The 57,671-nt window shown below is 35.2% G+C and carries 54 protein-coding genes and 3 tRNA genes (1 of these 57 running past the window's edge); 31 read left to right on the forward strand and 26 right to left on the reverse strand.

Annotated features, from left to right (window positions below; genetic code table 11):
* Positions 1 to 228: 228 nt before the first annotated feature.
* The 4 genes from A8143_RS15750 to A8143_RS15765 all read right to left on the reverse strand — a co-directional run bounded on the left by A8143_RS15750 (position 229) and on the right by A8143_RS15765 (position 4,989).
* Positions 229 to 304 (reverse strand) — tRNA-His (locus A8143_RS15750).
* A gap of 213 nt (positions 305 to 517) precedes the next feature.
* Complete coding sequence (locus tag A8143_RS15755) at positions 518 to 3,619, reverse strand: ATP-binding cassette domain-containing protein (RefSeq protein ID WP_066759872.1); 3,102 nt, start codon at positions 3,617 to 3,619, stop codon at positions 518 to 520.
* A gap of 19 nt (positions 3,620 to 3,638) precedes the next feature.
* On the reverse strand, positions 3,639 to 4,070 hold the full coding sequence (locus tag A8143_RS15760; RefSeq protein ID WP_139134400.1) for a hypothetical protein: 432 nt from the start codon (positions 4,068 to 4,070) through the stop codon (positions 3,639 to 3,641).
* A 4-nt stretch (positions 4,071 to 4,074) separates the two neighbouring features.
* A complete protein-coding gene (locus tag A8143_RS15765; protein ID WP_066759878.1) occupies positions 4,075 to 4,989 on the reverse strand; it encodes a hypothetical protein in 915 nt (304 codons plus the stop codon).
* Positions 4,990 to 5,158: 169 nt separating this feature from the next.
* On the opposite strand from A8143_RS15765, the gene hemB reads away from it, so the two are divergent.
* On the forward strand, positions 5,159 to 6,130 hold the full coding sequence (hemB, locus tag A8143_RS15770; RefSeq protein WP_066759879.1) for a porphobilinogen synthase: 972 nt from the start codon (positions 5,159 to 5,161) through the stop codon (positions 6,128 to 6,130).
* Here hemB and A8143_RS15775 read toward each other — a convergent pair whose 3' ends face one another.
* From A8143_RS15775 to A8143_RS15790, 4 genes are read right to left on the reverse strand one after another with little or no spacing between them, the layout of a single operon-like run.
* A complete protein-coding gene (locus A8143_RS15775) occupies positions 6,131 to 6,577 on the reverse strand; it encodes a hypothetical protein (RefSeq protein ID WP_066759880.1) in 447 nt (148 codons plus the stop codon). It lies immediately after the preceding gene.
* A 5-nt stretch (positions 6,578 to 6,582) separates the two neighbouring features.
* Positions 6,583 to 7,626 carry a hypothetical protein gene (locus A8143_RS15780; protein WP_066759881.1) on the reverse strand — a complete coding sequence of 348 codons (1,044 nt, stop codon included), beginning with the start codon at positions 7,624 to 7,626 and terminating at the stop codon, positions 6,583 to 6,585.
* Positions 7,613 to 8,287, reverse strand: coding sequence for a DUF4159 domain-containing protein (locus tag A8143_RS15785; protein WP_066759882.1), 675 nt, complete (start codon positions 8,285 to 8,287; stop codon positions 7,613 to 7,615). The genes A8143_RS15780 and A8143_RS15785 overlap by 14 nt, the downstream gene beginning before the upstream one ends.
* Entirely contained in the window at positions 8,260 to 8,967 is a 708-nt protein-coding gene (locus A8143_RS15790) for an RsmE family RNA methyltransferase (RefSeq protein ID WP_066759884.1), read from the reverse strand. The genes A8143_RS15785 and A8143_RS15790 overlap by 28 nt, the downstream gene beginning before the upstream one ends.
* 41 nt (positions 8,968 to 9,008) lie before the next feature.
* On the opposite strand from A8143_RS15790, the gene A8143_RS15795 reads away from it, so the two are divergent.
* From A8143_RS15795 to A8143_RS15825, 7 genes are all read left to right on the forward strand, one after another.
* A complete protein-coding gene (locus A8143_RS15795; RefSeq protein WP_066759886.1) occupies positions 9,009 to 10,052 on the forward strand; it encodes a glycosyltransferase family 4 protein in 1,044 nt (347 codons plus the stop codon).
* Between the two features lie 6 nt (positions 10,053 to 10,058).
* Entirely contained in the window at positions 10,059 to 10,460 is a 402-nt protein-coding gene (locus tag A8143_RS15800; RefSeq protein ID WP_066759888.1) for an acyl-CoA thioesterase, read from the forward strand.
* Between the two features lies 1 nt (position 10,461).
* The gene (locus tag A8143_RS15805) at positions 10,462 to 11,451 is read left to right on the forward strand and encodes a glycosyltransferase family 9 protein (protein WP_066759889.1); all 990 of its coding nucleotides are present in this window, start codon (positions 10,462 to 10,464) and stop codon (positions 11,449 to 11,451) included.
* A 200-nt stretch (positions 11,452 to 11,651) separates the two neighbouring features.
* Positions 11,652 to 13,685 (forward strand): TolC family protein, encoded by a 2,034-nt coding sequence (locus A8143_RS15810; protein ID WP_139134401.1) that lies wholly within the window; start codon positions 11,652 to 11,654, stop codon positions 13,683 to 13,685.
* The gene (locus A8143_RS15815; protein ID WP_066759893.1) at positions 13,686 to 14,729 is read left to right on the forward strand and encodes an HlyD family secretion protein; all 1,044 of its coding nucleotides are present in this window, start codon (positions 13,686 to 13,688) and stop codon (positions 14,727 to 14,729) included. It begins immediately after the preceding gene.
* Positions 14,729 to 16,150, forward strand: coding sequence for a TackOD1 domain-containing metal-binding protein (locus tag A8143_RS15820; protein ID WP_066759895.1), 1,422 nt, complete (start codon positions 14,729 to 14,731; stop codon positions 16,148 to 16,150). The genes A8143_RS15815 and A8143_RS15820 overlap by 1 nt, the downstream gene beginning before the upstream one ends.
* Positions 16,151 to 16,153: 3 nt before the next feature.
* The gene (locus A8143_RS15825) at positions 16,154 to 17,464 is read left to right on the forward strand and encodes a glycosyltransferase family 2 protein (protein ID WP_066759897.1); all 1,311 of its coding nucleotides are present in this window, start codon (positions 16,154 to 16,156) and stop codon (positions 17,462 to 17,464) included.
* Here the strand turns inward: A8143_RS15825 and aroA are convergent.
* Both aroA and A8143_RS15835 read right to left on the reverse strand, forming a co-directional pair.
* Positions 17,461 to 18,702 carry a 3-phosphoshikimate 1-carboxyvinyltransferase gene (aroA, locus tag A8143_RS15830; RefSeq protein ID WP_066759899.1) on the reverse strand — a complete coding sequence of 414 codons (1,242 nt, stop codon included), beginning with the start codon at positions 18,700 to 18,702 and terminating at the stop codon, positions 17,461 to 17,463. The two genes, A8143_RS15825 and aroA, sit on opposite strands and share 4 nt — an antisense overlap.
* Positions 18,702 to 19,760: a chorismate mutase gene (locus tag A8143_RS15835; protein ID WP_066759901.1), complete on the reverse strand. Its 1,059-nt coding sequence runs from the start codon at positions 19,758 to 19,760 to the stop codon at positions 18,702 to 18,704. The genes aroA and A8143_RS15835 overlap by 1 nt, the downstream gene beginning before the upstream one ends.
* 358 nt (positions 19,761 to 20,118) lie before the next feature.
* Between A8143_RS15835 and rfbA the strand changes: the two genes are divergently transcribed.
* Both rfbA and A8143_RS15845 read left to right on the forward strand, forming a co-directional pair.
* A complete protein-coding gene (gene rfbA / locus A8143_RS15840; RefSeq protein ID WP_066759903.1) occupies positions 20,119 to 21,000 on the forward strand; it encodes a glucose-1-phosphate thymidylyltransferase RfbA in 882 nt (293 codons plus the stop codon).
* A 40-nt stretch (positions 21,001 to 21,040) separates the two neighbouring features.
* Positions 21,041 to 22,372 carry an O-antigen ligase family protein gene (locus A8143_RS15845; protein ID WP_066759905.1) on the forward strand — a complete coding sequence of 444 codons (1,332 nt, stop codon included), beginning with the start codon at positions 21,041 to 21,043 and terminating at the stop codon, positions 22,370 to 22,372.
* Positions 22,373 to 22,530: 158 nt separating this feature from the next.
* On the opposite strand, the gene A8143_RS15850 is transcribed toward A8143_RS15845, so the two are convergent.
* The 9 genes from A8143_RS15850 to proS all read right to left on the reverse strand — a co-directional run bounded on the left by A8143_RS15850 (position 22,531) and on the right by proS (position 29,698).
* Positions 22,531 to 23,853: an MFS transporter gene (locus A8143_RS15850; RefSeq protein ID WP_066759907.1), complete on the reverse strand. Its 1,323-nt coding sequence runs from the start codon at positions 23,851 to 23,853 to the stop codon at positions 22,531 to 22,533.
* A 110-nt stretch (positions 23,854 to 23,963) separates the two neighbouring features.
* Positions 23,964 to 25,103 carry an OmpA family protein gene (locus tag A8143_RS15855; RefSeq protein ID WP_083261425.1) on the reverse strand — a complete coding sequence of 380 codons (1,140 nt, stop codon included), beginning with the start codon at positions 25,101 to 25,103 and terminating at the stop codon, positions 23,964 to 23,966.
* A 12-nt stretch (positions 25,104 to 25,115) separates the two neighbouring features.
* Positions 25,116 to 26,153: a uroporphyrinogen decarboxylase gene (hemE, locus tag A8143_RS15860; protein WP_066759912.1), complete on the reverse strand. Its 1,038-nt coding sequence runs from the start codon at positions 26,151 to 26,153 to the stop codon at positions 25,116 to 25,118.
* A 4-nt stretch (positions 26,154 to 26,157) separates the two neighbouring features.
* Complete coding sequence (locus tag A8143_RS15865; RefSeq protein WP_066759914.1) at positions 26,158 to 26,823, reverse strand: uracil-DNA glycosylase; 666 nt, start codon at positions 26,821 to 26,823, stop codon at positions 26,158 to 26,160.
* Positions 26,824 to 26,893: 70 nt separating this feature from the next.
* The gene (rpsT, locus tag A8143_RS15870) at positions 26,894 to 27,145 is read right to left on the reverse strand and encodes a 30S ribosomal protein S20 (protein ID WP_066759916.1); all 252 of its coding nucleotides are present in this window, start codon (positions 27,143 to 27,145) and stop codon (positions 26,894 to 26,896) included.
* 80 nt (positions 27,146 to 27,225) lie between these two features.
* Positions 27,226 to 27,297: transfer RNA gene (locus A8143_RS15875), tRNA-Glu, on the reverse strand.
* Between the two features lie 55 nt (positions 27,298 to 27,352).
* Positions 27,353 to 27,424, reverse strand: a tRNA-Glu gene (locus A8143_RS15880).
* Between the two features lie 89 nt (positions 27,425 to 27,513).
* Positions 27,514 to 28,218, reverse strand: coding sequence for a hypothetical protein (locus A8143_RS15885; RefSeq protein WP_066759917.1), 705 nt, complete (start codon positions 28,216 to 28,218; stop codon positions 27,514 to 27,516).
* Position 28,219: 1 nt separating this feature from the next.
* Positions 28,220 to 29,698 (reverse strand): proline--tRNA ligase, encoded by a 1,479-nt coding sequence (proS, locus tag A8143_RS15890; protein ID WP_066759918.1) that lies wholly within the window; start codon positions 29,696 to 29,698, stop codon positions 28,220 to 28,222.
* Between the two features lie 78 nt (positions 29,699 to 29,776).
* On the opposite strand from proS, the gene A8143_RS15895 reads away from it, so the two are divergent.
* Both A8143_RS15895 and A8143_RS15900 read left to right on the forward strand, forming a co-directional pair.
* Positions 29,777 to 31,285 (forward strand): hypothetical protein, encoded by a 1,509-nt coding sequence (locus A8143_RS15895; protein ID WP_066759920.1) that lies wholly within the window; start codon positions 29,777 to 29,779, stop codon positions 31,283 to 31,285.
* A gap of 67 nt (positions 31,286 to 31,352) precedes the next feature.
* The gene (locus tag A8143_RS15900; RefSeq protein WP_066759921.1) at positions 31,353 to 32,822 is read left to right on the forward strand and encodes an OmpP1/FadL family transporter; all 1,470 of its coding nucleotides are present in this window, start codon (positions 31,353 to 31,355) and stop codon (positions 32,820 to 32,822) included.
* Positions 32,823 to 32,863: 41 nt separating this feature from the next.
* Here A8143_RS15900 and A8143_RS15905 read toward each other — a convergent pair whose 3' ends face one another.
* The 5 genes from A8143_RS15905 to A8143_RS15925 all read right to left on the reverse strand — a co-directional run bounded on the left by A8143_RS15905 (position 32,864) and on the right by A8143_RS15925 (position 39,762).
* Entirely contained in the window at positions 32,864 to 34,030 is a 1,167-nt protein-coding gene (locus tag A8143_RS15905; protein ID WP_083261426.1) for a T9SS type A sorting domain-containing protein, read from the reverse strand.
* A gap of 192 nt (positions 34,031 to 34,222) precedes the next feature.
* A complete protein-coding gene (locus A8143_RS15910) occupies positions 34,223 to 35,389 on the reverse strand; it encodes a T9SS type A sorting domain-containing protein (RefSeq protein ID WP_066759923.1) in 1,167 nt (388 codons plus the stop codon).
* Positions 35,390 to 35,585: 196 nt separating this feature from the next.
* Positions 35,586 to 37,988: a WG repeat-containing protein gene (locus A8143_RS15915; protein ID WP_066759924.1), complete on the reverse strand. Its 2,403-nt coding sequence runs from the start codon at positions 37,986 to 37,988 to the stop codon at positions 35,586 to 35,588.
* The gene (locus A8143_RS15920) at positions 37,989 to 39,383 is read right to left on the reverse strand and encodes a hypothetical protein (RefSeq protein WP_070138576.1); all 1,395 of its coding nucleotides are present in this window, start codon (positions 39,381 to 39,383) and stop codon (positions 37,989 to 37,991) included. It abuts the gene before it with no gap.
* A 148-nt stretch (positions 39,384 to 39,531) separates the two neighbouring features.
* On the reverse strand, positions 39,532 to 39,762 hold the full coding sequence (locus A8143_RS15925; protein ID WP_066759927.1) for a hypothetical protein: 231 nt from the start codon (positions 39,760 to 39,762) through the stop codon (positions 39,532 to 39,534).
* Between the two features lie 179 nt (positions 39,763 to 39,941).
* Between A8143_RS15925 and A8143_RS15930 the strand changes: the two genes are divergently transcribed.
* The 19 genes from A8143_RS15930 to A8143_RS16020 all read left to right on the forward strand — a co-directional run bounded on the left by A8143_RS15930 (position 39,942) and on the right by A8143_RS16020 (position 56,940).
* Entirely contained in the window at positions 39,942 to 40,352 is a 411-nt protein-coding gene (locus A8143_RS15930) for a hypothetical protein (protein ID WP_066759928.1), read from the forward strand.
* 34 nt (positions 40,353 to 40,386) lie between these two features.
* Positions 40,387 to 40,866, forward strand: a complete 480-nt coding sequence (locus A8143_RS15935; protein ID WP_066759929.1) for a DUF4199 domain-containing protein — start codon at positions 40,387 to 40,389, stop codon at positions 40,864 to 40,866.
* Positions 40,867 to 40,908: 42 nt separating this feature from the next.
* Positions 40,909 to 41,859 (forward strand): hypothetical protein, encoded by a 951-nt coding sequence (locus A8143_RS15940; RefSeq protein ID WP_066759930.1) that lies wholly within the window; start codon positions 40,909 to 40,911, stop codon positions 41,857 to 41,859.
* 57 nt (positions 41,860 to 41,916) lie between these two features.
* The gene (locus A8143_RS15945; protein ID WP_070138577.1) at positions 41,917 to 42,375 is read left to right on the forward strand and encodes a hypothetical protein; all 459 of its coding nucleotides are present in this window, start codon (positions 41,917 to 41,919) and stop codon (positions 42,373 to 42,375) included.
* 57 nt (positions 42,376 to 42,432) lie between these two features.
* Entirely contained in the window at positions 42,433 to 44,655 is a 2,223-nt protein-coding gene (locus tag A8143_RS15950) for a TonB-dependent receptor (protein WP_066759934.1), read from the forward strand.
* Between the two features lie 17 nt (positions 44,656 to 44,672).
* Positions 44,673 to 45,038, forward strand: a complete 366-nt coding sequence (locus A8143_RS15955) for a heavy-metal-associated domain-containing protein (RefSeq protein ID WP_066759936.1) — start codon at positions 44,673 to 44,675, stop codon at positions 45,036 to 45,038.
* Between the two features lie 97 nt (positions 45,039 to 45,135).
* On the forward strand, positions 45,136 to 45,777 hold the full coding sequence (locus A8143_RS15960; protein WP_066759938.1) for an O-methyltransferase: 642 nt from the start codon (positions 45,136 to 45,138) through the stop codon (positions 45,775 to 45,777).
* Between the two features lie 2 nt (positions 45,778 to 45,779).
* Entirely contained in the window at positions 45,780 to 46,796 is a 1,017-nt protein-coding gene (locus tag A8143_RS15965; protein WP_066759940.1) for a threonine aldolase family protein, read from the forward strand.
* Positions 46,797 to 46,804: 8 nt separating this feature from the next.
* The gene (locus A8143_RS15970) at positions 46,805 to 47,050 is read left to right on the forward strand and encodes a hypothetical protein (protein ID WP_066759943.1); all 246 of its coding nucleotides are present in this window, start codon (positions 46,805 to 46,807) and stop codon (positions 47,048 to 47,050) included.
* Entirely contained in the window at positions 47,047 to 47,676 is a 630-nt protein-coding gene (locus A8143_RS15975) for a hypothetical protein (RefSeq protein ID WP_139134402.1), read from the forward strand. The genes A8143_RS15970 and A8143_RS15975 overlap by 4 nt, the downstream gene beginning before the upstream one ends.
* A gap of 175 nt (positions 47,677 to 47,851) precedes the next feature.
* Positions 47,852 to 50,014 (forward strand): hypothetical protein, encoded by a 2,163-nt coding sequence (locus A8143_RS15980; protein WP_139134403.1) that lies wholly within the window; start codon positions 47,852 to 47,854, stop codon positions 50,012 to 50,014.
* A 6-nt stretch (positions 50,015 to 50,020) separates the two neighbouring features.
* Positions 50,021 to 51,559 (forward strand): TIGR00341 family protein, encoded by a 1,539-nt coding sequence (locus tag A8143_RS15985; RefSeq protein ID WP_066759949.1) that lies wholly within the window; start codon positions 50,021 to 50,023, stop codon positions 51,557 to 51,559.
* Positions 51,560 to 51,561: 2 nt separating this feature from the next.
* The gene (locus A8143_RS15990) at positions 51,562 to 52,071 is read left to right on the forward strand and encodes a hypothetical protein (RefSeq protein WP_066759951.1); all 510 of its coding nucleotides are present in this window, start codon (positions 51,562 to 51,564) and stop codon (positions 52,069 to 52,071) included.
* Positions 52,025 to 52,840, forward strand: a complete 816-nt coding sequence (locus tag A8143_RS15995) for a glycerophosphodiester phosphodiesterase (RefSeq protein ID WP_066759953.1) — start codon at positions 52,025 to 52,027, stop codon at positions 52,838 to 52,840. Before A8143_RS15990 ends, A8143_RS15995 begins: the two co-directional genes overlap by 47 nt.
* A gap of 1 nt (position 52,841) precedes the next feature.
* Positions 52,842 to 53,186, forward strand: a complete 345-nt coding sequence (locus A8143_RS16000; RefSeq protein WP_217494827.1) for a translation initiation factor — start codon at positions 52,842 to 52,844, stop codon at positions 53,184 to 53,186.
* A 314-nt stretch (positions 53,187 to 53,500) separates the two neighbouring features.
* On the forward strand, positions 53,501 to 54,043 hold the full coding sequence (gene pyrR / locus A8143_RS16005; protein ID WP_066759956.1) for a bifunctional pyr operon transcriptional regulator/uracil phosphoribosyltransferase PyrR: 543 nt from the start codon (positions 53,501 to 53,503) through the stop codon (positions 54,041 to 54,043).
* On the forward strand, positions 54,044 to 54,976 hold the full coding sequence (locus A8143_RS16010; RefSeq protein ID WP_066759958.1) for an aspartate carbamoyltransferase catalytic subunit: 933 nt from the start codon (positions 54,044 to 54,046) through the stop codon (positions 54,974 to 54,976).
* Positions 54,977 to 55,171: 195 nt separating this feature from the next.
* A complete protein-coding gene (locus tag A8143_RS16015; protein ID WP_066759960.1) occupies positions 55,172 to 55,513 on the forward strand; it encodes an STAS domain-containing protein in 342 nt (113 codons plus the stop codon).
* Positions 55,514 to 55,533: 20 nt separating this feature from the next.
* Entirely contained in the window at positions 55,534 to 56,940 is a 1,407-nt protein-coding gene (locus A8143_RS16020) for an FAD-binding oxidoreductase (RefSeq protein WP_066759961.1), read from the forward strand.
* A 30-nt stretch (positions 56,941 to 56,970) separates the two neighbouring features.
* Here A8143_RS16020 and A8143_RS16025 read toward each other — a convergent pair whose 3' ends face one another.
* Positions 56,971 to 57,615, reverse strand: coding sequence for a LolA family protein (locus tag A8143_RS16025; RefSeq protein WP_175437560.1), 645 nt, complete (start codon positions 57,613 to 57,615; stop codon positions 56,971 to 56,973).
* A 42-nt stretch (positions 57,616 to 57,657) separates the two neighbouring features.
* Positions 57,658 to 57,671: the final stretch of an FtsK/SpoIIIE family DNA translocase gene (locus A8143_RS16030; protein ID WP_066759963.1), read on the reverse strand. The gene runs 2,569 nt beyond the window's last position; only the last 14 of its 2,583 coding nucleotides appear in the window; the start codon falls outside the window, past its right edge — the gene reads right to left on this strand; its stop codon occupies positions 57,658 to 57,660.

Below are 57,671 nucleotides of genomic sequence, written 5' to 3' on the forward strand. Positions count from 1 at the left end.
TTTCGTAAAACAAAAAAAACTCCCAGAAAATCTGAGAGGTTTTACTTTGGGTGGAAGATGGGTCTAGCAATGCAGGACCCATTATCTTCTGTTTGACCATCAAAGTAAAACCTTTACTCGTTCCTCGTAAAGTACTGTTTTTTTGATTTCCGCATCGCTTTTGAAAAGGGTTTTCAACGCTTCCGTAAAACAAAAAAACCTCCCAGAAAATCTGAGAGGTTTTACTTTGGGTGGAAGATGGGTCTCGAACCCACGACCTCCTGAACCACAACCAGGCGCTCTAACCAACTGAGCTACAACCACCATTTGTGTCTTTTATTTTGTTTGCCCTTTAAGTCGAATTACGTTAAGCACGAAATCAGACATATTCAGTAAACAACATTTTCAATTTTTACTAAAGCAAATCTTTTTTTGCTTCTCTTAAAAGGTCTCCCTTTTTCATTTGGGTTGGCAAATATAAATCATTTTTTAGAAATAAATTCCATTCAGATTAAAAAAAAATCAGAAAAAAATCTTATCACTTGAAACTCAATCGAGCAAAGAGCTTTTCAAGTCCATCCAACAGCTTTTTAAAGAGGTCAAAATAGAGCGTAATGATGAAAAATAGAGTCATTGACCATATCACCATAAGGTTTCCAGAAAATGTGCTTACATAAGTACCCATCATTCGTTTTCTCGGAGCATAAAAGTGAGCATTGAAGAAACTCACATCATAGGGGTCTAAATATATAGGGTCTGACTTTTGTACGAGCTGGTTTCCAGCAACAACGAGTTTATTTAAATCTGTCTTATTGGTTACAAATCGAGTTAAGGCATCGTTCGTGTAGGTATCTACCAATAATAAATACGCATCTTTACCATGCTCGTCAATATAATTCTTTGTAAGGTCATCAATGCGTTCTCTGTTACGATCAACAATCGAACGGTAATGTGATTTTAACGTTGCAAAAAAAGATTTTAGTTGATCATAAGTACCGTCACTATACGATGTGAAATTCAGTTGATCAACGCAATCATTACATTTAAGGTTTTGAATAAAGTTTTGTTCTCGTTCTATTTCGTGTTTTAAAACAGCGAATGAATGTTGTACATCATCTTTTCTTTCAACCTCGTTAATATTGGTTTTAATAAAATCTAATTGTGCCGCCATTTCTTGGAGCCAATAGTCTTTTTTCCACGTGGCAAAACTTTTATTTTTTTCCAATTGATAAAAGATTTTGCTGTGCTCATTATCCTTGTATTGGGTAACAGCAAGCGCTTCATATGCCCATCTGGAAGCCATTACATTTCCAATTAGTGGAACAGAACTTTGATTTCCAAACAAAGGGTGTAGCTTATCAAACTTAACAATCACACCGCTAAACAAAAGTTGAGGTATAATCAATATCGGAATTAAAATATAAATTACCTTAACTGAATTGAAAGAGGCCGAAACGTTAAGACCTAGCAAGTTAGCGAAACACGACAAGCTAAATAAAATCAACCAATAAGAGAGCCACATGCCTTTGATTTCTAGAATGTAATTTCCAACTATTACAAAAAGTAGCATTTGCACAGCCGAAATTATGAACATAATAGAAATCTTAGATATAAGATAAGAACCTCGGCTTAAATTCAGAAAGGACTCTCGTTTTAAGATTTTTTGGTCTTTTATTATTTCCTCTGCAGCTACAGTTAATCCAATAAATAGTGCAACAATTACAGCTATAAAAAGAAAAGGAGGAATATTTTGATTCTCATTGAAGGTATAAACACCATCTCCCGAAGAATTATAAAACTTAACAAAGAAAGACAAAACAAAAGCCAGTACAGGCGCTTCAAGGAGGTTGATTATCATGTACTGTTTGTTGGTCAGTTTTGATAATACATCACGTTTGAAAAAAACATAAAGCTGAACAAATATATTTGGCTTTTTAAATGTGCTCTCGGGCACATGTTCTTCATCTTTCTCTAATTGAATTCGATTTGGATCCTTCTCCAAGAGTTCCAAATAATGTTTGTTCCATTCTTTTGGCGATACCTTACGGTGCTGTGTTAATGTTCCGTATTCGTCTACAACTTTTGATTCAATGATATTAAAAATCTGCTCGGGGTTTACATTACCACAAACCGGGCATTCAGATTCGTTACTTTTGGCATGATTAATTAAATCCTTAAAGTACATTACTGCATCCACAGGATTTCCATTGTAAATCGGATATCCGCCCACGTCCAGAATCAGTAACTTATCAAACATCTTAAAAATATCGGAACTTGGTTGATGAATCACCACAAAAATCAGCTTACCTTTTAGAGCTAATTCTTTGAGTAAGTCCATGATGTTTTCAGAATCCCGAGATGAAAGGCCTGATGTTGGTTCATCCACAAACAAAACTGATGGTTCTCTGATAAGCTCTAATGCAATGTTCAATCGCTTCCTTTGACCACCAGAAATGGTTTTTTCAAGTGGGCTACCAACTTTTAATTCACGCGATTCATAAAGTCCTAATGATTTAAGAAGGGATAATACTTTTTTTGCTATTACACGATCGGGTAATTTGCCGAAGCATAACTTAGCGTTGTAAAAAAGGTTTTGATAGACCGTTAATTCCTCAATTAGTAAATCATCTTGAGAAACATAACCAATAACACCTTCAATTTCGTGTTTTTCGCTATGAATATCAATTCCGTTAATTGTCACTTGCCCTTCTGCCGGCGTATAATTTCCGTTAAGAACATTTAATAAGGTTGATTTTCCTGCACCGGAGCCTCCCATAATTCCAAGTAGAGAACCGGCTTCTTCAGCAAAATTAAAATTGTGAAGACCTATTTTTCCTCCTTTAAAACGGTAAACAACATCTTCGGCTTTAAAGACAATTTTTTGTTGTGTTTCATCGGATAAAAATTGTCCAATTATATCACTATAGTAGATTGGCGATACCTTGGAAGAACGAATAGAACTTCCTTGGTTTAAAATCATGTGACGGTTTGGACGGATGGGTTGACCATTAAGGTTTAAGGCACCGTTGCCCAAGTATTTAAAAAAGTGGAAATTGACACTTTCTATTTTTAAAACTCGTATTTCTCCTTCGATGTTTTCAGAATAGATGTGTTTCGCTTCTGAGAATTTTTCACTTGGATTTGCTGTAATGTACAACATCTGACTCGCGTCAATAACACGTTCAATTGGAGCCTCGACAAAATCTTTAATTTCGTCATATTCCTCCATTGTAACATTAAAGGTATCAGCAACAGTTACGGCAAATTCACGTTCCTGTTCAGCAACAACTTCATTGGCATTAATAAATTCCAAAATACGCACAAGCACAATCATTTTTTGGCTTTGCGTCAATTCTTCATTGATTTGCGTACAAATTCGAAGAACTTTAACAGAATGAACGGATGTTTTTTTTCTTTTCCCGTCTTTTTTCTTAGAGGTACCCTGATAGGCAATGAGGAATTCGTCAAAAACGCGTAGATACTCTTCAACGGTTGCCGAACCAAGCTCTTGACTTAAGAAGGCCTGAACGATTTTCCGCCCATTGCCTTTCGTGACTGGGTTTTTTTCGTCAATTTCTTCATCAACTCTCGCAATAATTGCAAAGAGTTGCATCAGAGCTTTTAGTATCCTTTGACTCATTCAGTGGGGCGGTTAAAATTTATTTTTGGAACCCCAATAATACGACAATACAGCCTGATACTTTTTTGTCTATATCTAGTTGAGCCTCGATGTAACAATCTAATGTATGATCGACTTTGAAATCCCAGTATGGTTTGTTGGCATAACCTTCGTTAGAAAATAACAAAGTTCTGTCTTTATCATATACATTAAAAATAACGTAATCATCCTTTATTCCTGCTGTAGTAGCTATGCGATAATTAGATCCTCCATAAAGGGTTACTTTAAATTCAGCCGCTTGTTCTGCATCTAAAAATGCCTTGTAAACCTGTCCATCTGAAATATAAATTTCTCCATCTTTAGCGTCGGCCATTAAGTGTTTATAACAAACATTAGCCAAAGAATCACATTCTTGCGCAAATCCAAAGCAAGAAATAAATAGTGTTGTAAGAATTATTAAACCTTTTTTCATTTTTTTATCCAATTAACGCTGTTCTGATAGCTTTGACTTTTTTAACAATATTGTCTAAAACTTTCCCTTCAATCTGCACTGATGATTTACTTCTAATATGTGTCTCGCAGTTTTTTTCATCAATCACCGGTTCTACATATTCGTAATTGAATTGAATTTCATCAAAGTCTGTTTTTAAGTCGGTAAGGTCTTCAATTAACTCTGTATATTCACCTTCCGCGTTAAAATCATTCAATAAATCAACGATTGTTTTTAGTGCTGTTTTTTGTTCTCCAATTCGATTGGCAACCTCTTGGTCTTTTGTTTTATCAAAAATTGAAGTCGCAAAATATAGTGATTCAATCCAGCCGCCTGTTAAAATTAGTGAAGCAACATCATGTTGTTCGTTGTCTTTTAGAAATTGGTCACCTTTGCGATAGCCCTCTGACATTATCACTAACATTGAGTCTTGGTTATTACCATTATCAATAAATCGTTGAACTAATTCACCATCAAATGCTCCTGCAATTCCTAATTCTGCCGATAGTTTGTCAACAGAGTTAAGGTAGGAAACGGCCTGCATATTTTTCTCATATACGGTCGCATATCCTAAGTCTGCCCCGTAGACACCCATGTTAACCGCGCGCTTGTATGTTGTTGTGAAATTCTCCACATTTTTCGGGTCTGTCAATAAGAGCTCATTGAAGACGTCATCTTGATTTTTTAACAAAGAAACCATTTGAATAGGAGAGGGAATACTGAATATTTTCCCATTGATATTTGAAGTCAACGACTGATCCTCTTCTAAAAACTTTTCGTCTACAACCACGAGCTCATTGGTGTCGGTTCCATCAGATTCACCATTGGTACCTTCACCGCTGCACGAAATCAGTGCAAAAAGCGATATTGTAGGCAAAAACAGTTTCTTAACAATTTTCATAGCACAATTTTAAATTCAAAACTAAAAAAATAATTCGATTATCTGAAATAATATCAGGAACTAAGCAAAGAAAAATGAAAATAAATAAATTGAGCGAATTTATTGGCTTCAGTAATCGCTCAGAGATATAGAATTAAATTAAATTTTAATTTTGTAAAAAAGAACTATAATGCGTGTAAGACCAAGAAGAAATAGAAAGTCAGATACCATAAGAAAAATGGTAGAAGAGACGCAGCTTAATGTTGCGAATTTGATTTATCCCATTTTTTTACAAGCTGAGGGTTTGCCTAAACATCCCATTCAGTCGTTGCCTGGACAATATCGATTAAATATTAACGATATGTTGAAAGAAATCGAAGAGTGTTTGAGTTTAGGTTTGACAAGTTTTGATATTTTTCCAGCAGTACCTGATCAACTCAAGGATACAACAGCGACCTACGGTTTAGATGCAGAAAACTTTTACTTAAATGCAATCCGAAAAATAAAAGAGAAGTTCCCTTCAGTGACAATTATGAGTGACGTTGCAATGGATCCGTATAGTTCAGACGGTCATGACGGTTTGGTGGAGAACGGAGAAATTTTGAATGATAAAACACTTGAAATTTTAGCAGAAATGGCTTTGGTGCAAGCTCAAGCAGGTGTTGATATTATTGGTCCTTCGGACATGATGGATGGTCGTGTTGGTATCATTCGTGATAAACTAGATAGTGCGGGGTATACCAATACATCTATTATGTCTTACACGGCTAAATATGCGAGTGCATATTACGGTCCGTTTCGAGATGCATTAGAGTCTGCACCTAAAGCGGGTGATAAAAAAACGTATCAAATGAATCCGGCAAACAAAAGAGAAGCATTGATTGAGGCCGATTTGGATGAAGTGGAGGGAGCAGACTTTTTAATGGTAAAACCTGCCTTGTGCTACCTGGATGTCATTCATTTATTGAAAGAAAACAGTAATTTACCCATTGCGGCTTATAATGTGAGCGGAGAGTACGCAATGCTAATGGCTGCCTGTGAAAAGGGATGGTTAAATTATGAATTGGCTATGGAAGAAATGTTGTTGAGTATACGACGCGCTGGAGCTGATGTAATTCTTTCTTATTTTGCCAAAGATTATGCACGACTGAAACAGTTGTAATTAATTGCCCACGGGCATGTAACGAATGCCTTGCTCATAGCCATCTATATGAATCATTGTTTCTTGTTTTTGGTAAGCCAAGTCGGTAATATCAAAAATTAATACTTCTTGTACTATTTCTCGACAATCATCCCCATTATTATCATGGTGCAAACGGACACTTCTTTTTGGGGGCAATGATTTAGTGACCATTCGGTGACCAATTAAGTTAAATTTGTGGGTAGTACATCCACCACTGTATTTAACATGAAGACTCAGAAGGTTTTTGGATAAGGTGACCTGTTCAATTGCTAACGGTGCAGAACTACCAAAAGCACGGAAGTCTTCGACTATTACTGCTTTAGGTGCGGTGATTTCAGGTTCTTGAATTTCCTGTAAAGTTTGTTTTTTGGCTACACACCCAATAAATATTAAACTTGTAACGATTATTGATGCAACTATTTTCATATTATTTATTTTTTTGTTCGAATAAGTAGTAGGCTTAAGATAAAAATGAAAAAAATACCGCCAATTAAAATATATTCAATTGGAAAGGAAATTTTCGGTTTTTCAGGCGGTAACATTAAACTTGGATTTGTTTTGGGAATGGTATCATTTCGTTCTTGCAACGTTTTTTCCTTAAGGACTTCATATTCAAAGCGCCAGTGTTTAGTGCGTGGAAATAAGCGTCTGAAAATTGGAATTTTATAGTTTTTATTACTGAGTTTTACTTTTACTTCTTTTAAGTGGTTGAGGATGTCTTTATCCCAAATGTTATAATGTCTTCCTAAACTATATGCATTATAGGCTTCGGCGAGTGAAATATGATGCTCCAATATTTGCCCCATTTCTTTTGCTGCACCGGCAATTATCGGATCATCATCGTGAATATGATGTATTAGTAATTTTAGTACGAAATCTAAATTGTTTAATGGTGTGATAATTTCTCGCTTAAATGTATCACTGTTTTTATTTCGATAAATTTTTAGTGTATCAACAGGCCAGTCTAAAATTGAATTTTCTTTGTGCCATTTGTTGTTTTGTTGCTCTGCTATGTACGCTTGTAAAATTTTATCAATGAAGTATATCTTAGATAACTCAAAAATACCAGGATTTGACCTGTGAATTTTTTCTATGCCTCGCTCATAATCTTTTTGAATGATATAAAGTACAATTTCTGACCACCAAAAATCATTTTCAGCGTTAAAATCAACATTTAGATTCTCGAAGTAATAAGCTGATAATTTTGTGTTTCCTGTTTGTAACGAAGTTTGAGCAAAATTGAGACTATCTTCTCTTGACCATTGTTTACGTGGTTTTCCTTCAAGTTGGTCCAGTATCATTTTTAAGGAATCACTATCGAATCCGCGTTGAAATTTGGTGAATTTGAACCATTGATTGTATTCCGTTCTGAACGGAGAAACCACACGGACAGTTTGTTCAACCGAATCGGTTTGTGCAAAAGAATTTGCCTGAAACAAGAATAAAAAGAGAAGGATAATGTTAATGTGCCTCATTGAAAACAAATTCTATAATATTTGCGCCCATTTTTAAGGCTTCACTTCTTTTTTCCGGACTGTCGCCGTGAACTTCTTCATCTTCCCAACCATCCCCTAAATCCGTTTCATAAGTGTAAAGACAAAGCAAACGCCCTTCGTGAATTATTCCAAATGCCTGACTATTATTGTCGTCGTGTTCGTGAATTTTAGGTAATCCTTTTGGGAACTTATACGTTTGATTAAAAATTGGATGATTATATGGGAGTTCGACTAATTCTAAGGCGGGAAATACTTTTTTTAATTCAATACGAATGAATTGATCCATACCATAATTATCATCAATATGTAAAAATCCACCACCTAAAAGATAGCTTCTAAGATTTTCAATATCGTCATTTGTAAATACAACATTTCCATGGCCTGTCATATGCACGAAAGGATAGTTGAAGATATCAGGGTCTTCAATCGAAACCGTTGCGATCTCGGTTGATATTGTTGTTCCTAAATTTTCATTACAGAATTCAACCAAATTTGGCAATGCGGTTGGATTGGCATACCAATCTCCACCACCTTTGTATTTGAGCACTGCAATTTGGTAGTTGCCATTTTGCGAGAGCCCTAAACAACTGGTGATTATAAGTGTGACTAGTGTTAGGATATAATGTTTACCGTATGACATGCTACAATTCCTGCTGTTTCTGTTCTTAATCTACTTTCCCCTAAGCTAACGGGTAAATAGCCGTTTTCTTTTGCTAAAATAATCTCTTCTTTGGTAAAATCACCCTCAGGCCCAATTAAAATTTCGACTTTTTTATCTGTTGGTAGCACAGTTTTCAAGGCAGTTTTATTTTCGTCATCTTCGCAATGCGCTATATATCGATGATGATTGCCTGAAGAATCGTTAAATACATGTTGAATTGGTACGAGATCATCTATCTGCGGTAAAAAATAATTACCTGATTGTTTTAACGCCGCTATAGCCCCTTTTCTAACTTTCTCAATATTGAGGTTTTTTCGTTCGGAGTTAGAGGTAATTACTGGACTGATTCGCTCAATACCAATTTCAATTACTTTTTCCACAAAAAAACTAAAACGATCCATGTTTTTAGTAGGAGCAATCACAATTCGCAGTTCTTGCTTCGGTTTTTGATGAGTTTTTGTAGCGTCGACTTGAAATTGGACTCTTTTTTTGTTGGGGTCAATAATCCGCCCTAGAGCCGACTGTCCTTTGCCGTCAATAAGCTTAATCTGCTCTTGCTCTTTAAGTCGTAACACCCTTATGGCATGGTTAGACTCTTCTTCAGATAAAAAACCTGATTCAATTTGCTCACAAAAAAATGTATGTTTCGCTGTAGACATAAATCAAAAATGTACTTTTGCAGTGCTAAAACCTTTTCAAAATGGTTAGAACAAAAATAACATTTTTATACAGTGAAGTAGCAGGATATTTTTTAGCCTGTGCGAATGAGTTATCACGTGTAGCAGATGTGTTAGTCGTAAGATGGCCGGTCAATAAAGAGGCTCCATTTCAATTAGAGGTTGATGAAAGAGTAAGAATTGTTGATAAATCAAATTATTCTGAAAAGGAACTTTTTGAATTGGTAAAGGATTTTAATCCTGAGATTGTTGTTTGTAGTGGTTGGATGGATAAACAATATTTAGAAATCACAAAGAAATTAGATAACTCTATTATAAAGGTGTTGTCATTGGATAATCATTGGGTGGGAAATGTCAAACAACAAGTTGCTCGTCTAATTTCACCAGTTTATTTAAAACGAATTTTTTCTCATGCATGGGTGCCTGGTTTGAAACAAGAAATATTTGCTAAAAAACTCGGGTTTGGAAATAATATTGTCAAAGGTTTCTATTGTGCAGATACACGCTTGTTTAAAGAAAAATACAATCAAAGTATCGAAAAAAAATCCGAGCTATTTCCTAAGCGATTTTTATATGTAGCGAGATATGTGAAGCATAAAGGCATATTTGAGATGTGGGAAGCCTTCAATGAGCTGCAAAAAGAAATGCCGAATGAATGGGAATTGTGGTGTTTAGGAACAGGTGATGAATGGGACAATAGAGTAGAAGGGGATAAAATAAAACATTTTGGATTTGTTCAGCCTAAGGATATGGATGAATTTGTAGAGAATACGGGTGTTTATATTTTACCGAGTGTATTTGAACCATGGGGAGTAAGTGTACAGGAGTTTGCAATTGCTGGGTTTCCGATGATTTTAAGTGATGCTATTGGGTCGAAAGAGGCATTCTTAAAAGACAATGGCTACTCATTCGAAGCAGGAAAGAAAGAGGAGCTGAAATCGGCGATGAAGAAAATGATTTTAGCTGCGGATATAGATTTAAAAGCGATGGCCTTTAAAAGTCATCAAATAGGGATGGAATACACTACAGAAATGTGGGTAGAGCGCTTAATGTCGTTAAAAAAATAGTAAGAAATGGAAATGGAAAAATTAATGATAAAGTTATGTATGACCAAGGATATTGGTGTACACGGTAACTTATTTGGAGGACATATGTTGGCATGGTTGGATGAAGCCGCGGCTACTTGGGCTTGTAGTGTTTGTAAAAATCCAAATATGGTTACCGCAAAAATCGATGAAATGGTTTTTGAACGTCCTGTAAAAAATGGAGAGCAGGTTATTATTTACGGTAAAGTAAAAAAGGTGGGTAAATCTTCACTCACCGTTTATGTTGAGGCGCGAAAGAAAGATTTTTATTCTGGGGAAGAGCAAACGGTATGTTCTACGATATTTATTTTTGTTCGTATCGACAATAACGGTCGTTCTATTGCCATTGACGATACGGTAAGGGAAAAATATGCTTATTTGAATTCGTAAGTTGGATAAATATTTAATCATACAAACCTCATTCATCGGTGATGTAATTCTTGCTACCTCATTGATTGAAACATTGGCTGAAGCAACAAATAATAAGGCTTCGATTGAAATACTCGTTCGCAAAGGAAATGAGCAATTACTTCAGAATCATCCACTAATTAGCAAGGTTCATATTTGGAATAAAAAAAATAAGAAATATAAAAATTTATTCCACCTGGTAAAAAAACTTAAACCAACGAAGTATAAAAGGGTATACAATTTGCAGCGCTTCGCATCTACTGGATATGTCACTTGGCAGTTAAATGCTGAGGTAAAAGTAGGGTATAATAAGAATCCGTTGTCTTTGTTTTTTGATCGAAAAATTGAGCATGAAATAGGGAATGGGGAGCATGAGATTCAGCGAAATTTTAAATTGATATCTGCCGATTTTCCACAGCAAAAGGCTGCTTTAAAGCCAAGACTTTATCCATCGGAATCGGATTTTCAGAAGATTGAGGAAATGTTGGGTAGCATTAAATCATATGTGGTTTTCGCTCCTGCTTCTGTATGGTTTACAAAACAAGCACCAAAAGAGAAGTGGATAGAATTAACGAAGCTGTATGCTCAAAATCAACATATTGTTTTTATTGGAGCACCTAGTGATAAAGCTTTTATTAATGAAATCATTTATGAGGCTAATGAAGCAAATTGCTTGAACGCAGCAGGAGCTATTTCTTTATTGCAATCTGCAGCACTTATAAAAGGTGCAAAACGCTCTTTTGTCAATGATTCAGCTCCATTACATCTTGCTTCAGCTATGAATGCACCGGTAACAGCCTTCTTTTGTTCAACAATTCCTTCCTTTGGTTTTGGTCCTTTATCAGATGATCAACGTATTATTGAAACGGAACTAAATTTAAAATGTAGACCCTGCGGTTTACATGGATTTAAAACTTGCCCCGAAACTCATTTTAAATGTGGAACGAGTCTTTTGATTGATTCTAAATACTGAGTTATTGAAACATATTACCCTACTCAACGTAACCTTAACATTACTAATTAAGGTCATTTTTTATAATGTATGAGATGTCACTGAAAATCAATTTAAAGGGTTGATAAATAAAATGTGGCATTTATTTAATGGAGATTATACGCAACAAATGAGTGCTACTGCTCAAAAACAAAGTGTATATTTACATAGAAATGAAACGTATGAGGTTAACTATTCTTGTCATCCTTTTATCATTGAATACTGATTCTTTTGGTCAGGTAGATTCCGCTTTGGTGAATAGAATTAATGTACTGCGTGAACTGTTCGAGAATACAAAATATGAACAGCTTGAATTTAAAGACACGAGTCTAGCGCTCCTGCGAAAAATATCAAAAGAAAAGAAAGGGAATCAATACCCCAGCAGATCTAATTATCTTAATTCGAGGGCAGAACAATTGAACAAAGATATAGGACTTGATTTTGCAGGGAGCTTTATCGAAAATTTCAATTTAGATCCTGTTCAAGATATCGAAGAAAACATTTCCTATCGCCGACGTGTTCAAGTGGGTATGCAATGGGATGTTCTCGACGGTGGATTATTGGAGAATAAGGTGAGGGCACAAATGATGAGAGACCAAGCTCATAGGGTAGAGCTTTTAAATACATTTGATCGTGAAAATCATGATTATTTGGAGCGGTTTGACCTCACAATTTTTGTCTTCAACCATTTTAAAATTAAATTGCTTGAAAAACGAGCGAATGTCTTGCGAAAGGAACAGCGTATTTTAAGAGAATTGGTTTATTTAAAAAGGATTCCGAAGGAGGAACTCCTAAAAATTGATATCAAGTTGTCAGAAGTTCAAAATTTGATGAGTATCTATGAAAGTTATAATCAATACCTCGGTTATGATATTAATCTGAGCCAATACACGTTAAATTCATTCCCCTTAATTGACTTAAATTATGAAGCTGTTTTTCATAGAATTGGCATTCAACCAGACTCCTTGCAAACACAATCTGACTATGTAGCGTATTTAAAATGGTATCACCAAATTGGTCTAAGACCATTTGTACGCTATAATTATTATGATATGGCTGCAAGTTTTGATCGGTCATATTTTTCCGCTGGATTAAATTTTACAGTGCCTTTAAACTTTGATACTGAACTCAACAATCAAGTTGAGCAAGAGCGTTGGGAATATGAAAATGATCGATTGGTTTATCAACAAAATAAGGTAACCGAGGATATAATGAACTCCGCTTATGATTTTAGACACCAGATGAAACAATTTATGGACCGCTATCAACGCAGAAAATTAACAAATGAACGTTTGAGAGTTGAACGAACAAAATTAAGGTTAAGTCAATCATCTTTAGATCCAATTAATGGTTTAGCTTTAAATGACGAATTGTATGAGGCGGATATCGATTTGTTTGAGTCATTACAAAGTTTATACTTGAAAGCCTTAAAAATTCAGTCCAAAATTCCTGGTACTTCAATTGATCAAATCATTAAGCGAAAAACACTTAACGAGAATTACTCTTACACCACCACACCTAAAAGATCCGTTTATATCTGGTCGAAGACTTTTGAAGATTATCCGAGTGATTTTTTAGCGGAGTATGCGGTGTATAATGAGTTTGAAAAAGTTATTGTTGCTGCAAGTGATGTCTCTAATTCGCGCCAAAAAGACGCCTTTTTTCAATATGCCCTACAAAATAGTGCTGTTTATTTTATGTTGGGAAATAATAAGCTTTTTTACAATAAAGACATCAAAAGTTATTTGAGTAAAGTATTGGATAATCACAAAACAATCGCTCCAAATGGTATTCATTTAGACATCGAACCGCACACCTTTGAAGATTGGCCAGAAAATAGAGATGAATTACTAAAAAGCTATTTGAATTTGGTCAAGGAGGTGAAATCATTTTGTGATACTAATAACCTGAAACTTGAAATTTCCGTACCAAAGCATTACGACCTTAATATTATGCAACAACTGTATGAAATTGTCGATAAAGTTTATTTTATGTGTTATGAGAATGTCGATACGGATTTTTTAGTTCGTAAATTAAGACCATACGCAGATCAATACCCTAATAAAACAGTAATTGCTCTCCGAACAGAAGATTTTGAAGACCGTTTAAGCATGGAGAATAAAGTTGAAGATTTACAAAGAGAATTAGGATTAGGCGAATTTGCCTATCACGATTTACAGCGCTTAATTCGTTTTGATAAACAAGGAAATGAATAGATGAAAAGCTTAAATTTTAAACGTAAAGAAAACGCTCAGTTGAGATATATTGAGGAGCAAATGACTGGTAAACGCTCAAAAAGGGTGAACTGGGATAGAATTGTATACCTTACCATTTTGGCACTAGTGGTGTTTTTTGTTTTGCGTTATTTTTATCTCAATAGCTTTTATATTACCGCAAATGGTCAAGTTATTTTTGATAATGTGAATGTTTCTAGCACTGAAGATATGCGGATTGAACGCTATTATCACAAAGAAGGAGAGACGATTAAAAAAGGGGACACGTTATTTATTTACTCCATCCAAGATTCTGATTTAGCAGAATTAGGAAATAGTTCTAGCAATGGCGTTTCTTGGACAGACAAAGAATTATATTCACTGCAGAAAAGTATTGATTTGAATAATTCAAAAATAGCGGGTGATCGTGCTTTACTGAAATCTTATAAAGGACAGTTGAGACAATTGGAAAATGATGCGATACTTGGAGCAGCATCTGATCGCGATATCAATAATATGAAGTATCAAATAAGCCGAGTGGAAACTTCGATACAATTAACTAAATCAGAAACGGATGTTTTAAGAAAACAACTTAAAACAATGCAATCTAAAATGTCAGAAATTGCCGATTCAGAGACAGGAGAATTTGCTGATTTTAGTCCGTTTAGAGCTTTTGTTTCCCCGATTGATGGATACATTGCAAATCTATATATGGAACCTCACGAAGTGGCCTTCAAAAGTCAAATTGTTCTTAAAATATATCAGTCTGATTCTGTGTTTGTAAAAGGGTATTTTGAGCAAGAAGATTTAAAATATGTAAATGTTGGGGACAAAGTGGATGTTTTATTTCCTGATGGATCAGAAAGTGAAGGAATAATTAACCGATTTTATTCTTCTACCGTATTAATTCCTGAAGAATTTCAGAAAAAATACGAGCCAGCAAAAAGAACCATTGCCGTTGATGTTGTGCCAGCCAAAGGAGCAAATTTGGATTTGTGGAAACGATACTATAAATTAAGTGTTAAATTAGAGAAAAGGACATTTTAATGAAGCGGAGCACAACAAATATTGGAGAAATTGGAACAACTATTGAAGTCGGTGACTATAACTTTTTGTTCATAAGAAACATGAGCGCAACGGCTGTCGAAGAGCTACAACATCACGCCGCTGTTGTTATTGAGGCGGTGAACCAAGATTATGTGCGCATGGTGGCAACCAGTATTCGAGCAAACCCCAGTCCAGATATTTATTTAAAGCCAATATTTCTATTAAAAAAAGACGCCTCAGAAACGCCACTTATTGATGTCTTAGCAGATGATTCGGTTAAAAATTTGTCAGAATTAGAAAGTTTACTGCCTTTGGTGGGCAGAATCGCGTCGCGTTCTCAAGAATTAACATTTATTAATTCCATTTCGTTTGAAGCACAGTTGATTACAAAAATAATCTCCCTTCTTTATGTTCGAGAATTAAAGGTCATAGAGCCTGTTCCATACACTTATTCTAATATTTGTTATTACTATCCATTATTGTCCGTTAATTTCGATCATGTGGACGAATATATGGCGCTTGAAATTTTAAATATTGGTGAAGAAGATGGAATTTTCAGGTCGGAATTTGTAGATCGAGTTTACCTCTGTTCAACCTGTTCAAGCGGCCACTTAAGTTACCGAGAAGTTTGTCCAAAATGTAGTAGCTCTGATACTACACCAGATGATGTAATCCATCATTTTCCATGTGGATACGTGGGACCAATGAAAGACTTCTCAAACCAAATTGATGATAAATTAGACTGTCCTAAGTGTAACAAAAGATTGAGACATATTGGGGTTGATTATGATAAACCATCCATTATCCATGAATGTAATAATTGTAATCACAGCTTTCAAGACTTTTATGTCAATGCCAAATGTTTATCGTGTGGTGATGATCGTTCTGTTGAAACGCTAAAAGCAACAGATATTCGCCGATATCATTTAACTAAAAAAGGTGAGTTGTCAGCTGTTAAAGGGTTGATCACCACCACTAAAGACATCGATGAGGTTATTGGTACAATTAAGTTTGATACGTTTAAAACCATGTTGAAATATGAGATTGAACGTTTAAAACAAACCGAAGGAAGTAGTAATATATGTGCAATCCATATCACAAACTCTTCTCACGTTTACTCTAGGTTAGGAAGTGAATTACAGAGAGGATTACTAAAGGATTTGGTGACCGTAATTCGTGGGAATATAAGAACGGCTGATGTAATAGCTTTTCAAAGTTCATCAACTATTGTGCTTTCTATGAGTGATTTGCCTGCTAAAATCGGGAAAAGAATTCTAAATGCAATTCCCGAATTATTACATGATTTAATTAAAACACGATTTGACGATCTTGATGTTCATTTTGAGTGTCGATTAGTGCAGCTTGATTATACAAAGTCTGACGAAGTGCATTTACAGGAATTATTGGAAGGATACTTTTAACCAGTGGAAGAATTATTAGATAATTATATCCGATTTTTATATACATTAACACCGAAACATTTTTTTGAAATGTTTTGGTTTTATTTTGTGTTTGAATTCATCAGGTATTTTTTACTCGAATTTTTTGTCCTTAATCTCGCCAAAGTAAAACAATGGGTTGATCGGCCAAAACGTGAAGATGCCAGAAGGAGATTGTTCATAGAAAATCCATTAGTATCAATTCTGATTCCTGGAAAAAACGAAGGTAAACATATCTACAAGCTCGTCAATTCACTACGAGAACAAACCTATAAGAATATTGAAATTATTGTAGTTGATGATGGCTCAGATGATGATACACCAACTATTGGGCGTTCGCTTGAAAACGCACGATTAATTACTAAATTTTTAAGAAATGATGTCAGAGGAGGGAAGGCCTCTGCAGCCAATATGGCACTGCGTTTTGCTAAAGGGAAATACATTATTCACCTCGACGCAGATTGCTCATACGATTTAGACGCAATGGAAAACATTTTAATTCCATTTTTTATGGATGAGAATGTTGGAGGTGTTGGGGGGAATGTAAGTGTAAGGAATCACAAAGAAAGCTTAGTAACGACATTGCAGGCCATTGAGTATTTTAATACCATAACAACCGGTCGAACAGTGACGTCTTACTTGGGAATTTATCGAATTATTTCGGGTGCTTTTGGCGCTTTTCGTGCCGATGTTCTTCATCAATTAAAAGGATGGGATATCGGTCCGGGCTTGGATGGGGATATTACTGTTAAGATTCGTAAAAAAGGTTATAAAATAAAATTTGCGCAGGATGCTAACTGTTTAACCTCTGTTCCTAATACCTTTAAAAAATTAATTAAACAACGTCTCCGATGGGATAAATCATTAGTTAGGTTTAGAATGCGTAAACACAAAGATGTTCTATTTCCAAACCATTCTTTTCGTTTTCTAAATTTTATTTCTGCATTTGAAAACATTTTGTATAATGTTGTGTTGAATTTTAAATGGTATGTTTATTTGACCATAATGCTCACTTTTTATCGACCTCTTTTTGTCAACATTTTCATTACCAATGTTTTGCTGTATACGGCCACCAATTATGTCAAATTTATCATGTATTCTTTATACCGTCCTAAAGCACATGCCTCTATGTCCTATTTTTTAGTGTATTTACCATGTATGGTTTTCTATTACGGTATTTATTTAAGGGTAGTTAGAACGATTGCTTATTTACAGGAATTATTATTTAAAAAGTCGTATCAAGATCCGTGGAACCCACCAAAAACCTCTATTCACGCCCGTTATCTTGGAATTTAATCTAAATCAAAATCTTCCCAAAACTCGGGGTAACTTTTAGACGTACATTCTTTACCAATAATTTCAATCGCTCCTTCATTGGTCAAGGCGGCGGCAATTGCACCTGCCATTGCTATTCGATGATCGTTATGAGCATTGATTTTACCACCTTTTAAACCTCCCGTACCATTAATCACCATTTGATTGCCTTTAAGCTGAATGTTTAAACCTAATTTTGTAAACTCTTCTTGTAAAACTAATCCTCGGTCACTCTCTTTATTTGAGAGCCTATTTACACCTAGAAATGTGCTTGTACCCTTTGCGGCTGCAGCCAAAACTACAAGTGAGGGAAAAAGGTCAGGACAGTTTGTTGCATCAAAGTTAAATGGTTGAATGATGGATTTATAGATGGTTAAAGTATCATTTACCCATTCGTAATTTACCCCAGCTTTTTTAAGGGCGATGAGCATAGCTTTATCACCCTGCACCGAAAGTGGGTTTAAACCGTTTATTTGAATGCCTTTTTTAAGGGCACCATGTACCATCCATATTGATGCTCCACTGTAATCTCCTTCAACAGTGTACGCTTGTTTTAATTGATAATTTTGTGTACCGTTTATTATAAAGTTTTCAGGTTGAGGTTCTTCAATTTGGATATTGAATTTTCGTAAAACATCTAAGGTGATATCGATATACGGACGACTTGTTAAATTGGCAACTTTAACGTTTGATTTTTCATTGAGTAGGGGAAGGGTCATCAATAATCCCGATAAATATTGAGAACTCATTGACCCGTCAATATTGATTTCTCCTCCTTGTGCAAACCCCGAAATGCGAGCCGGTAATTTATTTTTGTTTAAATGACATTTTAAGCCAATTTGAGGCAAAATTGTGAGAAAGGGGGCCATTGAACGATCGAGTATACTCCCTTCTCCAATTATTTTATAATCCTTTAATAAAACTCCTGCAATCGGTCCAATTAAGCGACATCCTAAACCAGATTCACCTATGTTTAATTCACTTTCTGGCGAATTGATTCTACCAGTTATCATTAGGGATTGATCTTGTTTTTCAACCAAAGCACCAAGTTGCTTTGCAAGAGAGGTAATGTGCCTGACATCTTCGCTATTACCGACGTTTTTTATCTGCATGGGAGATTCACCTAAACTAGCCGCAAGAATAGCACGTTGAGCATAGCTTTTCGAAGGTGGCACTTTAACCTTGGTAATTGTTTGATGATGAGGGATAATTTGATTCATTATTTATTCATTACGCTTGTTTGGTGTCGAATAGATTCTTGATGAATGGCCTCTAGATACCGTTCAATAAATTTCGTAGTTAATCCTTTGTCTTGTCCCGCTTTAAGTTGTAATTGACGAATTTCTTCCCATCGTTTTGGTTGCAGTATGGTGATGTGATGTTCCTTTTTATAAGCGCCTATTTCTTCAGCTATGCTCATTCTTTTTTGAATTAAAGACAGCAGTTCAAAATCAATTTCATCAATCATTGTACGCAGCTCATTCAAACTTTTTTTAACACCAGCATCTAAAATTGATTCCGATCGTATGATAAGGTTGTCAATGAGTTCGTTCAGTGTATTCGGTGTTATTTGTTGTTGCGCGTCGCTCCAAGCGTCATCAGGTGAAAGATGCGTCTCAATCATGAGGCCATCATAAATCAAATCCATTGCTTTTTGAGCAATACTGGATAATATATCACGGCGACCACCGATATGGCTTGGATCACAGATTAGTTTTAGGTGAGGAAATTCATTTTTTAATGCTAAAGGGATTTCCCACATGGGTTCATTTCTGTAGGTTTGACTTTTTGCCGCTGAAAATCCACGGTGAATTGCATTAACTTTCTGTATCCCCGCATTTTTAATTCGTTCAATAGCCCCAATCCATAAATTCAAATCAGGGTTAATAGGATTTTTTACCCAAACAGCAACCGATGTTCCTTCCAGAGCATCTGCAATTTCCTGAACGGCAAAAGGGTTAACAGAGGTACGAGCACCAATCCAAAGATGTTTTAATCCAGCTTTTAAAGCAGCCTCAACATGTTTTCTATTGGCAACCTCAGTAATGGCAGGAATGCCTGTTGTTTTGCTTGCAGCCATTAACCATGGCAATCCAATTTCGCCTACTCCTTCAAAAGAATTAGGTCGGGTTCGAGGTTTCCAAATACCTGCCCGTAGGAAATCAACTTTCTCCGTTTTTTTTAAAGCTAAAGCTGTATTCATCATCTGCTCTTCAGTTTCGGCACTACAAGGTCCAGCTATGATTAACGGTTTTTGTTTATTGTGATTTTCTGCCATTGTTACGAATTATGCATTACAAAATTACAAACTATTTAGCGTTTATATGAGGAAAAACGGTGTGTTCACGAAAAGGTCTTTTACCCCTTGGCTTAGCGATTGTAACAATTGTTTGAGCTCTTTTGTTCATTTACTGATATTTAGCACTAGAACAAAAAGCGAGTGTGTAAAGCGCGACCTTGATCGCGTTAGCGACAGAAAGGGAAGCCCCAAAAAATAATCAACAGAACTGGACGATGGAATAAAAATTATGGGACTAAAGGTATTGGCATATCTGCGTTTGTAAAAAAATATGTAGTTTTGGTTGAAAAGTCGGTTTAATCAAAAATAGACCTGAATTTATCAAAAACTTATAAGCATGAAGGGAATTGTATTAGCGGGAGGTTCTGGAACGAGGCTGTATCCATTAACAAAGGCGGTTTCGAAACAAATATTACCGATTTATGATAAGCCGATGATTTATTATCCGGTTTCGGTATTGATGCTTGCTGGAATTCGCGAGATTTTGATTATCTCTACGCCTCGCGATGTAGAAGTTTTTAAAGAATTATTGGGAGATGGTTCTCAGTTAGGTCTAGAAATTACCTATAAGATTCAACCTTCTCCAGATGGTTTAGCACAAGCATTTATTTTGGGAGAAGACTTTATTGGCGATGATAATGTATGTTTAGTTTTGGGCGATAATATCTTTTATGGTTATGGATTTCCGAAAATACTAAGGTCAGCAGCCAATTTAGAGACTGGCGCCGTCGTTTTTGGATATTATGTAAACGATCCAGAGCGTTATGGAGTAGTAGAATTTGATGAAGCGCGCAATGTGGTTGGATTAGAGGAAAAACCAAAAGATCCCAAGTCTAATTATGCGGTAACTGGCTTGTATTTTTACGATAATACAGTTGTTAAAAAGGCGAAAACGTTAAAACCATCGGCTAGGGGAGAATTGGAGATTACTGATTTGAACAAGTGTTATTTAGCCGAAGGTAGTTTAAAAACTGAATTGTTGGGTAGAGGTATGGCATGGTTGGATACAGGTACACATGAGTCGTTGATACAGGCTTCAAATTTTATAGCTTCAATTGAGCAAAGACAAGGCTTGAAAGTTTCTTGTCTGGAGGAAATAGCCTATAGAAATGGTTATATCGATGCTGCACAACTCGAAAAATTGGCAAAACCTTTGGCTAAAAATCAATACGGACAGTATTTATTGAAGTTGTTGGATAAACGTAAATTATCGTTTTAGTTAGGTTCGAGGGGATCGTTTTTAAATTTGGATTGATTTTATGGTTGCTGCATATAAACTGCATTTTCATTTTATTTTATCGCTCGTAGTTCTGTATGTTGTCGGTGTTTGGGGTGGACCAATTATTTATGCGCTTTTACCCATTGCTTTATTATTGTTTGGTACAAAAAATCGTTTTTTCGAATTGTTTATTCTAACGATTTGGATGCTCATTCTTTCCGATTATGTGCCCGTTGCAAATGCAACGCATGATGATTTGCAGTTTGCAAAAGACTTAAAACCGCTCATGCCACTATTTTTAGTTGGAATGTTGTTGCGGTCACGCAATTCGTATCGCCCCCTTCCACAGGTATTTTTGTATTTCGTGCCCTTTTTTGTGATTGCGCTCCTGTCTTCTTCTCTTGGTCCAAATCCGGCAAAAGGTATTCAGAAAACCATTTCATTCATACTGATGTACTTGTGTGTTCCTTTTTTTGTGGTGTATTTGCATAAGCAATACAAAGAGATGTTTTGGAAATCATTGCTGACCTTTGTAATCGGGATGTTAATGATTGGGATTGTCTTAAAATTTGCAGCTCCGGATATTGGAAACCTATCTACTGGAAGGTTTAAAGGCGTTTTTGGAAATCCGAATGGATTAGGACTATTTTTGAATTTAATCTTTGTTTTATGGATCGTAATAAGTGAATTTAAGTTAGCCACCTTTACGCGAAAAGAGAACAATCTGATTTTTATAGTACTACTTTTATCCCTTATCTGGTGTGGATCTCGGAATGCGATGACCAGTATGATATTGTTTTATGTTGTACATAAAATCATTAAAGTCAATTGGTTTTTAGCTTTGGTTGCCGTGGCGGCATTATTGATATTAAATGATCCGTTTTTCGAGTTGTTAATTGATATAATTGAGTTTTTTGGTTTGGAAGAATTTTTTAGGATTGAATCAATAGAAGAGGGTTCTGGGCGAAAAATAGCGTGGGTTTTTGGATGGTCACAAATAGATACGTATTATTTTATTGGAGGAGGATTTGGGTATACGGAAGACTTGTATGCCGCTAACTATAAACATTTGTCCAGCCTTGGACACGAAGGTAATGCACATAATAGTTACCTTACTTTTTGGCTCAATAACGGAATTTTAGGTGTCATAGCTTATTTTGGAGGCTTATTAACACTTGTTTTGCGCAGTATGCGTCATAATTATATAGTTCTTGCTTTCTTAGTAGGACTTAGTTTTAATATCATGTACGAGTCTTGGTTAGTGGCTTCATTAAACCCCTTCACGATTATTTACTTAACCATTCTTACGATTCTAGCGACGAACCTACATGGCAAAGATTTTTTACCCACAGAAGTCGCAATTGGAAAATAGAATTCTTGTCAGTAACAATTAAAAAAAATCTGTACGATTGCTTAAACCATTTTTTAATCTAACGGTCAAAGTTAGAAATTAAAGGTTATGAGCAGAGACATGGAAGAAATATTTAACGCGGTGATTGGTTTTATATTAATGCTTATTCTGTTTTTAATTTAGACTTTGTTTTTAACGGTTTCAAGTACGCCTGATTTCTCCTCTTTTGGAATAAAGAATAATGCGACAAACCCTAGAATAAAAAATGTAATTAAGGCCAAAACAGAAGTCCGCATATGTCCTGACGAAGCTTCTACGTAACCAAAAATAATCATTCCCAATACAATTCCAATTTTTTCCGTGATATCATAGAAACTAAAAAATGACGCCGTGTCTTTTGTTTCAGGTAAGTATTTAGAATATGTAGAGCGGGACAATGCTTGGGTGCCTCCCATTACAAAACCAACAATTCCTGCTAGGATGTAAAAATTAATTTCGTCATAGACAAATAAATAAGCGTATGTGCAGCAAAGCGACCAAATAAATAGGGCTACACCAAGTGTTTTTACATTGCCAATTTTTTTTGCAGACCAACTAAAAGCATACGCACCTGGAATGGCGATAAATTGTATGAGTAATACAGCTATAATTAAACCGGCTTCATTAGCATTTGGTCCTACAAATACTTCTTTTTTTGCGAATAATACAGCAATTAACATCACGGTTTGAACGCCCATGCTAAATAAGAAAAAAGAGATTAAATAACGTTTTAAGCGTTTTGTGGTTCGAATGAAATGCCCAACTTTTAATAATTCTCGAAACCCGTTACCTAAAATTTTTCCAGTTACTTTGTTTTTACTCGAAGCATTAGGTAGTATACGATAAGTAAACTGGCTAAAACCGATCCACCAAATTCCCGTTAGAATAAAGGCATATTTAGCCGGCATTCCAACAATCTGAATTAGAATTAAGCACGCAATTAAAAGTATAGAGGCACCGCCGTAACCAAGTGCAAATCCTTTTGCACTTAAGCGATCATGATCTTCTGGTGGAGCTACTTCGGGTAAATAGGCATTATAAAAGACTAAGCTATTCCAAAACCCAACGCTGGCAAGAAATAAAGACAACATACTTAGCTCTATTTGCGCAGGATTAAAGAAGAAGAGGGTAGCGGTTGATAATGCACCCAAATAACAGAAAAATTGTAAAAACCTTTTTTTACTTCCGCTATAATCAGCTATTCCGGAAAGTATAGGAGAAAGAATACAGACCATAATGAAAGATGCTGCTACAACATAGGAGTAGAGTACAGTGTTTTTAATTTCCAACCCAAAAAAAGTAACCAAATCAGAAATTACTTCTTCGTTAGGACCATAAGAGCTCGTCATTTTCTCGTAAAAAATGGGAAAAATTGCTGTTGATATAACGAGTGGGTAGACAGAATTGGCCCAGTCATAAAAGGCCCAGCCATTCATTGTTTTTTTATCTCCTTTGACAATCATACAAGTAGGTTTTATATGGTGTCCTAAATATAAGTAAGATTTTGAAGGGAGGGCAAAAAAAATCCCGTTTCCATGGTTGAAAACGGGATTGATTAAATAATATTGGTTTTTTACTTAATGAAGGTAAAGGTCACACGTCTGTTTTTTGCTTTTGCAAGATCGTTATGTGCTTTATCTGCAGGTTGTGTATTTCCTTTTTCTTCCGTTAGGATTCTGGTGTAGTTAACACCGTTACTCATCAAGAAAACTTTAATTGCTTCAGTTCTTTCTTTACCCAAATTAGTTAATTCAGGATCTTCAGCTTCATTTTCATCCAGGTGACTTGTCACCATTATTTTTGCTTTATTGTTTTCCAATAGAATGGTAAGGATGTTTTTTAAGTGAGCTTCACTGTTCTTAGAAATTTCAGCATCTCCATAACCGTAATATACTGAGGTAAGACTGGCAACTTGCTCAGGTTGTAATCCATCAATAGACATTGGAGCAACTTCATAAATAAATTTAGTTTCAACTGTACGGTCATCTGCTTGGCATTTACAATCAGATTCTTCATCAATTTCTACAACAGAAATATTGTCAACGTAGTAATAAGCACTTACTACTTGCGCACCAGAAAAGTCTTTACTCTTTTTTAAGCGGCTATTCTCAGTGCTTCCGTTCGATGAAAAGTTACCAATTGTGATAAACTTTTCTCCACCTTCCGCTCTGTACACTCCGCAAACTTGATCCCAACCAAACTGCCCACTAAACACAGGATTGTCTTTATGTTGAACATGTGTTTGCGTTAAAATACTCTTAGCTTCGCTGATATTATACTGCTTTTTTGAGAAGTTAGCTCCGATATTGTTGGAAGCATATTTTGAAGCTTCAGCTAAATTAACATAAAACGTTACACAATATTTCTGGTCTTTACGCAAAACTTGCTTTAACCTTGATGAAATATAAGTTCTAGCTTCTTTGTCATTATAGCTAAATGCGCGAATACCCACGTAATTTTCTCCATCTTGTGGATCTTCCATTCCTAGTTCATTACTAGGCGTTCCGTAATCCTCTTTTACTTTACCAGCAAACAGATCAGCCGATGCTTTAGTAGGTGACATCCAACCAACTGCAACTGCAATTGCTCCTCCTCGCTTGATTCGCCCCTCTGTTTGCTCGAAACTTGGGTTCTCTACCAGGTTATTCATATCCTGTGCAGATAAATTTACCATTAAACTTAACGATAAAAACGAAATAATAATTTTCTTCATTTTTCTATTTTTTTAATTAATTGAATGTGCTTTCACAGTTTCAATAAAACACTTTACCTTTTCAGGGTCGGTATCCGGATAAACTCCGTGCCCCAAATTAGCAATATGCCGTCGATTACCAAAAGAATTCAACAAGTTTTTTGTATTCTTCTCAATTGTGTTAAAATCGGAGTAAAGCACGCAAGGATCTAAATTTCCTTGTAACGTCTTTTCCATTCCAATAATTCTCCGACTTTCTTCAATATCCATGTTCCAATCGATACCAATTGTTTGGCAATCTAAGGTTGAAAGTTCCTTTCTGGCATAATACGCACCTTTTGCGAAAACAGTTACGGGAACTTCGTTAATTGCTTCACATATCCTTCTTACATATTTCGTTCCAAACTCTGAATAAGTAGAAGGAGAAAGGATACCGGCCCAAGAGTCAAATACCTGTACAACATCAGCCCCTGCTGCGATTTGAGCTTTTAGGTACTTTATTGTTACATTGGTAATTTGGTCTAAAATCTTGTGGGCTAAGTCGGGTTGAGAATATAAAATTCGTTTGGCTTTTGAGAACGTTTTTGAACCTTCACCTTCCGTCATATAACAAAAAATTGTCCATGGAGCTCCGGCAAAACCAATTAAAGGAACGCGGTTATTGAGTTCTTTTTTTGTGACTTTAATCGCTTCTAAAACGTATCCTAAACGGTCCTCTATGTCGATTTGGTCGGAAATTTTGCTCAGGTCTTCTGTTGAGCGAATGGTGTTTTCAAACCAGGGTCCTTTTTTTTCAATCATTTGGTAAGGAAGTCCCATAGCTTCTGGGACAACAAGAATATCAGAGAAAATAATAGCGGCATCTACACCTAAAATATCAACAGGTTGAATGGTTACTTCTGCTGCCAAGTCAGGAGTTTCAACAAGTTCTTTAAATCCGCTTAAGCTTGATCGGACGGCACGATATTCGGGTAATATTCTACCAGCTTGGCGCATTAACCAAACCGGAAATCTTTCCGTTTTTTCGCCATTAATCATTCTTAAAAAAATATCGTTTTGATATGTTGTCATAATTTTACCAATTAATAGGAGCTTTACCTTGCAAAGCTAATAGTTCATTTGATTTACTGAAGGGTTTTGAATTAAAAAATCCTCTGTAGGCAGATAGTGGAGAAGGATGCGGGCTTTTTAAGATATGGTGTTTATTCTCATCTATCAATTTCGTTTTATTTTGCGCTTGTTTACCCCAAAGGATAAAAATGATTCCGTCCAAATTAGAAGAAATAGTTTTGATAACTTCATCGGTAAACAATTGCCACCCTATATTGGCATGAGCATTTGCTTCCCCTTCTTTTACCGTAAGCACTGTATTCAATAATAACACTCCTTGTTTTGCCCAATCTGATAAATCACCTGCTGTTCGATTTTTAGTGGGAATATCTTGATTAAGTTCTTTGAAAATGTTAATGAGGGATTTGGGTAAAGGGCTCACATGTGGAGCTACGGAGAAAGCAAGACCATTTGCATGTCCTTTAGTTGGATAAGGATCTTGACCTAAAATAACTATTTTTGTTTGTTTAAACGAACATAAATTGAAAGCCCTAAAGACTTGTTCTTTTTTTGGGAGAATTGAATTTTGGGAATAGGCAATTGATAGATTTTCAATCAGTTTTTTATATTCAGCTGACGCTAGTTGTTTTCTCAAAACGTCTTCCCAACCTTTATCCGTAAATTTTATCATTGCCTAAGGTATAAACAGAAAAAGGTCTAGCGCTATTGCACCAGACCTCAAGTCTTTTTTATTCAGAATACTAAAGTCCGTTTACGTGACTTGTCAAGCTTGAAATTAAGTTCGCAGCTTTGTTCTTGTGAATAACACGACGTTTTGCTAATTTGTCAATCAAAGAAGTCACTTTTGGAAGCATTTCCTCAGCTTCTTTTTTGTTTGTATTAGCTCTTAACGCACGTACAGCATTTCGCACAGTTTTGTGCTGATACTTGTTTCTTAAACGCTTTGCGTTATTCGAACGGATTCTTTTTAATGCCGATTTATGATTTGCCATAATATCTTTCGTTAATCTTTCTTTCTAATCTAATTTTTTCCTAACCACTTTTCTCTCTCACTCCTCATGGAGAAGTTGTGTAGCCCATAGGAGAATCGAACTCCTGTTTCCAGGATGAAAACCTGGCGTCCTAACCACTAGACGAATGGGCCATTACATTAATTTTTAAATGTCTTTGATTGTTTATGAACCTCCAAAATACATTCGTAGCCCATAGGAGAATCGAACTCCTGTTTCCAGGATGAAAACCTGGCGTCCTAACCACTAGACGAATGGGCCAATACTTTAAATTCGAAATCGATTTTTCAAATTTGGAGTGCAAATATAAGTCTAATTTCTCTAACTGCAAGCAAAAAAATCACTTTTTTTTAAGTAATATTTTCTCTTGATTCAAACTTGAATCCTAATCGCTTGCCAGTCTTTAGTTTAGAGCTGTGATTTAAATTTCGTAAATCTTGTACAGTTGCTTTTTGCACCGCTTTATAAGGAGGAGTATAAAGGTCAAAATCTACTGCATGAATACTTAAACGGAGAATAATATCTTGTATAATTTCCTTGGAAAGTATCTGATGCATGAAATCTTTATAGATAAATCCTAGTTGTCCTTTGCCTTCAATTAAAAAATGACTTTCTCTGTTTATAAATATTCTACTGATTAAATAACCAACATCATGAAGGCGATTGTATTCGTAGGAGTCAGCTAAAAAATTATAGACATTGATAATGCCACAGTAACCATTCATGGGGTTCTGTTGAACGTATGAAGTTCTTGAAGAGTAGGAGTTCGCATCGAGCTGAAAAATATTAGTATGCATAGAGAAAACAATAGCATCACTTCCGATATACAATTCAACATCCGTGTCTCCCTTTTCAATAACCCTAAGTCGAACGCGGGCATCAGGAATGTCTTTACGAATTAATTCAACGCTTTCTTTTAGTTCGTCTTTGAATACTTTGAACCAATTTAAGGTGTTTTGATAAACATCGAGTTTAACACTTGTTTTATTGTTGAGGAGTTGCGATAAGTAGGTTCTTCCTTTATCCAAATGTTCTGCGAATTTTTTTTCATCCATATTAGTAGGCTTTTGCAAAAATTACGCGTTGTTTTGATGGTTTTCCCGTGACCATACAAATTCCTTCTTCTTTTTCTCCATTTAACGGTATACAGCGAATAGTTGCTTTTGTTTCTTTTTGAATTAATTCTTCCGTCTCTACTGTTCCATCCCAATGAGCGAGGTAAAAACCAGGTTCATTTTCTATTTTAGTTTTAAATTCATCGTAAGAATCAATTTTTTGTGTTTGAGCTTCCATGCGTTGTTGAGCTTTAGCATAGATATTGTTTTGGATTTTTTCCATTAAATCTACAACATGTTCAACAACATTATCAAGTGAAATTGATTCTTTTTCTTGCGTATCACGTCTTGCAACTTCGATTTGGTTTTTTTCTAAATCTCTAGCACCTACAGCAAGTCTAACGGGTACTCCTTTTGCCTCATATTCCGCAAATTTCCATCCTGGACGTTTTTGATCATCATCGTCAAATTTTACATTTAGTCCAGCTACGCGTAGGCTTTTTATAATTGGGTTAATTTTTTCTTGAATTAATGTCAATTGCTCCTCACCTTTAAATATAGGAACAATAGCGACATGAATTGGCGCTAATTTTGGTGGTAAAACGAGTCCTAAATCATCTGAATGCGACATAATAAGTGCCCCCATTAAACGAGTTGAAACTCCCCAAGATGTCGCCCAAACATGATCCTGTTTTCCCTCTTTGTCGGAGAATTTAACATCAAAGGCTTTTGCAAAGTTTTGACCTAAGAAATGAGACGTACCTGATTGAAGCGCTTTTCCATCTTGCATCATAGCCTCAATGGTATACGTTTCTTCAGCACCTGCAAAGCGTTCACTTTCTGATTTTATACCTCTAACGACTGGCATTGCCATAAAGTTTTCCGCAAATTGCGCATAGACTTCAAGCATTTGTTCAGATTCTGCTACAGCTTCTTGTTTGGTTGCATGAGCAGTATGACCTTCTTGCCATAAAAATTCCGCTGTTCTCAAGAAAAGACGCGTTCGCATTTCCCAACGAACAACATTCGCCCATTGATTTATTAAAATCGGTAAATCACGATACGATTGAATCCATTTCTTATAGGTATTCCAAATGATAGCCTCAGAAGTTGGACGAACGATTAATTCCTCTTCAAGTTTCGCTTCTGGATCTACAATAAGTTTACCTGGATTATCTTGATCCGATTTTAAACGATAATGTGTCACGACCGCACATTCTTTGGCAAAACCTTCTGCATTTTTTTCTTCCGCTTCAAATAATTTTTTTGGCACAAACAATGGAAAATAAGCATTTTGGTGTCCCGTTTCTTTAAATTGACGGTCCAATTCCGCCTTAATATTCTCCCATATTGCAAAGCCATAAGGCTTAATTACCATGCAACCTCTTACATCTGAATTTTCAGCAAGGTCGGCAGTTTTAATAATATCTAAGTACCACTTTGAATAATCTTCTTGGCGTGAAGTAATTTTTTCGGCCATTTTTGGTATAATTTTTGTATCTTTTGTATTTGAAAACAAATGTAATTATAAGTTTCATCCATTCCAATCGATAAAGCTATGAAAAATTTAAAATATCTAATACCTCTAATTGTTTTGACCTCATGTATAGGGACAAAAGAAGTCTATGATGATGTCTATTCAAAAGTTGAAGTTGTGCAACCTGAGGTGAAGGCAAACGAAGATTTAGGCTACGCGGACTATGTTAAAAATAGCGAGTCGAAATATCAAGTAGAAGTGGACAGTAGTGCTTTTCAGTCGAATAATGCAAGTTATATGAATGGATATAATAGCTACAATACCAATTCAGGTGATATTAATATTTATAATAATTCGAATGACTATGGTCGTTACAATAATGGTCCAGCGCCATGGTCAGATTATTCGGTTTATTATACCAATAATTATTACTGGGGATTCAATAATTATTCCTATTCGCCTTGGGGATGGAGGTATAGACCGTATCGAAACTGCATAGGATTTGGTTATGGATACGGTAATTTTTATGGTTATAATGGAGGATGGCACAGTCCTTATTATGGATGGAATATTCCGTATTATGGTCCGTATGGTCATGGATTTTATGATCCTTATTTTATGGGGTATGGACATCCTTATTATGGTTATGGCTACGGCTACGGTTATTTTGGGAATGGTTATTATAGTAATCCTTATGGCGGCGGCGATGGCGGTCATGTTGTGGCGAGTAACAATAATCATCATTATGGACACCGTAGAAGTGCGACTTCGACTTCGTCCAATACTTCCACCTATGAGCACACAGTAATGTCTCAGGTAGATCAACCAAAGGGTTCGAGTAAGCCGTTTGACGCTTACTCTTCGGCTAAGGCGACTGTAGCCAAGAATCCAAATTTTGTATCAAGTACGGTTGAAAAAAAAGAAAAACCATCGAATACATTTAATGGCGCTCAAGTTTTAGAAGGCGATAAAGGGCTCAGTGGAAAGGTTGATGGACGGACAGTTAAAGGAAGTGGTAATACGGTTTATAATGATTATACTTCAACGAAAGTGAATCGAACAAATGCAGCAGCATCTAACAATACCACTAATTCGCGAAACGAAGGAAATAATTTTATGCATCTTGGTGCAGAATCTACAGGGACAAATACAGGTATAAACGGAACGACACGAAATGAAAATTTTCGTCCAACAAATTCTGCTACATCGAATAATAATATCTCAGCAAAACCTGCAACAAACAGGTTTAGTTCAAATTCGGGCGTAAATCAATCTTATTCAGGATATAGTCAGCCAAAAACTGGTACGAATGGAGTGAGTACTGCAAAAAAATACACGCGTACGAATGGAACTAGTAATGGGAATCAAAATTATCGATCAAATAGCACTTCCCGTTCTAATTCCAACACTTACTCCAAACCATCATCAACGAATCGTTCATCAAATACTAGAACATATAATACGTCAAATTCGAATAGAAATACAAATGCTACTTATCAAAACAGGTCGAGTTCTAGTTCTAGAAGTAGTTCAACTAGATCATCATCATCAAGTAGCAGTCGATCATCATCTACATCAAGAAGGAGATAGATACCCGATAATGAAAAAATGATTTACCTGTAGTTGCTCGTAATTTGCGACTTCAAAAGCTAGTGATATGAATAAAATTTCAATAATAATAATCTTGTTGATGAGTACAACAATAGGGTACGCTCAAAATGAAGAGGATGCATTGCGTTATTCTGAGATATATTTTGATGGAACAGCGAGAAGTACTGCGATGGCTGGAGCGATGGGTGCTTTAGGAGGAGATTTTAGTGCTGTGATGCAAAATCCCGCAAGTTTGGCTCGAATCAGAAAGTCTAATTTTTCAGCAACGTTTAACCTTGAAAACCCACGAACTACTGCAAATTATTATGGGGCAAATACTAATGATAGAGGGGTGGCTGGCAATTTCAGTAATTTATCTTATGTGAAAGCTTATGAATTGGACCCTAAAAAATTTAATAATTGGTATAGCGTTCAATTAGGTATGGGGATGACAAGAGTAAAATCATTCCAACAACGTTCTCGTTACAAAGGGACAGCAGATTCGTCAATTGTTCATTCTTTTATTAATGAGGCAAATGGTACACCAGATAGTTTAATCTATGATTTTTTTCCCTTTACAGCAGGACTAGCTTACGATGTATTTGCCATGGATCCTGCTCCTGGAAATCAATACGTCACAGACTTTACTTCAGGACAAGCCATTCATGATCGGACTATCACTAATAAAGGAGGTATGAATACTTATAGTTTTAGTTTAAGTGGGAATTATGGGAATAAAGTTTATGTGGGAGGTGCAATAAATTTCACCAAAGTAAACTATAATAGCCAGTTTCAACATATAGAAAGTTATACAGATACAGCTCTTTGGTTACAAAGAATTAATTATACAGGAGAGTTAGATATAGAGGGATGGGGATATAATGCAAGGTTTGGATTTGTCTATTTACCTGTTGAATGGTTAAGCGTTGGCTTATCAGGTCAATTGCCAACACTATTTAATCTATCAGATAGTTGGACCAATAATATGACCTCAATGACTGATGATGGGGAGAAATTTGTGGATCCTGAATATGTTCCAACAGGTTCTTTTGATTATCGTATTACTACGCCGGCTCGAGCAAATCTTTCCATTGGAGCTATAATGTGGGAGCTAGGTTCGATTGGTTTAGATATTGAATATGTTGATTATGGGAAATCAATTTTAGCTTCGAAACGATATAGTGATGCACCGTATTCTTTTGATTTAGAGAACAGTCAAGTGGCAAATCTTTATAAGTCAACTTTAAACTACAAATTAGGCGTTGAAGGGCGTTTAAGTAAACAATCATATATTCGAGGAGGTATTGCTTATTACAGTTCACCTTATGTTGATGGAAAAGGAAATGCGGCTTCACCAACTATTTTTTATACGGGGGGATTAGGGTATAATTGGGGTAAGGTATATGCTGATTTTGCAACTGTTTTATTGTCAAAAAAAACAAATTACTATGCATATGATCCTACTATGAATGGTAGTCGTGCGGCATTTGATATTTCAAATTATTCATTTAAATTTTCTGTAGGATTTAGGTTTTAAAAAAAAATCGCACCATTAAATGATGCGATTTATAAGCATAATTATTGAACAATTAATTTTTGTTTTGTTGAGCGATTCCCTTGTTCCAATGAAATAATATAAATTCCCTGATCGAGGTTTTCAAGCTCCAAATTGATTGTATTATATCCAGCTCCATTAAAAATGACTTGACCTTTTAAGTCTATGAGCTGATAATTAAAGTTCCCTTTCAACGCTATAGTTACATGATTATTATTTACAGGATTTGGATAGATGTTCACATCCAGTTCATACTCGTTAATTGAGCTATCGTCTACCTCCTTAGCACTGTAAAATGCTTCCCGGTTAAATACTGTTTCAAATGAAAATGTTTTAGCACTTGCTTTACCTGGAGGAAAATCACCCGCATAGTAGGATAGTCCGAAGGCTTGATCTGAAAGAGCGGAACTTCCTTCTTCAACGTTTAATCCATCCAAACCATGCCACATAACTCGCCCATTTCTATTGCTAAACCCGCCAAAGAACCCTTTCCATTCCGGGCCATATGCATTAAAAATAAGTTCTGCTACCCAATCACCTTCACTTATCGCACTGATGATGACAGAGTCATCCGACATGCCGCTTTGAGATTCTATTGTGTTTAATGTAGCAAATCCCCAGTCAAGATCTTGATTGTTATCGGCATCTATATTTCTGTAATAATAAGTGTTCGAAATTGTTTCAGGTCCAAGATTTGCTAAACTAACTGTTGTGGTATAAAAATGCTCGTCTTTTTTTAGTGAATAAGTTACAGCTATCTTGAGGCTATCAACCATTCCTTCCCACATAATTATTGTAGAATCTAAATTGTCAACAACATCGATTATTTCTCCAGGAATTTCGTTCAGTCCAACAGCGTTATTTCCGTATTCACGCTCTCCGCCAAGTATGGTAAAAGTCAAACCGAAGCCATTTTCTTTTACTCCAGGCATGTAAAAGTCTCCGTTATATTCAATCCAACCATCTCCTTTTGGGTTGGATACAAATCCTAGTTGACCGAATCCGTCTCGATCATGTGTTGGGATGGAGTCTACCAGGTTAGCCCCTTCATAGCCGTTAGCATTAATGCCAATTTCAACATAGTCACCAATCATAAACGCTTTATCACCTGACCATTGAGCGATTAGGCTTGAGTTCATGAATAAGGTTGAGATTATAAAAAACGAAAATTTGAGTTTATTTGTTTTCATAGTTATTTAATTAGGTTTATTATTGAATCATATAATTAGCAGAAGATCCATGGAAGTTTTGATTTTCAGAAAGATAAGTAAAAACATTGAAATAATACTTGTTTTTTAATCTAAAAATTTGTTCTACAGGTGTTTACAAAAAAAAATCGCACCCAATAAGATGCGATTCCTTTGAATTATTAAGCATTGGTATTATTGAAGAATAATTTTTTGTTTCGCTATTTTTTCTTCTTGTTGAATGTGAATGATGTAAATGCCATTGTCGAGTGCATTGAGGTCCAGCTTTTTGACATTGTTTCCATACCCCGTCTTAACAAGTTTTCCACTTGCATCAATGATTTGATATTCAAAATTACCGTCAACAGTTATTGTCGTTGTTTTGTTTTCTGTTGGGTTAGGAAAGAGTTTAAAGTCTAGGTTGTATTCATTGATTCCACTATCGTCCTCTTCCATAGCTGCATAAAATTCTTCTCTATTGAATACAGTTTCGAAAGAGAATACATCACTCCCTGCCTTACCGGGAGCCAGCGTTCCTACTTTATAAGCAAGTCCAATAGCTTGATCAGCAGTGTTGGAATAACCTTCATCTACATTTATACTCGCGGTTCCATTCCACATTGCGCTGCCGTTTCTATTAGAGAATCCTCCTGTAAAACCACGCCAATTAGCTCCATAAGTATGAAAAACCATCTCTGACAACCATGTCACATCGCTTACTGCGCTTACACGAACTGTATCGTCGGACATGCCAGCTTGTGTTTCAATTGTGTTTGTGGTAGCAAACCCCCATGCAATGTCCTGATTATTATCGGGGTCAAGCGTTCGGTAGTAATACATGTCAGTGAAGGTTTCAGTACCAACATTTGTTATGCTAATTTTTGTGGAATAGCTATGTTGATCTTTTTGCAGTTCGTACATCACATCAATCTCCAAATCATCAATGGTTCCTTCCCAAATGACTATAGTTGAATCAACATTATCTATAACAGATGTGATTGATCCAGGTATATCTGCTAGCCCCATTGCATTATTTGCACGATGATACGTGGAGTCAAGTAAAGTGTAGGTAAGTCCGAAACCATTTTCTGGACTCCCGGGTAAATAAAAATCACCGTCATAATTTATCCAACCATCAGCTTGAGGATTAGCTACAAAACCTAGTTTTCCAGTAAATCCTCTCGCATGCGTAGGAATGGTATCAACCAATTCCGCACCTTCGTATCCGGATGGGTTAATTCCAATTTCAACAAAATCTCCAATCATAAAGGCGCGATCGTCTACTAATTGAGCCTTTAAACTTGTCCCAAAAAAGACAGCTGTAACTGTAAATAGAGACAATTTTAGTCTGTTTCTTTTCATACTACTTATTTTAATTTAAAATGTTAGGTTCAGAAGATTAATACAAAACATTTATAGTATTAACAGCGAAAAAGACTTTTATTTTGCTGTTAATTAGGTAAGTTGCGGTTATGTTAAAAACGATTCTGACGGTTAAAGGTTGCATTAGATTTATGTTTAACGTTTTGTTAGTCAAATCGTTAAAAATAAAACAAGTCTAATTGTTTGTGACGACACTGTCCTTGTGTGAGTAATGATAGATTAGTTCTTGACCACTATAATACATAACATCTGATTTATTGGTAAGTTTAAAGATGCCACTAGAAATCATTTCAATCTCGTCGAATGAAATATCGAAAACCTTGATTAAATTACGGTCATATAAATACCAGTCTGAATTGTTTTTAGCTTTGAAATAGGGAAAGTCATCATCTGAAAGTGGAACTATACTATCCTGTTGAGTAAGGGCTATTTCATGATCTAAACTACTTAATATTTGCCTTGTGCCACTCATTCCTTCAAGAATGATGAAATCTTTATTTGAAACAAAAAAATCACGGTATAAACCAATCCGTATAAATTGATTGTTTTTCTTTCTCTGATGTACGCTCCAAACAGGATTCTTTATTTTTATGACAGGAGAACTTGCCATTAATTTAAATACTTCAGTTGAATGGATGATGAAATTGTCCAGTGAGTTAATCATCTCAAAAAAATCGCGATAGGTCATTAGCTCATTTCCTTCGTCGAAGTTTAAAGTGCCTGAAATTAGTTGCAATAAAAAATCGTTGTTGGGGCGATGCACATAGTGAAACTTGCCTTGCTCTCTTCCAAAGTGTGTGTGCCATTGAAATTCTTTGTTCAATATTGGGAAATGATCGTTGATGCTATAGTTCGTTTTTGAAAGTGCTAAATGTGGGTTGTCGATATAATTTAAATTTCCATTAAAAGGTATTATCAATTCTTTATGCATCAGTTGAATGCTGTCAAAGCTTATTAGGTTTGCAGAATCCTTTTTACCAAAATTTAAATGACTAAAATCTATCACGTTAAAAAGTTGAGGTTGAATGGTGTAATTTGGTATATGTTTGCTGCGGGCTCCATACTTCCCTGTAAGTTGGTCCTGAAATGTTAGTGAATTACTTTCTTCAATCCATATTTTTGAGTTTCTTTTTAGCCGGTTTTGTTGAATTGATTTTTTTAAAGGGTAAATCGTAGTGTCAACCACACTTTCCTCTTCTAGGTTATGCATCACAATTCGGTCTGCTAAATAATATTTTACAAGATTTCCTTTGCGAACTATTTCTTGACAATTTAATGGAGTAATTAGCCCTTTACTGTTTACCATTGCATAGCCCGCTGAACTCTTAAATTGTATTCCTCCATTAAGGCTGAGTGCGTAATCCATTCTTGGGTCGAGTACTTTAATTCCGTTTAATAAATAAGCTCCATATTTTTGATTTTTTTGGGTAATTACAAAATCATTCATGATCTGTAAATAATCAAACTCAATAGGAACTATAGTTTCACCTGAATTATTAACTAAGCCTCTCTGTTTTTTATCGGTCAGAATAAAGTGTTCTTGTATCGGTCGAATTGAAGTAAATTTAATTGGGACAATTATGGTGTTACGTTGGTTGACAATGCCGAATAGACCTTCTTTCATAACGATAAAACGGTTTGAATTTGCGCAGGTTATATGTTCATACTCAAAAGGTAAAATAATTTGATTTTCACTATTAACTAAACCAATTCTATCCTTATTTTTAATTGCGAAAAATTTGGGAGTTGAATTTGTTGATGAGGACATGCCAATGCTCAGCGGAAAGATATCGTTTCCATTGTAATTGAGAATCAAATTTAGATTGAAATCGTATAATTGAGCCTTTCCATTTTGATATACCTTTATAAGGTTAAATTCACTAATAAACACCAATGAAGAGTCTGATTGAGGAATTTTTTTTCCGTTTTTAAGATAAAAAGTCTTCCTTTTGTTGTCATCCCAGGTTTCAATTATGAATTGATTAAATGAACCGATAGAAGAAGCGTTACAATGAACAATTTTATCCGTTTTATCTATGAACTGAAATCCTAAAGCATTTTGGATATAAATTGTGTTTTTTAGATAAAAAGCTTCGATAAATTGAGGTTGATATAACCATTTAAAATCGGAGTCTAGAATACCCACACCATCAGTTGTTCTAATAATCAGATTGCTCCTCTTTGTATAATCTTCATTTTTTTCAAACGATAAGAAATTGTTTATGAGTAATATTTGTTCGCCTTTATCATCAAGGATTTCTAACACCCTATCCTTTTCAGCCAAGAAATGATCGTTATAGCTATTAATGGTGTTATAGATAGGTTTTGTTAACGGTTGAAGGTCCCTCGAAATAATACCCTTTTTACCTCGATGGGTATAAATCAAATTTGGGGTATTATAATGAAAATCGATATGGTCAATTTTTGCCCAATCGCTCAATCTGCTTCCACTTAAGTCGAATAATGCTTTATATCCTGAGGAATCTAATGGAACTCCATACTTTTGCGATGTTTGACCAATAGATTTAAAGGTTAAAGATAACCAAATTAGGACCAGCGCTTTTGAAATCGTTTTCATTTAATTACTCGCTAAACAGTCAACAAAATCCTTCTTGTTCATTATCGGTTGAGAACTTTCTTCAAAATGGATGTGAATTTTTTTCTCATTAGCCTTTAGTTGGTCTATCGCATCATGGAACATTTCGCTATCCGCCGTAGCAACAGAACCATCTTCAAGTATTGCGATTATTGAGCTTTCAGAATAAGGATTGTATTTAAAATCGGGATATTCAGGCGAATAATATTTTATAGCAATTTGTTTATTATTAGTAATGTACCACCAGGACATTATTTTCTTTTTACAAGTTAAAACTATTGCTGCTGGAATTAAGGATAAATATTCAATTGTTCGATCGCAATTGTATATCCCCATTCGATTAACTCTGAAACCTCTGAGAATTTCAGCCTCTTTATTCGCGACTTTATTTGCTGCTTCCAGCGCTGCTAATCTCTTTTTGTATTCTCTGATACTTGCTTTGTACTCTTTCTTGACTTTGTCTAATTGTTTTCCTCGCCAGACTGGTGCAACAGAAAAGACTTGTTCTTCTTTATTATTTAAAGATTTATTCATCATTAGTAACTGGTAGTTACCACAGCTATCGGTAGGAACGATATTTATTTTGTCATATTCATTTCTAACAGTTAAGAATCGTTCTCTTTCTTCCTCGGGTTTTGTTAAAACCCACATTGCCCCAGAAAAAAGAGAATGGTTAAAATTATTGGGAAGGTTAAGATCAAAATACTCCTCATTTGGGTTAAAGACTCTGGGTTCGGCAAAGCACTCTAAAGCAGCATTTTCTTGATCCTGTCTAATGTCGGTGAGAGCATCTTTTTTTGCCTGATTAATTTTTGGCTTTTCGTGAGGTAATAATTCCCACTGTTTCTTTTCTTCGTTCATATAAAAATGATCGAAATGACCATTGCGATAGGAGCCGAGTTGAACGCTTATTTCTTTACCTGGCTTGAGAGCTAACTCTTCGTGATCAGCATATGCACGTATTTCAAACATCCCCGCTGTTTCAAAATCACTGCCGTTATAATCCATCTTGATACCAGTGAGTATAATGTCGACAATATCATGCATCTCACGATAATGAATTTTAATATTCTTTGAATCAAATTTAGAAGGATCTATTTTAAATGCATCTGGTGGAATGTTGATGGTAGTGCCTGATGGCATTCTTGTGTTTAAACCTCTGTTTGAATTGTAATTAAGAATTTCATACGGTACATCGATATCTTTGAACGGTTTAGCGATAACACTCTCTTGTTCATAAGCTAAGGTTTGACGTGTAAATACAATGTCAGAAGGTTCTGCCTCGGAATGGGATGTTTGTTTTTCATTTACTTGAGTAGTACAGCTCCAAAATAAAAGAAAAAATAATCCATAAATTTGGGTTTTTCTAATTTGCATACTTTTAGAAAAAATGTATCGGTAATAGAAAAGTAACCAAAAAATATCAAACAAAGTGAAAATAGAAGCTTTAACCAATCAAAATTCTAAAATCCATTGTTTTTGGAGATTTAATGAGGTGACGAGGTTAGTCGTCCAATTAAATTAACTAAGCGGTCTTTTTGCCTTTATTTTTTCCATCTAGCCATTTACCTCCTTTAACTTGACCTAGATATGTTACAGTTTTGCTACGACCATATTGCTCCATAGCTAACTCTACTTCTGCCATGCTTTCTCTTCTTATTTTAACTGGAGAATTGTTCCCCTTTGTTTTAAGTTCAATGTAAAACCCCTCTTTTAGTTCGGCTTGTTTAGTCGCCGGTCTTCCTTTCCTTTTCATCTAATAATTTTGACCTAATTTAATGGAAATCTGTTAAAAATGAAGGATTTTAGGAGAAAATCTATATTTAGGATGATTTTTTGTTAAAAATTATGCGACATTTCTTTGAGGTATCAAAAATTACTTGAATTTAAAACAGTCCATAGAAAAACCTTATATTAGGGGGAATTCTTGAACAAATGTCTAAGAAAAGTAAGCGAAAATTTAAGTTTATTTGGCAAAATATTATACTCCCATTTACGGTTTTAGTGGGATTGTTTTTGTCAATTTTCTACCTTACAACCATCATTTCTGGTGTTGGTTACAAATCGGTTATGTTTGCTTTGATTCTAATGTTTTCTTTCTTAATTGGCTGCTCACATGTACTGATTTACTTTCTGAGGAGAGCTTATGAAAATGAATTTTCAAAAGAAATTCGGAAGAAAAAACGTAGACTCGAACTTTTCAGAAATACCGTAAATTATATGACACCATTTGTGTTATTAGCCATGCTTTATCATTTTTGGCAAAGGGATTGGTTTTCGGCTTGCGTCATTGTGCTGGTTTTACTTTTTGATCGGATGCATGAGTTGATTCGTGTGAATAAATAACCTATATTCGGACAAACTATTAAATCCTACAGAAATGAAATCGATCAAATTAGAGTTAAAATGGGCGGTGATTTTTATAGTAATGATGTTGACTTGGATGCTCATGGAAAGGGTATTAGGTTTTCATGACGAACGAATAGAATTACATCCCGTAATTACTAACTTCGTCGCAATTCCGGCAATTTTAGTTTACATATTGGCACTAAGAGATAAACGAAAGAGACATTATCCCAATAAAATGACATATTGGAATGGATTTAAAACCGGTTTAATCATTACTGCGATTGTGACAGTTTTCAGTCCGTTAATGCAGTATATAACCAGCGCTGTTATTTCACCTGATTATTTTGAGAATGTAATTGCTTATTCAACAGCCAACGACCTGATGCCAGAAGAGGATGCTCGAGCCTATTTCAATATGGAAAGTTATATCGTACAAACAGTTATGTTTACACCAATAATGGGGGTGTTTACGAGCGCATTAGTTGCCTTATTTTTTATTCGGAAAAATTAATTTATGGAATTTTAGGTGGTTAAACATCTCACGAATAAAAAGATGAAATATTTATTACTGTTAAGTACTTTACTATTTGTTGGGTTTTTAAAAGCGAATTCTATAAACAAATTCGTTGGTAACACTGGGTTTGAATTGATCACAGGACGAGAGGCAAAGGATGGTGAATACGAACAAGAACGAATCCGTTATCACTTACTTTATGTTGAGCATTTATTGCGAAGTGTTCCAACAAATCATTTACAGTTTTTTCAAAAAATAAGAAGGAGCAAAATGTTGGATTTATTGCATGAATATGCGCATGCAGGTCAATTCCCTCAAAATACGAAAGTCAAAAATGAAAGACGCCCTTGTTTTATTGATGAAAATAATCAAGTTTGCGCGGTTGGATATCTTGTAGTGAACACGGAAGGTTGGGAGCAGGCTAACAGGATAAATTCTCAGTTCCAATACGATTATATACATGATATGGATGAAAATTTAATTTCACAATGGGCGGAAAAGAATGGATTAACTCTTGAAGAATGTGCGATGATACAGCCAACCTATGAATGGGTGCCGTTTTATACCAAATCCTTAAATTTATCAGTTGGTAGTGCGTATCGCTTTACAAAAGATATTTATTCAACAGTTTCATTATCCTACTCGTTCAACACAGCATTTAAAAGAAATTTTAAATCTAATATTGGACTAGTTTTTTCATCATTAAAGGAGAAAAATTATGCCTTAATGGCCTTTTATGAAAAAGCCGTTTATACATGGAGAGGGATTAGGGGGTATATTGGTGTAGGTGGCGAGTACTACGGAATTGAAGGTCAATTTGGGTACAATTTAGTACCAAACACGGCATTGGTTTATCAATATGCAAGAGGAAGGAGTGTTTTTGAAGCTAGAATGTCGTACGGACATCATGTTAATTTGAGTAATTCTTTTGACTATAAAGTAGGGAGAAATGAAATTGGCGTTTCGGTTGGTTTAGGATTCCGATTGTAATTAAAATTTTAACAAGTTGATAACAGTGAAATGATGAATCTTTTCTAAATTTGTTTTATGCTACGTTTGAAAGCGATATTTTTATTTTGCTTATTCTCAGTGACAACATTCGGGAATACTGTAGCTGTCCATTTTTGTAAAGGAGAGATCACCGATTTAGCTTTGTTCGGAGAAATACACTGCTGTTGTGAAATGATTCAAATGGTAAATGAGCAGGAAAAATCATGTCACGAAAAGGCGGACGATGGATGCCATGATGAAAAAGAGAGTAGTTCTGAATTAAAGGATTTTGAAAAAGGGACTAAGAATTGTTGTGATACTGAAACCGTTCAATTTTCCGGTGAAAATCAATTGACGATTACCAAATCCATTGCTATACCAACAGCTATCTTAATCCTCAATTATAACCTTTACTTTTTTCAGGATTTAAGAACACATTCAACGGTTGAGCCTACCTATCAACCACCTCTTATACCACGGGACATACCCGTTCTAATTCAATCTTTTTTAATTTGATACCCTTTCCTTTTTAGAGAAAGTTAACGAGTATAATCAAATTTTAAAAGTAAAATCATGATCTATAAAATAGGGCTGGGGCTATGCTTAATATTAGCAGTTCCAATTTTTGCCCAAGAATCAAAAATAATAAAAGGAAAGGTGGTCACCTCACCAAAAAAAGGAGAAGTTTCAGGAGTTCCTGGAGTAAAATTAAAATGGGTAAAAGATGCAAATCTGGGCTTATCAGATGTTGATGGAAATTTTAAAATCAATGTCAATCAATTACCAGATACGCTAATCATCAGTTATACAGGTTACAATACCATTTATTATGAAATTAAAGATACGAATGAAGTTTATACCTTTAATTTAAAAGAAGGCTTAGTTTTGGATGGTGTCGAAGTTGTTGCGAAAAATGTAGGTAAGCATATCGATTTAATGGATCCAAGACATGTTGAAACTATTGGTACGGGAGAGCTCCGTAAAGCTGCTTGCTGTAATTTGTCGGAGTCCTTTGAAACCAATGCTTCAGTAGACGTAAATATGACAGATGCCGTTTCTGGAGCAAAGAAAATCCAAATGCTAGGTTTAGATGGTGTTTATACCCAACTGCAATGGGAAAATATCCCGCTTGTTAGAGGATTGTCGACTTCTTATGGGCTTAACTTTACACCGGGAACGTGGATTGAATCTATTCAAATAACTAAAGGTACAGGTTCCGTTTTAAATGGATATGAGTCGATGGCCGGAATGATTAATTTGGAACTAAAAAAACCAAATGAATCTGAATTGCTCTATGTTAATATGTATGGGAATAAGTTTGGAAGGATGGAGTTAAATCTTCATGGTGCGCAAGTACTTAACCCCAAATGGTCGACAATGACTTTTGCTCATGTTGCACATCAGTCTTTTGAGTCAGATGTCAATAAAGATGGTTTTAGAGATATGCCCATTGGAACATTAGGGGCTTTCATGCATCGGTGGAATTTTGAAGGTGAAAATTCTGAAGCCAAATTTGGTATAAAAGCTACCTATGCCGATAAAGAAGGGGGACAAATTGGAAGTTCTAATTTTGACGTTAGCAATCCAAAATGGAATGCATCATTCAATACCGAGCATATTGAGTTGTTCGCTAAAAATGGTTATTTCTTAAAAAATCGACCTGCTGGTAGTTTGGGTTTAATTGCACAAGCCAAGTACCACCATATGAATAACCAATTTGGGAATTCAGAATACGACGGAACGCAAAAGAAAATTTACCTAAACACAATTTATGGTGACATCATTGGTAATACGAACCATAATATCAAAACTGGAGCCAGTTTCATTCTTGATGATTATACACAACGATATAATGACTCTGTATTTCTTAAAACCGAAATCGTACCGGGAGCATATTTAGAATATACCTATAATAGGTTGGATAAATTTATTTTAGTGGCCGGGTTTAGAGGGGACTATCATAACCTTTATGGACCATTGATTACACCACGAATGCATGCTAAATGGAATATTAACCAAAGAAATGCAATTCGAATTAGTGTTGGACGTGGATATCGTGTGCCAAATCCTTTCGCCGATTATAACGGATATATGGCCAGTAATCGTCAATGGATTGTAAATCCTAATATCGTACCAGAAGATGGTGTTTCAGCGGGAATTACTTATACTCAAAAATTCATCATGTTTGATAATGCCGCTAGTTTTACAACTGATTACTTTTACACGCACTTTTTTAATCAATTATTAGTGGATTTGGATGTGGCTCCAAATGAAATTCATGTTTACAATACTAATGAGACGTCATTTGCACATAGTTTTCAGGCAGAATTGTCCGTTGAGCCATTGAAAGGGTTTGAATTAAGAAGCGCTTTTAAATACTATGATGTTCGTGCAAGTTTTAACGGCGAATTACAACAAAAAGCTTTCGTACCTAAATACCGCGTTTTATTGAACGCGGGTTACGAGACAAGAAATAAAAAATGGAGTTTTGATTTAACGGGAAATTGGGTTGGCCAAAAAAGGTTGCCATCTTTGTCGCCTAATCCTATAGAACATCAAAGAGAACTCATTTCAAAAGCCTACTGGCTCGTTAATTCACAAATCACATACAACTTTAGACGGTTTAGTATTTACCTAGGGGGTGAAAACTTGCTGAATATAATTCAAGAAGATGCAATCATTGCGGCAAATGATCCGTTTGGTAATTACTTTGATGCTACTCAAATATGGGCGCCTATTAGTGGAGTAAATATTTATGCTGGAATACATTTTGCAATAAAACAAAAGAAAAAATAATAATAATCAATCTAAAAATGAAAACAATGAAAAATTTAGGAATTTTAATCGTGTTATTTGCACTGACATCATTCACTTTTAACACATCAAATGATAGTAAAGGAGTGAAAACAATTAAAGTATTAACGAGTGCGGTGTGTGGAGAGTGTAAGGAAAGAATAGAAAAAGAGTTAAATTACACCAAGGGGGTTGTTTTTGCAGAATTAGATCTTGAGACAAAGGAGGTGACTGTTAAATATAAAACGAAACATTTATCGGAAAAACAAGTGAAAGAGGTGATTGCGGGTATCGGTTATGATGCTGGAGAAACGAAACGAAACGAAGAAGCCTTTAATAAGTTGCCGAAATGTTGTCAGTCTGCAGGACACTGCAGCAGGGATTAATTGATGCATTAACAAAAGAATCAAGCTATCGTGAAACACGGTAGCTTTTTTTATGCCGCGCTTTGTTTTATTACGTATTTTTAACCAAAATAGGATAATGGATTTTTTACCAGAAAAGATTGAAGAGTATATTGAAAATTTGACGACTTCGGAATCAGAAGAATTGGCGAATTTAAATCGTGAAACTCATTTGAAAATAATGAGTCCTCGAATGTTATCTGGGCATATTCAAGGTCGATTTCTAAGTTTGATTAGCCATATGATTCAACCAGCGTACATTTTGGAAATAGGAACGTATACAGGTTATTCAGCGCTATGTCTTGCTGAAGGATTAAAAGAAAATGGGAAATTGATTACCATCGATAGAAATGAGGAACTGGATAGCATTATAGAAAAGTACCTTAAATCATCTAAATATGGAAATCAGATCGACTTTAGAATAGGGAATGCAACGGCTATAATTCCAGAATTACCAAACGGAATTGATTTAGTCTTCATTGATGCTGATAAACCAAATTATAGTAATTATTTTGACCTAGTTATTGATAAAGTAAAACCAGGAGGATTTATTTTAGCAGATAATGTCCTTTGGAGTGGAAAAGTGGTGGAACCGATTAAACAGAACGATAAAAGTACAATTGCAATTCATGAATTTAATCAAAAAGTGCATGATGATAATCGCGTAGAAAATGTTTTACTTCCAATTAGAGACGGAATAATGGCGTTGAGAAAATTATAGGTATGAAAAAGGTTGACTTTAGGAGCGACACGGTAACAAAACCGAGTAGGGAAATGCGGACATTTATGGCGGAAGCAGCAGTTGGTGACGATGTGTTTGGAGATGACCCCACTATCAATGAATTGCAAAATTTTGCTGCTGATATGTTTGGTAAAGAAGCCGGATTGTTCTGCTCATCAGGTACGATGACTAATCAAATTGCAATTAATGTTCATACCCAGCCAGGGGATGAGGTTATTTGCCATGAAGAGGCACATATCTATCGTTATGAGGGTGGAGGAATTGCAAAAAATTCAGGTGCCTCAGTTCGATTTATTCGGGGAAATCAAGGGAGAATAAATCCTGATGAAATAATTGACAACATAAATCCAATGGATGACCCGCATTACCCACGAACAGCTATGGTTAGCATAGAGGATACGGCCAACCGCGGAGGAGGACTTTGTTATAATTTCGAAGACATTAAAACTATCGCCGAAATTTGTAGAAGGGAAAAATTAATTCTTCACCTAGATGGTGCTCGAGTTTTCAACGCGCTGCAAGTCAGTGGCGTGGACCCGAAATTATATGGCGAACAATTTGATACTCTTTCAATTTGCTTGTCAAAAGGTTTAGGTGCACCTGTTGGATCCTTATTACTTGGTTCAAAGTTATTCATCGATAAAGCGCGAAGGGTGCGCAAAGTTTTTGGCGGTGGAATGCGACAAGCGGGAATTATAGCCGCAGGAGGTTTGTTTGCGTTAAAAAATAATATCGAACGGTTGAAAGTAGATCATGATCATGCAAAAAGAGTTGGTGAAATTTTGTCAAAACAAGCATGGGTTGATAAGGTTTTACCTGTGCAAACGAATATTGTGGTTGGAGTTTTGCAGCCTGGAATTTGTGAAAGAACTATTGTAAATCAACTTGCAGATAGGGGCATTTTATGCGTACCTTTCGGTAAAGGTCGGGTGCGTTTTACCACGCACTTGGATATTTCAATGAAAGATATTGAGTTTTTAGAAAAACATATTTCTTAGGTTTAATTATGAATAGAGTTTTTAATATAGCTGTTTTCTGGTTTAGCCTCGTTTTTGGCGTGACATCCTGTGCTACAGGAGATTGGTCTAAAGAAGAAAAAGATAAACTGGTTGATCGTTGTCGAAATGAAGGAGGTTCTCGATCATACTGTAATTGTTATTTAAATGCTGCAATCAAAGCTTACCCAAATCCTGAAGATATGGAGGAATTGAGTTTTGAAGAGGCGGTGGAATTATCTATTCAATGCAAATGAAGTATTTATTTTTCATCAGTATTTTCGGCTTCATAGTTGCTTGCGGAAACAAGTCAGAGAAGGAGGAGCAAATTTCATTTGAAGATTTGGTAGGTGAAACAGGGGTTTTGGAAGATAAGGATACCATTGAAGTAAAAGATTCGGCAGTAAGTGTTCCCCAAACTAAAATTGACCAATTTATTGTCTCGCAAATGTCTGTTTTTGATACAGCTACAGTTGAAAAGTTTCATCCAATTGATCGGTTTTCATTTAATCGGAGAGTAAAGGTTGAGTTTAAAAGTAGAGAGAAGGTTAATTACGACGAAATAGAAGTTAATCCAAGAGTGAAGCTGCATTATTATACATTTAGTGATACCGCAAAAACAAAAAATGCTTTATACAATTGGCTTGATTGTTTCGGAGAAGATTGTCAAATGATCAATTTAAATCAGGATACCACAGGGATTAAAACTCCTCCAATATTCGCAGTGGTTTATGATACATTGATTCTAGCGCTTAATTACCGTTGTGAAGATCGGAATTATAATTGGAATCCTTTTCAAGATAGTTTATTAAGTCAATTTGGTTATAATTATAATTACCGGCTAAAAGTAGCTTGTGGGGGTCCTTTAACTTGGGGAAAATGATCCGCTATTGAATATAAGGCTATGATTTTAACCATTTAATTCGTTATTCCAATTAGCTTTGCTAAGCATTTTAAAGCGATTCATTATAATGTCTAAAATCAAGGAGTTATTCTTAAATATAATCCGTTTTTTTCCGCTTCAACTGGTTCTTATTCAGTTGAAAAAAAGCCATTTTATGGTGGGGATATGGATAGTTTTTATGGGAATTATATCGCAAAACTTAGGGACCAAATACGGGATTCCTTACCTCTTCCTTTCTCCGGAGTATTTAGGAGAGGTAAGCTGGATGTCATACCTAATACTTGGTTTTGCTCTTGGCGGTTTTTTTATGGCCTATCACTTGTATAGTTATATCATTCTAGGTCCTTACTTTCCCTTTCTCGTTACATTTTCTCGACCTTTTTATAAATTTTCGATTAATAACTCTTTCTTCCCATTGCTTCTTTACATTTTACTCGTTTTTAATATTTACGATGTGCAATGCAATGAAGAGCTGATATCGTTATCTGAAGTTATCCTCGAAATTGTAGCGCTTACAACCGGTATAATTTTATTTATTATTCTCTCTGTACTCTATTTTTTTCAAACGAATTTGGATGTTTTTAAGCTAAAACGACGACGAGAGCAAGAGAAGGCGGGACGAAGTTTGTATAGTCGCGCGAGAACTTTATTCACCAGAGAAAATTTTTGGTTTCACCATCATCCAAATGTAACTTATCAACCGAACCATTATTTTGGAGGACTTTTCAAAATTGCACGCGCTAGACAATCTAAACATTATGACCGCACTGTCATTCGGGATATTTTTAGGCAAAACCATTTGAACGCATCTTTTTTTGAACTAGCCTTGCTAGTAAGTTTTATCGTAATGGGGTTGTTTCAAGATTATTCTTTAGTTGTGATTCCTTCTGGAGCAAGTTTTTTCTTGTTAAGCACTATTATCTTAATGGTCGTCACAATATTTTATTCATGGTTTAGAACGTGGGCTGCAAGCCTAATCGTTTTGTCGTTGATCTCATTGAATTATTTTTCAAAAGGGACTGGTTTTTTGCAATCCGATAATAAGGCATACGGTTTAACTTATAATAAGCGTTCACCATATAACTTAGAAAGGTTAAAGCAAATTCAGTATAGCCAAGAAGTGTTGGTGAATGACATTAAAATACATGAAAATATTCTTGAGAATTGGAAGAAAAAGGCGATTGTGGCGCAACAAAACAAAAAACCAAAATTGATCATAGTCAATTGTTCTGGTGGAGGTTTGCGTGCAGCTATGTGGACACATTATCTCTTTCAAGAACTTGATGAAAAAACGAGAGGAACTTTTTTTAAAAGTACTCATTTAATAACAGGGGCTTCAGGAGGAATGGTGGGTGCAGCCTATTATAGAGATGTCTATAATTCTACACATTTTGCAGAACGACTGGCTAATAGGCAAAACTATTTAGACGATATTTCTAGGGATTTACTAAATCGAGTAGCATTTAATTTGGCCTCCCATGACATCTTTTTAAGATATCGAAGATATGAAGAAGAGGGCGAGGAATATCTAAAAGATCGGGGATATTCTTTCGAAAATCAGCTCAATAAAAACACTCATTTTTTAATGGATAAAACCTTGTTGGCTTATCAATCGAAAGAAAATAGTGCTGAAATTCCATTAATGATTTTTTCGCCTACTATAATCAACGACGGAAGAAGGTTAATAATCGGCACGCAACCTTATTCATTTTTAAATGGAACTGAATTCCAGCAAAAGAACATCGGTCCCGAAAATATTGAATACCTCAAGCTTTTTGAAGATCATCACCCACTTAAGATTAAATTCACATCTGTGTTGAGAATGAATTCAACATTCCCATACATACTCCCTATGGTAGCGCTTCCTACTTCCCCTGAAATACATGTGATGGATGCTGGAATTAGAGATAATTATGGAACAAAAAGTACCATGAGATATATTGCTGGACTTCAAGATTGGTTAAAGTCGAATACCAGTGGTGTAATTGTTGTTGAAATGAGGGATATTGACAAAGATTATGATATGGTCGGAAACGGTGAGTTTACACTTTACGATCGTATAACAAAACCATTTTCTAATTTTTATGGTAACTTTTATCAATCTCAAGAATTTAATGCAACGGAGTTAATTGAAAATACCAAGATAAAAGGGCTACCTATTGATGTGGTAACTTTTATCCTTAGAAAAGATCCAACCGAAAAAATCGCGTTAAGTTGGCACCTGACCCAGCGAGAAAAAAATGATATCGTTAGAACATTTTTAAATTCTAAAAACCAAATCGAATTAAAGAAATTATTAGATTTACTAAAATCATAAAATAATATGGAAAACAAATTTGATGAAGAAAATGAGAAGATGAAGAATGGTAATGAAGGTGCTGAATCAAATCAAAATAAGGATAATTCATCCGATTGGAAAACGATAGAAGAAGATCCTACAAAAATTAATATTGATAGCAATTTGGGAGAGTTGGCGTCAGGTACGTTAGACTTTTTAAAATCTATACTTTCTTTAAGGCATGGTAATTATAAATTTCAGAAAGTAATCGATGAGGCCAAAGAAAACATAGTTTTCGAAGGATACAATGTTTGGGTTTTAATATGCTCAATTGTTGTCGCCTCTGTTGGATTGAATATGGATTCAGTTGCGGTTGTAATCGGCGCCATGTTGATTTCTCCGTTGATGGGACCGATTCGTGGAATTGGTTTTGGAGTTGGAATTAATGATTTTCCTCTCCTAATTTCATCGGTTAAAAACTTTGCCGTTATGGTGGGAGTGTCCTTAGTAACCTCAATCGTATATTTCCTAATCACACCAATTGATATTCATACAACTGAGTTGTTGGGCAGAACACAACCTAATTTTTTGGACGCTATTATTGCATTTTCTGGTGGTTTGGCTGGTATTATTGCATCCGCGAATGGAAAAAATGATACAATCGTTAACGGTGTGGCTATTGCAACGGCCTTAATGCCTCCCCTTTGTACAGCCGGTTGGGGAATAGCAAATGGAGAATGGACTTATTTCCTAGGGGCTTCTTATTTATTTTTATTGAATTCCTTATTTATTGCGTTATCGACAGTAATGCTCCTACGTTATTTGAGATTTCCTAAAAGAGAATATCTGAGTGAAAAAGTAGAGAAAAAAGTACAAAATTATATCGTAATTTTCTTAGTTATAATTATTGCTCCTTCAGCTTGGTTATTTTACAAAATGACGAAGAAAAGTATTTTTGAATCAAATGTTACAGAGTTTGTTGATCAAGTTGTAAGACCTTCAGAAGAAAATATGATTGTAACTGTTAACCCAAAATTTAGCATGAGCGGTTCTGTTATCGAATTGTCATTTTTAAATACCTATATTGACTCGACAATGCTTGGTACTTGGAATAGATCATTAAAAAATCACAACCTTGAAGATGCTAAAATCAAGATCTTCCAAGGACAGGATGATGTTGCAATGATGGATAAAAAAATTAAAGAAGCTTTAGGGCTATCTGGGAATCAAAACGAGCTGATAAATTTGCTGAAGGAGAAAGAGTTACTCGTGAGTCAAATGGAGGATCGATTTGAGCGCTATCAAGCAGAACAAGAAAAACAGAAAGATCCAATTGACTTCGATTATTTATTGCGTTCGTTCAGAGCGGAGTATAATGAGATTAACAATGTTACTATTAATAGGGGATTTACCTATGGTCAAGAACAAATGGATACAACCTATGTAATTGCTGTAAACTTTAAAGGAAACGTGGATAAAGCAAAGCAGAAAGAAGTAAAATCTCGTATGAATAAGAAGTTTTGTTTCGAACTCAAAGAAAAAGCAAACATTCAGCTTGATTCTGTAAGTGTGATAAACTACTAAGCATGATTGATCGATTAATTTTTTTGGTGTCAATCTTCTTCTACACGAATGGTCATTCACAAATTCAATACAGTTTAGAAGCAAATATCGGATTAAATCGAATAGGGCTATTCTATGAATTAGGGACAGAATTTGTAAAAAGGAATCATGTAGTGAGTATTGGTGCACGATTATACGAACCCGATTTGGTTTTTGAAAAAGATTTTCCTGGATTAAGCTTGGCCTATGAATATGGTCTTCGAAAATCAACTCAAAACGCGCTTTTTATTGGTGTTGCCATCGACGCTTTTACAGAATTAAAAGATGAAAACCGTTTATGGCTTTATAATCCTAGATTGACGCTGCGTGGACAACGACGTATTGCTCAAAAATGGTCACTAAATTTGGGGTTGGGGTTTGGAGGCACAATAAACATGCTACAGAGTGATGACCCTGAAATTGCAAATAATTTTGTTTATGTAAATTATGAATTGGCATTCGGTTTTATTTATCATATTGGTTCTACTCAGTAGTGGAATCAATAGTTGTCATAAAGAAGAAGTCTATACGATTCCCGTTATTTATGGACATGCAGGAATTTCGCTTTCGCCAGAACGGGAAGTTTTTCCGCGAAATACAAAGCCATCAATTCTTTATGCCTTAGATGTGCTAAATGCAGATGGTGTCGAAGTAGATGTGCAAATGACAAAAGATTCGGTCCTCGTTATTTATCACGAAGATTTTTTAGAAGAATCTACCAATGGTTCTGGTTGCGTTTCAGAAACCGACTTTGAAGAAATAGAATCTTTGGCTTACTTTAAGAAATATAAAATTTTAAAATTAGAAGAGGTTCTAAAATGGACTAATACCCGTGATAAAAAGTTATGTTTAGATTTGAAACACTTTAACGCTTGTAAAGAAAACTATGTAGATTTTGAAGCCTTTAATTTAGCGTTCAATAAAGCTTTATCAAAAATTCAAAATCTTAACAAAGCTAATGTTTCAATTAATTCGAGAGCTATTAATTTGCTGACAATAATTGAAGATACAGAAGTTAACCGTATCTTTGAAAATGATGATGTCAAATTAGGCTTAACTTATTTTAACGATGGCTTAATTGATAAAGTAGCAATTAAACTCGCTGCTTTAAATGAAAACAATTCGAAGGTATTGAGACAATCGGGTATTGATTTTATGGTTTTTGGAATTAAAACTAAGGCAGAGATTCGAAAAGTAAGCGTTTTTAACCCTACCGACATTATATCTGATAATATTGCAGCAACACGAAAATTTTATTATTAAAATGGGGAATAAGAAAAAGAGAGTAAATATTGTATACAGTACTAATCCAGACTACAGCTACGAGGATGATGATTATGAAGTAGAAGAAACTCTAGCTCCCAATCAGCAAAATCTGCGTGTATCAATTGATCGTAAACAAAGAAAAGGTAAAGAAGTTACACTGATAACAGGTTTTGTAGGAACGGAAGATGATTTAAAAGCGTTGGGGAAAACCATTAAACAGAAATGTGGCGTCGGAGGCGCAGTTAAGGATGGAGAAATTATGGTGCAAGGAAATCACCTAAAAAAAGTACTTGAAATTTTAAAAACAGAAGGATATAAAGCTAAACAAAGTGGCGGTGCTTAAGATCAGCATGAGCTAACCCGATTCTAGACGTCGGATGTGAAGCATCCTTTTAACCAATTTAAACCCTATGAAAATAAAAAAAAGTCTAAAATCGGGGCTCATACCATACTGACAATGATGCCAGTTTTACCCTACCTCAAAGATAAGTTACTTCTTTGCTTAAAATCGATAAATAACTTAAAGTGATAACCTTATTGATTGATTGGCTATTCTTAATTCTTAATCCAAATTGAAATCTATAAAAACTCATTCTTTCCCTTTTTTGTTTCTTGTGTTTTGAAGGAATTATATTACATTTGCTTAATCGAAAAACAATGGATAAAAGAACCATTCTCAATAGCAGGCACTTCGAAATAACGCTGAGGCGATTAGCGAGTCAATTGAAAGAAAATCACGGAAATTTTGAAAATACAGTATTAATTGGTTTACAACCACGGGGTATCCATGTGCTAGCTCGTTTAAGGTCGATTCTTGAAGAAGATTTAGGGACAGAAATAAAATGTGGGCAACTGGATATTACGTTTTATAGGGATGATTTTAGAAGAAGGGAACAACCAATTATACCTAGCGTCACAAATATCGATTTTATGATTGAAAATTTAAACGTGGTGCTCATAGATGATGTGTTATTTTCAGGTCGAACAATTCGAGCCGGTTTAGATGCGCTACTTGCTTTTGGACGACCAAATAGAGTAGAATTATTAACGTTAATTGACCGAAGGTTTGAAAGACACTTACCTATACAGCCAGATTACTCGGGTAGGACGGTAGATACACTTTCAAGTCAAAGGGTATCAGTTGAGTGGGTTGAAATAGAAGGAGAGGATAAGGTAGTTTTATATACGGAAAGTAAATAGATGAACAATTTAAGTGTAAAACATTTAATCGGAATTAAAGACCTCACCAAAGAGGATATCGAGTTAATCTTTCAAACTGCTGACAGCTTTAAGCAAGTGATTAATCGACCAATCAAAAAGGTCCCCTCTCTACGCGATATTACAATAGCTAATCTTTTTTTTGAAAATTCGACAAGAACTAGATTGTCTTTTGAGTTAGCAGAGAAAAGATTGTCTGCAGATGTAGTTAATTTTTCAGCTGCAAGTTCATCTGTGAAAAAGGGAGAGACTCTCATTGATACCGTAAACAATATTTTAGCAATGAAAGTTGATTTAGTTGTCATGAGACATCCAAATCCAGGTGCTGCTAAATTTTTATCCGAACGAATTGACGCAACAGTTGTAAACGCTGGTGATGGAACGCATGAACATCCCACACAAGCATTGTTAGATGCGTACTCTATTAGAGAACAGTTAGGAACTGATTTTAAAGGTAAAAAAGTCGTTATCGTGGGTGACATTAAGCATTCGCGTGTCGCCTTATCAAATATCTTCTGTCTCCAAAAACTAGGAGCTGAAGTCATGGTTTGTGGACCGACAACTTTAATACCTAAACATATTCACGAATTAGGAGTAAAAGTTGAACATAATTTGAAAAAGGCTTTAGAATGGTGTGATGTTGCCAATATGTTAAGAATTCAACTCGAACGGCAAGACATACAATTTTTCCCCTCTTTAAGAGAGTATTCTATGCAGTTTGGACTAACAAAAGAACTTTTAGACAGTTTGGGAAAAGAAATCATAGTAATGCATCCGGGTCCAATAAATAGAGGAGTAGAAATCTCTTCAGATGTGGCTGATTCAAAGCAATCGATTATCTTACAGCAAGTTGAAAACGGTGTGGCTGTGAGAATGGCGGTAATCTATTTGCTAGCAGCTCAAATTAATCGTTAATTTGGTTTTGGTAGGAGAGGTTTTAACTTCTACTAAACGCTTATTTCTTCAATAATTCTGATGAATTGAAGTTGATGTTTTAAAAAAAATGATAAATTTGAGACTATTGTTTTTTACATATGTTTTTTTTATTTCTTTCAGGCTAGGGAGGAAAAAACAGATAAACAGAAGACGTAACTGAAATTGTTTTAAATTATGAGTTTTAATCAGCAAAAAAAGGAAAAGTATACAGAAGTAAACTCCCAAGTTGATAAGTTGGATGCGAGCCAATCGCCAGAGCTGAAATCCCTTTTCTTAATGTTGAACAAAAATTCTGAAAACAATATTGTCTTAAACTTAGAAAAGACCAAATATTGTGATTCTTCCGGGTTGAGCGCTATTTTAATTGGAAATAGATTGTGTAAAGATTCAGGAGGGAAGTTTGTTTTAGCTGGGTTACAACCTAACGTAAAAAAACTCGTCGAAATTTCACAATTACATAATGTGCTTAATATAGTTGGTTCTAGCAAAGAAGCTTCAGCGCTTTTTGAATCTTAGTAAGAAACACTTTCTGTGTAATGAGTAAATACAAAGAGCTAGATGAGACAGATTTTTTGTACTTTATAAACCTTCTAGGCGAGAAATACGTCCTCGCTGATCAAGTATCAAAAGATAAATATAATCACGACGAAACTGAGGACTTAAAGTATAATCCTACCGTCGTCCTAAAACCAGAAAATACCGCTCAGGTAGCTGAAATTTTGGCTTACGCAAACCAGAATAATATACCTGTGACACCTCAAGGTGCACGAACAGGTTTGAGTGGCGGTGCGCTGCCTATATTTGGAGGTGTGGCTCTGTCAATGGAGCGATTTGATAAAATAATAAAAATTGATACCGAAAATGGTCAGGTTACAGTCGAACCAGGCGTGATTACTCAAGTATTGCAGGAAAAAGTAGCAGATGAAGGATTATTTTATCCTCCTGACCCTGCAAGCAAAGGTACTTGTTTTATCGGAGGAAATCTCTCAGAAAACTCCGGAGGTCCTAAGGCTGTTAAATATGGCGTTACAAATGAATATGTACTAAACCTAGAGGTTGTGCTCCCAACTGGTGAAATTATTTGGACCGGTGCTAATGTGTTAAAAAATGCGACTGGATATAATTTAACACAATTAATTGTTGGATCAGAAGGTACGCTGGGGGTTATAACTAAGGCGGTGTTAAAATTAATACCACTTCCTCTTAAAAATATGCTTCTTTTAATACCTTTCAATTCCGCAGAAAAAGCCTGCGAGGCGGTTGCTGCAATTTTTCAAGCAGGAATTGTTCCAAGTGGAATGGAGTTTATGGAACGAGATGCTTTAATATGGACCAAAAATTTTATAAATGATGATTCTATTCAAATTCCAGATAACGTAAGGGCCCATTTATTAATTGAGGTGGATGGCAATTATGAGGACATTTTAATGCAGGATTGTGAAAAAATTATGGCGATTGTCGAGTCTTTTGGAGCTGGTGAAGTTTTATTTGCAGATTCAGCTGCGCAAAAAGATAAACTTTGGAATTTAAGAAGAAAAGTGGGGGAGGCTGTTAAATCTCAATCGGTATATAAAGAAGAAGATACAGTGGTTCCTAGATTTCAATTACCCAAATTATTGAAAGGTGTAAAAGAAATTGGAGTTAAATATGGTTTTCATTCAGTTTGTTACGGACATGCAGGTGATGGAAATTTGCATATCAACATTATTAAAGGTGATTTGACTGATAACGAATGGAACGAGGAGTTACCTAAAGCTATTCGTGAAATTTTTGAATTAACTGTTGGATTAGGAGGAACGATTTCTGGAGAACATGGAATTGGACTTGTCCAGAAAAATTATATGGATATTGCTTTTGGTGAAATTGAATTGAACCTTATGAGAGGAATTAAAAAACTATTCGATCCAAATAATATTCTAAACCCTGGTAAGATATTTCAATAAAAAAGGGAGCCAATCGACTCCCTTGTATTTTTATTCATCATAACATTCCACTTCCGGATGTTTGGCCCGATCAAATTCGAAAAGTGAATCTGACATTTCTATATTCTTTTTAAAACTTGTGAGAATGTATTTCATATTCATTCCATCCTTGCCTTTAACCAGTACGGAAACAACTTCATTCTTTTCTTTATCAATTTTTAATATTATCGCAAAAAATTTACTTGATTTTGCATCTTTAGGAAAAAGATTGATATGGTGTACAGCTTTCCCTTTATAAGTAGTTTCTTGAATATATTTATACTTATATCCGTCTTCCCAAATCGTTAAAATTTCGCTTGGAGAAACCATTCCTTCTTCTTTAGAATCGGCCACAGATGAAGTAAAGCATTCTTGGTCTTCTTTTAAATGCGTTGTAATCGTTTCACCGTCACAATAAATATCTTGATCTTCAAGTTCAATTTTATATTTATCCCCCTTTAAAGATGCCTTGCCACTCTCGGTTATTGGAGCATTTCCATCTTGTCCTGTTATTCTTAACTCAAAACTAATTGCAATATTCTCATAAGCATTGGTTTTTGAGCTTACTTTATCGAGTATTTCTTTTGCCTTCTGATCTTGACCAATTGCAGTTCCTACAAACAAAACTGCCATTAATATTCCTATGCTTTTTTTCATATTATTTTTTTTCATCACAAATATCCAAATTCTATGCCAATTCTATTTAATATCAG

The organism is Crocinitomix algicola (genome assembly GCF_001661595.2).
In the GTDB taxonomy this organism is placed as follows: domain Bacteria; phylum Bacteroidota; class Bacteroidia; order Flavobacteriales_D; family Crocinitomicaceae; genus Crocinitomix; species Crocinitomix algicola.

Excerpts from the sequence above, each read along its gene's own strand:
- A8143_RS15755 (WP_066759872.1), bottom strand. The coding sequence starts at position 3,619 with ATGAGTCAAAGGATACTAAAAGCTCTGATGCAACTCTTTGCAATTATT.
- A8143_RS15760 (WP_139134400.1), bottom strand. The coding sequence starts at position 4,070 with ATGAAAAAAGGTTTAATAATTCTTACAACACTATTTATTTCTTGCTTT.
- A8143_RS15765 (WP_066759878.1), bottom strand. The coding sequence starts at position 4,989 with ATGAAAATTGTTAAGAAACTGTTTTTGCCTACAATATCGCTTTTTGCA.
- hemB (WP_066759879.1), top strand. The coding sequence starts at position 5,159 with ATGCGTGTAAGACCAAGAAGAAATAGAAAGTCAGATACCATAAGAAAA.
- A8143_RS15775 (WP_066759880.1), bottom strand. The coding sequence starts at position 6,577 with ATGAAAATAGTTGCATCAATAATCGTTACAAGTTTAATATTTATTGGG.
- A8143_RS15780 (WP_066759881.1), bottom strand. The coding sequence starts at position 7,626 with ATGAGGCACATTAACATTATCCTTCTCTTTTTATTCTTGTTTCAGGCA.
- A8143_RS15785 (WP_066759882.1), bottom strand. The coding sequence starts at position 8,287 with ATGTCATACGGTAAACATTATATCCTAACACTAGTCACACTTATAATC.
- A8143_RS15790 (WP_066759884.1), bottom strand. The coding sequence starts at position 8,967 with ATGTCTACAGCGAAACATACATTTTTTTGTGAGCAAATTGAATCAGGT.
- A8143_RS15795 (WP_066759886.1), top strand. The coding sequence starts at position 9,009 with ATGGTTAGAACAAAAATAACATTTTTATACAGTGAAGTAGCAGGATAT.
- A8143_RS15800 (WP_066759888.1), top strand. The coding sequence starts at position 10,059 with ATGGAAATGGAAAAATTAATGATAAAGTTATGTATGACCAAGGATATT.
- A8143_RS15810 (WP_139134401.1), top strand. The coding sequence starts at position 11,652 with ATGAGGTTAACTATTCTTGTCATCCTTTTATCATTGAATACTGATTCT.
- A8143_RS15815 (WP_066759893.1), top strand. The coding sequence starts at position 13,686 with ATGAAAAGCTTAAATTTTAAACGTAAAGAAAACGCTCAGTTGAGATAT.
- A8143_RS15820 (WP_066759895.1), top strand. The coding sequence starts at position 14,729 with ATGAAGCGGAGCACAACAAATATTGGAGAAATTGGAACAACTATTGAA.
- aroA (WP_066759899.1), bottom strand. The coding sequence starts at position 18,702 with ATGAATCAAATTATCCCTCATCATCAAACAATTACCAAGGTTAAAGTG.
- A8143_RS15835 (WP_066759901.1), bottom strand. The coding sequence starts at position 19,760 with ATGGCAGAAAATCACAATAAACAAAAACCGTTAATCATAGCTGGACCT.
- rfbA (WP_066759903.1), top strand. The coding sequence starts at position 20,119 with ATGAAGGGAATTGTATTAGCGGGAGGTTCTGGAACGAGGCTGTATCCA.
- A8143_RS15845 (WP_066759905.1), top strand. The coding sequence starts at position 21,041 with ATGGTTGCTGCATATAAACTGCATTTTCATTTTATTTTATCGCTCGTA.
- A8143_RS15850 (WP_066759907.1), bottom strand. The coding sequence starts at position 23,853 with ATGATTGTCAAAGGAGATAAAAAAACAATGAATGGCTGGGCCTTTTAT.
- A8143_RS15855 (WP_083261425.1), bottom strand. The coding sequence starts at position 25,103 with ATGAAGAAAATTATTATTTCGTTTTTATCGTTAAGTTTAATGGTAAAT.
- hemE (WP_066759912.1), bottom strand. The coding sequence starts at position 26,153 with ATGACAACATATCAAAACGATATTTTTTTAAGAATGATTAATGGCGAA.
- A8143_RS15865 (WP_066759914.1), bottom strand. The coding sequence starts at position 26,823 with ATGATAAAATTTACGGATAAAGGTTGGGAAGACGTTTTGAGAAAACAA.
- rpsT (WP_066759916.1), bottom strand. The coding sequence starts at position 27,145 with ATGGCAAATCATAAATCGGCATTAAAAAGAATCCGTTCGAATAACGCA.
- A8143_RS15885 (WP_066759917.1), bottom strand. The coding sequence starts at position 28,218 with ATGGATGAAAAAAAATTCGCAGAACATTTGGATAAAGGAAGAACCTAC.
- proS (WP_066759918.1), bottom strand. The coding sequence starts at position 29,698 with ATGGCCGAAAAAATTACTTCACGCCAAGAAGATTATTCAAAGTGGTAC.
- A8143_RS15895 (WP_066759920.1), top strand. The coding sequence starts at position 29,777 with ATGAAAAATTTAAAATATCTAATACCTCTAATTGTTTTGACCTCATGT.
- A8143_RS15900 (WP_066759921.1), top strand. The coding sequence starts at position 31,353 with ATGAATAAAATTTCAATAATAATAATCTTGTTGATGAGTACAACAATA.
- A8143_RS15905 (WP_083261426.1), bottom strand. The coding sequence starts at position 34,030 with ATGAAAACAAATAAACTCAAATTTTCGTTTTTTATAATCTCAACCTTA.
- A8143_RS15910 (WP_066759923.1), bottom strand. The coding sequence starts at position 35,389 with ATGAAAAGAAACAGACTAAAATTGTCTCTATTTACAGTTACAGCTGTC.
- A8143_RS15915 (WP_066759924.1), bottom strand. The coding sequence starts at position 37,988 with ATGAAAACGATTTCAAAAGCGCTGGTCCTAATTTGGTTATCTTTAACC.
- A8143_RS15920 (WP_070138576.1), bottom strand. The coding sequence starts at position 39,383 with ATGCAAATTAGAAAAACCCAAATTTATGGATTATTTTTTCTTTTATTT.
- A8143_RS15925 (WP_066759927.1), bottom strand. The coding sequence starts at position 39,762 with ATGAAAAGGAAAGGAAGACCGGCGACTAAACAAGCCGAACTAAAAGAG.
- A8143_RS15930 (WP_066759928.1), top strand. The coding sequence starts at position 39,942 with ATGTCTAAGAAAAGTAAGCGAAAATTTAAGTTTATTTGGCAAAATATT.
- A8143_RS15935 (WP_066759929.1), top strand. The coding sequence starts at position 40,387 with ATGAAATCGATCAAATTAGAGTTAAAATGGGCGGTGATTTTTATAGTA.
- A8143_RS15940 (WP_066759930.1), top strand. The coding sequence starts at position 40,909 with ATGAAATATTTATTACTGTTAAGTACTTTACTATTTGTTGGGTTTTTA.
- A8143_RS15945 (WP_070138577.1), top strand. The coding sequence starts at position 41,917 with ATGCTACGTTTGAAAGCGATATTTTTATTTTGCTTATTCTCAGTGACA.
- A8143_RS15950 (WP_066759934.1), top strand. The coding sequence starts at position 42,433 with ATGATCTATAAAATAGGGCTGGGGCTATGCTTAATATTAGCAGTTCCA.
- A8143_RS15955 (WP_066759936.1), top strand. The coding sequence starts at position 44,673 with ATGAAAACAATGAAAAATTTAGGAATTTTAATCGTGTTATTTGCACTG.
- A8143_RS15960 (WP_066759938.1), top strand. The coding sequence starts at position 45,136 with ATGGATTTTTTACCAGAAAAGATTGAAGAGTATATTGAAAATTTGACG.
- A8143_RS15965 (WP_066759940.1), top strand. The coding sequence starts at position 45,780 with ATGAAAAAGGTTGACTTTAGGAGCGACACGGTAACAAAACCGAGTAGG.
- A8143_RS15970 (WP_066759943.1), top strand. The coding sequence starts at position 46,805 with ATGAATAGAGTTTTTAATATAGCTGTTTTCTGGTTTAGCCTCGTTTTT.
- A8143_RS15975 (WP_139134402.1), top strand. The coding sequence starts at position 47,047 with ATGAAGTATTTATTTTTCATCAGTATTTTCGGCTTCATAGTTGCTTGC.
- A8143_RS15980 (WP_139134403.1), top strand. The coding sequence starts at position 47,852 with ATGGTGGGGATATGGATAGTTTTTATGGGAATTATATCGCAAAACTTA.
- A8143_RS15985 (WP_066759949.1), top strand. The coding sequence starts at position 50,021 with ATGGAAAACAAATTTGATGAAGAAAATGAGAAGATGAAGAATGGTAAT.
- A8143_RS15990 (WP_066759951.1), top strand. The coding sequence starts at position 51,562 with ATGATTGATCGATTAATTTTTTTGGTGTCAATCTTCTTCTACACGAAT.
- A8143_RS15995 (WP_066759953.1), top strand. The coding sequence starts at position 52,025 with ATGAATTGGCATTCGGTTTTATTTATCATATTGGTTCTACTCAGTAGT.
- A8143_RS16000 (WP_217494827.1), top strand. The coding sequence starts at position 52,842 with ATGGGGAATAAGAAAAAGAGAGTAAATATTGTATACAGTACTAATCCA.
- pyrR (WP_066759956.1), top strand. The coding sequence starts at position 53,501 with ATGGATAAAAGAACCATTCTCAATAGCAGGCACTTCGAAATAACGCTG.
- A8143_RS16010 (WP_066759958.1), top strand. The coding sequence starts at position 54,044 with ATGAACAATTTAAGTGTAAAACATTTAATCGGAATTAAAGACCTCACC.
- A8143_RS16015 (WP_066759960.1), top strand. The coding sequence starts at position 55,172 with ATGAGTTTTAATCAGCAAAAAAAGGAAAAGTATACAGAAGTAAACTCC.
- A8143_RS16020 (WP_066759961.1), top strand. The coding sequence starts at position 55,534 with ATGAGTAAATACAAAGAGCTAGATGAGACAGATTTTTTGTACTTTATA.
- A8143_RS16025 (WP_175437560.1), bottom strand. The coding sequence starts at position 57,615 with ATGAAAAAAAGCATAGGAATATTAATGGCAGTTTTGTTTGTAGGAACT.